This is a genomic window from Serratia sp. JSRIV002 (assembly GCF_019968725.1).
Classification (GTDB): Bacteria; Pseudomonadota; Gammaproteobacteria; order Enterobacterales; family Enterobacteriaceae; genus Chania; species Chania fonticola_B.
This window is the reverse complement of sequence record NZ_CP074143.1, coordinates 5,918,572-5,976,242: the sequence shown is the minus strand read 5'-3', so window position 1 is coordinate 5,976,242 and position 57,671 is coordinate 5,918,572. Positions and strand designations below refer to the sequence as shown.

Genomic DNA, 57,671 nt, shown 5'->3' with positions numbered 1-57,671 from the left:
TCAACCAGGGCGAAATCACTGCGCCGCAAACTACGCCGATCCGCCATTACCTGATGATCAAACCCGTGGCCACGCTGGACGATATTCTGCATCGCCCCGACTGGTGCGGGCAGTTGCAACAAGCCTGGTATGAACATATCCCGCTCAGTGAAAAAATGGGGGTGCGCATCAGCCAATATACCGGCCAGCGTTTTGTTACCACCATGCCGGAAGTGGGTAATCAAAATCCACACCATACGCTGTTTGCCGGTAGCCTGTTCTCCCTGGCAACGCTGACTGCATGGGGGCTGATCTGGCTGCTGCTGCGTGAGCGCCACCTGGGGGGCACGATTATTCTGGCAGACGCCCACATCCGCTACAGCAAACCGATCACCGGCAGGCCGAGAGCCGTTGCCGATCTGAGCTCATTGAGTGGCGATCTGGCCCGTTTGGCGCGTGGCCGCCGGGCGCGCGTGCAGGCAGAGGTACATTTATTCGGTGACGATGACGAAGGTGCAGTATTTGAGGGCACCTATATGGTGCTGCCAGCCGAACCGGAAGAGCCGTTGGACAAGGGCGGTTCAGAGCCGATAGCGAGCTGAGCATCAAGCTCAGAATAGATTCTGTGACCAAACCTATCCTGGTGGGCGCGCATGCGCCCACTTAACGGTAGGGCTTAATTGATAGCTTAATCTGTCGTAGAAAATGGACACTGTTGCCGATTATTTTTTCAACCAGAAAAATCTGTGTTTATTTAGCATAATTGACTGTTTAATTTGCATGCAGCAAATAATGTGAATGGATTAAAACAATTTCAGAACATTTACCCCGCCTCACTCTGAGATTTATGCCAATTCAGATGCCTCGAAGTCCCGTAAAGTCACGATCTCTTGCTTGTCTGATGCCGAATTATGTCGCTAGAATGCCGCAAAATCATTAAGGCGGTTTATCTGAATGGACTCAGTAGCTCAGCGGTTGGCAGTATCCTTATTGTTTCTTTCTCTCAGTTCGGCTGTTGGCGCCAATATGCTCAGCCCGGCGGATCGAGATACTATCCAACAGCAACAACGTGAATTGTTGCAGCAAAACCAACAACAACGTCAGGAATTGCAACGCAGCCTGACGCCGGTGCTGCCACAAACGCCAGCAGCCACAGCCCCCGGCGGGCCGTGCTTCACCATTACGACCATTCGCCTTGAAGGTGCCAGCCATCTGCCCGCCCGTGCGCGGCAAGCCTTGACGCAACCCTATCTGCAACGCTGCCTGAATCTGGCCCAGATCAACACCCTGGTGCAGCAGGTTTCCGATTGGTATATCGAACGGGGCTATATCACCAGCCGCGCTTTTCTGACCGAGCAAGACCTGTCCCATGGGGAGTTGAAGCTGCTGGTGCTGGAAGGGCAGTTGGAAAAGATCTTGCTGGACCAACGGGATGACCGAATGCTGAAGATGGCGTTCCCTGGCCTGGTGGGCAACATCCTGAACCTGCGCGATATCGAACAGGGCATGGAGCAGATCAACCGCCTGCGCCAGCAACCGGTGCAGATTGAAATCCTGCCCGGCAGCCAACCGGGCTATTCGGTGGTCAATTTGACTGCCAAGCCCGAGTTCCCGGTGATGCTGGGGCTGGGTTTTGACAACAGCGGGCAGAAAAGTACCGGCACCGGACAGATCAACGGCTCATTGACCGGCAATAACCTGCTGGGGCTGGCGGATCAGTGGTTTGTGACCGGCGCGCGCAGCAGCGATTTCGCCAACGATCACGACGCCCGCAGCGTCCAGGCTGGTGTCAGCCTGCCTTATGGCTACTGGCTGATGGATTACAACTACTCCTACAGCGACTACCTCTCGACGATCGACAATCAGGGCTTTGACTGGCGATCCACCGGCGACAGCCAGACCCATCGCTTCAACGTTTCGCGCGTATTGTTCCGTAACAGTGACATGAAAACCGGCCTGGCGCTGGGCCTGACCCATCGTATCAACCGCAACTATCTGAATGACACCCGGCTGGACAGCAGCAGCCGTAAACTGACCAGCGTATCTCTGGGCGTGAGCCATAGCCAAAAACTGTGGGGCGGTTTTGCCACGCTCAACCCCTCCTACAGCCGTGGCGTACCTTGGTTAGGCGCGGAAGATGACAGCGGTAAAGCCAGCGAGGCTCCCAAGGCGGAGTTTAATAAATACACACTCTCCGGCAGCTATTACTTGCCGTTGGCGCAGAACTGGAACTACCTCACCAGCCTGTACGGCCAGTGGACGCCCGATCGCCTTTACGGCAGCGAGCGCCTGACCCTCGGCGGTGAAAGTTCGGTGCGTGGCTTCAAGGAACAGTATCTCTCCGGCGACAAAGGTGGCTACTGGCGTAACGAGGTCAACTGGTCGCCGTTCAGCCTGCCGTATCTGGGGGATATTTCCGTATTGGCTGCCGTAGATGGCGGTTATCTGCGCCACGACTCCGTGGACGCCTACGCTTCCGGCACGTTGTGGGGCGGCGCGGTGGGGCTGGGAAGCCGTAACCGCTATTTCAGCAGCCAATTTACCGTGGGCTGGCCGCTGGCGCATCCGAGTTGGTTAGAGCCGGATCGGGTGTCGATTTACTACCGTATTAACATCGTTCTTTAATTTACAGGGAAAGGTTTCAAGGATGACGCAAAAAGACGATCGGCCCATTCATGCCAGCCAACGTTGGTTGAGCTATACCCTGTGCAGCCTGTTGGCCTGGCAGCCGTTGCTGCCCGCCTTGGCGAACGGTGTTAACGTCGCCGAAGGGAATACCCGGCTCGATCAGGCTGGCAATGGCGTGCCGGTGGTCAATATCGCTACGCCTAATCAGGCGGGCATTTCCCATAATAAATACAATGAATTCAACGTGGGCAAAGAGGGGCTGATCCTCAACAACGCCACCGGGCAGCTCAATCAGACCCAGCTTGGCGGCCTGATCCAGAACAACCCCAACCTGAAAGCCGGGCAGGAAGCCCAAGGCATCATTAACGAGGTTGTCGCCCCGAACCGCTCCCAACTGCAAGGTTATCTGGAAGTGGCGGGCAAGCAGGCCAACGTGATGGTTGCCAACCCTTACGGTATCACCTGCGACGGCTGCGGCTTCATCAACACCCCGAATGCGACGCTGACGACCGGTAAACCGGTGTTAGGGCCAGACGGCAAACTGCAAGCGCTGGAAGTGACGCAAGGGGCCATCAGCATTCAGGGCAAAGGGCTAGATGCCAGCCAGAGCGGGAAATTTGCCCTGATTGCCCGTGCCACTGAGATCAACGCACAGCTGTATGCCCAGGATGCCACCATTACGTTGGGTGCCAACCGTGTGGATGCGCAGGGTAATGCGACCCCGATCGCGGGCCAAGGCGAAACGCCAAAAGTGGCGGTCGATACCGGTGCGCTGGGGGGCATGTATGCCAACCGTATCCATCTGGTTTCCAGCGACAAAGGCGTCGGCGTCAACCTCGGTAACCTCAATGCCCGTGCCGGGGATATCACCCTGGATGCCAACGGTAAATTGACGCTCAATAATTCGCTGGCGCAAGGCGGTGCATTAACGGCGACAGGGCAAAGTATCAGCATGTCGGGCGACCACAAGGCCAGCCAGTCCATCACGTTAAACAGCCAGGGGGACCTCACTCAACAGGGAGGAACACTGGTTAGCGACCAGAATATCGCTCTCACCAGCGGCGGTACGTTGCAGATGAGCAGCGGCAAGCTGACCGCTGGCAACGATGTCACCCTGCGGGCTCGTGACGCGCGGGTGGACAGTTCCAGCCAGATTGATGCAGCCCGCCATGTCGACATGACATTGTTCAATAGCGGCATGACGCAGGGGCAAGTGACTGCCGGGCAAAACCTGACCCTCAGCGGTGCCAGCTTGGTCAACAGCGGCACGCTGGCGGCCAATGGGGCGATACAAAGCACCCTTTCCAACTTGGCGAATAGTGGAACAGTTCAGAGCCAGGGCAACCTGTCGTTGAGCGGTCAGTCTCTCACCAACAGTGGCAAGATACTGGGTGGAGGGGCGCTGGTCCTTACCAGCCAGACGTTGGATCAAGACGGCACCTTGAGTGCCAAAGGCAAAGCCGATCTTACCGTCAGCGATACGTTGCGAAATGGCCGCTACGGCGAGTTGCTGAGTGACGACAGCATGACGCTGTGGGCTGGAACGCTGCAGCAGAACGGCCTGCTCTCTGGCGCGACGGGGTTAACCCTCAACAGCGATACGCTGAGCACGGCGGCAGATTCCCTCACCACCAGCCAAGGCAAGATCACGGTTAACGCGGGTAACGCCACGTTAGGCGGGGAATGGAATGCGGGTGGCGATCTGGCCTGGCATGGCACGACGTTGAACACGCAGCCGGGTGCCCAGATACAAAGCGGGGGCAATCTCACCCTCCAGGCCCAACAAGCCACGCTGGCGGGAACCCAAACGGCGAAAGGGGCATTAACGGTAGAGGCTGGCTCACTGCTGCACAGTGGTAAAAGCCATGCCGCAACCCTGGCCCTGAAGGCGGACACCCTGACCAACCAGGGTACGCTGGTCGCTCCTGTCTTGAAGATCAACAGCCAGACGCTGACCAACAGCGGCTTGCTACAAGGCAGCCAGACCCTGGATCTTATCGCCCGCCTGATGGACAACCAGAAGGGCGGCACCGTGTATACGGCCAATGCCCTGTCACTGGCCATCCCGACGCTGAAAAACGCCGGACTGATCACCACCGATCGGGATTTGGTGCTCAGTGGCGATCAACTGCTCAACAGCGGTGAAATCAATGCCGTGAACCTGACGGCCAAAACCCAGCGGATCGATAACCAGCAGAGCGGTTTACTGCTGGCGAAAGATAAGCTGTCACTGAACGGTATGGCGTTGTCCAATGCCGGGCAACTGGCTGCCGATCAACTGACCCTGAACACCAACAGCATCGCCAATAGCGGCACGTTGCAGGGCGACAGCGCCCTGGCTATCAAGGCTACGGAAGTCACCAACCGTGGGCGTGTACTCACCGGCGGTTCGCTAAACCTGATTGCAGACACCTTGACCAACGCCGGGACGATGCAGGCGGCTATGATGGTCTTGTCACTGGCCAAAGAGTTCAGCAACCAGCAAAACGGCTCCGTCAACGTGACTGGTTCGCTGGCGCTGGCCACCCCTCAGTTCAGTAATGACGGCCTGCTGGCCGCGACGACGCTGACCTTGGATACCACGGCCCTGTTCAATACGGGGACTCTGCAAGGCAGCCGTCAGCTGAATATCGGCACCTCCACGTTAGATAACCAGCTCGGTGGTGTTTTACTTAGTGGCGGAGCACTGACAATACGGGCAGATTCGCTGACCAATAGCGGATTGCTTCAGGGCCAGACACTGGATCTGTCCACCCAAGAGTGGCTTAACAACGGCAATGCGCTGAGTGAACAAACGGCGAGCCTGACAGTCGCCAATACGTTGACCAACCAAGGGAAGATCCTCGGCCAGCAAGGGATGACTGTCTCTGCGGGCTCAGTGGACAACGCGGGATGGCTGGCGGCCACCGTGCTCTCCGTCGTGGGCGACGTTATCAACAAGGGGCTGGTGCAGGGTAGCCAGTCCCTGCAACTTTCCGGCACTCATCTCAATAACACAGCCACCGGCCAGATGTTATCTAGCGGGGCGTTACGCCTTGAAGGCCAGCAGTTGCTCAATCAGGGCGCTCTGCAGGGGCAACAACTGGCGGTGAAAGCCCAGACCTGGCAGAACAGTGGCAGTGCCCAGGCGCAAGATCGCCTGACGGCAGACCTGACCGGTGACATGCTCAACAGTGGCCTGTTACTGAGCCAGGATCGGTTTGACCTCACGGCGGCCCATATTCTGAACCAGGGCACCCTGGCGGCAGATAAGGTGGTATTGACCGCACCGCTGCTGACCAACAGCGGCCTGCTACAGGGCAACAGCCATCTGCAACTGGCTATCCCCACTATCAGTAACCTTGCCAGCGGGAAGCTGGTCAGCGGCGGTGCGCTGGAGCTGGCGCTCGATCAACTGGACAACGCTGGCCTATTGCAGGTGAACGATGATTTGTCTCTCATCGGCCAGCAGTTCACCAACCAGGGCAGCATCCTGGCGAACAACCTGAACCTGAATGTGCAGGGTGCCTTGGTAAACCAACAAGGCGGCCAACTGGTGGCCCGTGAAAATGCCACCTTCCGCAGCCAATCGGTGAACAATGCCGGGGTGTTGGCGGGTAATACGCTGGCGGTAGACAGTGGCACCGTGACTCACAGCGGGATCATGCAGGGCAATGCCGGGCTGACTCTGAACAGTACCGAGCTGAACGTGCTGGCCGGTGCACAACTGCTGAGCGGGGGGGAGCTGGCAATCAAAGGTGGCGCAGTCACCAACGCCGGATCCTGGCAGGGGAATAGCCTGACCTTTGGCGTCGATAGCCTGGATAACAGCGGATCGATAAACGCGGTTGCGGGCCTGACTGGCACCGTGGCTAACACGCTGCAAAACAGCGGGCAGATGGGCAGCCTGGGGACGCTGAACCTGAGCGGCGACTATCTGACCAACAGCGGCAAGCTGGTGGCCAACCGGTTGACGCTGGATGCCGCCACGCTGAATAACACGGGATTATGGCAAGGTAGCGAGTGGTTGAATGCCCACGGTGATGTGCTGACGCTGGGTACGTCAAGCCGTACGTTGGCTGGGGGCGCGTTGTCGCTGAATGCCGGGCAACTGACCTCAGATGGGCTGGTTCAGGGTGGACAAACCCACGTCACGGCCACTAGCTGGATGAACAGTGGCAGCCTGCTGGGGAGCGATTCTCTGGCCGTCAACGTCACCGATGAACTGGTGAATGAAGGGTCACTGCTTAGCAAAGGTAACAGCGAAATACAGGCGCAGACGCTGACCAATGACGGTGCCGTCCTGAGCGACGGAAGTCTGTCTTTGGCGGGCGCTACGTTGAACAACCAAGGTGCCGTACAGGGTAACATCCTCAACCTGACGCAGAACTTGGTGAATAACGCCGGTACGCTGATCGGCCTGCAGTCGCTGACGTTAGGCATTCAGGCATTCTCCGTCCCGTTGTTGACGCTGGTGAACCGCAGCCAGGGCTCACTTCTGACGCAGGGAACGCTTTCTGTGAATGGCAGTACGGTGACCAATGACGGCCGCTGGCAGGGACAACAGATCCTGCTGAATGCTCAGACGTTGAATAACAGTGGCGCAATCCAGAGTGCGGATGCGCTGCAAATGGCTCTGTCTGGGGCACTGAATTCGACGGCTGGCAGCAAAATTACCGCCAATGGTGCAACTGTATTACAGGCACAGTCGTTGACCAACGCCGGGCAGTGGCTGGCAAAACATCTCACCCTACGCGCTGACACCCTGAATAATCAGGGCGAAATCAGCGGCGTTGACGGCCTGACGGTCGCGCTGACCGGAGATTTCACCCAGCAGCAAGATAAAACCCTGCTGACGGCGGGGGACTTGAAACTGGATGCGGCCTCGGTCACCAACCTTGGGCGTATCCAGGGGAACGGCGTGTGGGTTAACAGCGGTACGCTAACCAACAGCGGTCGTGTGCAAGGTGAAACAGGTCTAACGCTGAACCTTACCGGTGGATTGACCAATAACGCTACGGGTACCCTTCTCAGCCAGAACGCACTCACCATTACCTCGCCGTACTGGGTCAACAGCGGCCTGATGCAAAGCGGTGCTGACACCCGGTTTGAGGGGACGATATCAGGGCGTAATGACGGTAGCCTGCTTGCTGGCTCCGATCTGTCACTCTATGGCTCGCAATTTACCAACACCGGTTGGTTGCAGGCAGGCTCCCTGTTACTGAATGCGGATGCGTTGGACAACAGCGGTACCTTGCTGGCAGAACGGCAGGGAACGTTGACCGCAGGTAGCCTGAACAATCAGGGCACGATCCAGGGAAGCAACCTGGCGTTGAATACCCAGCAACTGACTAACGGTGGCACGCTGCTTGGCACCTCCGGGCTTGGCATCAATGCCAGTCAGGTGGCGCTTCAAGAGACAGGGAAAATGTTCAGCGGGGGCGATTTACTGCTGAGCAGTGGCGATTTTGACCAACGTGGCCAGGTCGTGGCGTTGGGCAACCTGACGCTGCAACTGGTGAACGCCTTTACCAACCAGAACGTGATTGCCGCAGGCCAGAGCCTGAACCTTAACAGCCAAGGGGCGTTGACCAACCAGGGCACTCTGCAGGGGCAGAGCGTCAACCTCACGGCGTACGGCATCTTGACCAACAACGGGCAAATCACCGGCGGAAGTGGGGCCAGTACTCTCAGTGGCAGCTCCATTGCCATGAACGCGGCCGGAACCCTGCAATCAGGGGGCGACGTAACCCTGAACAGCCAGAGCGATATCACCGTTGACGGGTTTACCGGCACGTTGGGCTCGATGACGCTGAATGCGGCTGGCAGCCTGATTAACACTGCCTTGCTGTATGCCGGTAACAACCTGTACTTGCTGGCCAACAGCATCAAAAACCTGCGCGGTGACATCCTGGCGGGCAACAGCCTGTGGATGCAGCGTGATATGGCGGGCAATGCTAACGCTGAGGTGGTGAACAGCTCTGGCACCATTGAGACACAAAATGGTGATCTCACCATTAACACCGCCCATTTGCTGAATCAGCGTGATGGGCTGAGTGTGGTTAGCTCTGAAAGTAGCGCACCGCAGTATTCCTGGGTGACAGATTTTGAGGCCAAAATCCCGTTAACCTTCTTCAACAAAGGCGACTACGGCTATGTCATCAAGTCTTGGGAATCCGGCGGCGGCAGCCCTGGCCACGGAGCGTCTCCGACAAGGTATTACAGTTCAACGCCAACGCCTTATCTTAATCAACGGATTAAGGAGTTTGCCTCTGGCGTTTCGATGGTCACCGTCACGGCAAACGGTGGCGCAGCCCGTATCGCGGCCGGGCGCGATCTCAGCCTTTATGCCGGCCAACTGGACAATCAGGCCAGCAATATTTTGGCCAACAACAATGCCTATCTTTCAGGGAGTAACCTGAATAACCAATCCTGGTTCTCGGGCAGTGAAACCCGCTATCAAACGTATCAGTATGGTTATGGCCTGAGCACAGTTCCGGTACCAGAAACCAGCGTTTCTAAAGGGGAGATTACATCCAACTACATCGTCTACACGGCGACGGGCGAGGTACGCTATGAACGTGGAGAAGGTGAAATCTACCGCGCCGTTATTCAGGCTGGCGGTAACGTCTCGGCAAACTTTGCTAATGACATCAGTAATACCAACACCTTGGCTAACGCGGGTGGAGTAAGCAACACCCTTGCTACGCCTACTCTCAGTACCCTGAGCCAACAGACTATCGGCGGTGCCGTAGAGAAACAGGCGTTGTCAGCCGGTGATAAGGCGGCGGTCAATTCGCCTGAATGGCAAGACAGCCTGCAAAATGCCCTGCAACAGATTAACGGGGGCAGCGGCCTGGATAACGTTACGCCTGAGCTCACCGGGTTAGGAAAATACAGCGAAGGTGACCAGGGTAACGCCAATCTGGGTGATGGAGCCAAGTTACAAAACACCACCACCGATGGGAAGGACCTGATCGGCACGGATGGTAAGGCCTTAAACCAGTATCAAGGTAAAACGGTCGATACCAGTGCGTATCCTCTGCCTACGGGCGAGAATGGCTATTTTGTAGCGTCTACCGATCCGGACAGCCCGTATCTGATCACCACCAACCCGAAACTTAACGGGCTGGGGCAACTCGATCCGAGCCTGTTTGGCGAACTCTATGCATTGCTGGGGATCAAACCAGGCCAGAGCCCGCGTGAAACCAACGAACAGTTCACGGTGGAAGACAAATTTATTGGCTCTTCCTATTTCCTTGACCGCCTGAACCTCCACCCGGATTACGACTACCGTTTCCTGGGGGATGCGGCCTTTGATACCCGTTACGTCAGCAATGCCATGCTGAATCAGACGGGCAGCCGTTATCTGAACGGGATAGGTTCAGACCTGGAGCAGATGCAAACCCTGATGGACAACGCCGCCAGGGCACAACAGTCTCTGGGGCTGAAGTTTGGGGTTTCGTTGACGGCGCAGCAGATCGCCTCTTTGGATCACAGCATCTTGTGGTGGGAAGCGACCAGCATCAATGGCCAGACGGTGATGGTGCCGAAGCTCTACCTGTCACCAAAAGATGTGACTATCAATAACGGCAGCGTGATTGCCGGGAAAAACGTCTCGCTCACCGCCGGTAATATCACCAACAGCGGCAGCACGCTGACCGCACAGAACGCGCTGACGCTCGATAGCCAGAACAGCATCAGCAATCTCAATGCTGGCCTGCTCAATGCGGGTGGCAACCTGCAACTGAGCGCGATTGGCGATATCAACAATATCGGCTCAATCATCAGCGGCAAAACGGTACAGTTGGAAAGCCTTGATGGCAGCATCATCAACCAGACGCTGACGAATCAGTGGAATACCCAGGGTTCTCTGGGGGGCTGGATGCCACAAAGCCTGTCGCTGTCACGCACGGAAATCGGCGATATCGGCACCATCCAGGCCTTGGACAGCTTGAGCCTGAGCGCTGGCAACAACATCGATATCCTGGGAGCCAAATTGACTTCCGGTGGTGCGATGGACTTGCTGGCGGGAGGCGATATCAACGTCCTGGCCAACACCACCTACAGCGCCGATAAATATCAGAGCTGGCGGAACGTAAGAGAGAGCGAAACTCACAGCAGCCAGGGCAGCGAAATTAGCGCTGGTGGGCCGCTGACGGTCGATGCAGGCCGTGATGTCAACGTGAAGGCCAGCCAGGTTGGCAGCCAGACTGATACCACCGTGATGGCTGGGCGCGATATCAACCTGCAAACGCAGGAAGCGAGCACCCGGCAGAAAGATAACGGCACCGAACAGCGCAGTAACGATGCCACGCGCACCACCCTCACCAGCGGCGGCGATTTAACGCTGGATGCAGGCCGGGATGTGAACTCGCAGGCCGCAGCGATGGTGGCAGACAACAACGTCAACCTGAACGCCGGGCGTGACGTGAACCTCAACACCCAGCAAACCAGCGAATACCGCGAGAGCAAGGAAGGTAAACGCCAGCAGGTAGATGAGTCCATCCGCCAGCAAGGAACGGAGATCGCCAGCGGGGGCAACACCACCATTCGCGCCGATCGAGATGCCACCTTGAATGCGGCACAGGTGCAGGCTAGTGGTGATGTGGAGGTAAGTGCTGGACGCGATCTGACGCTTAACAGCGCCACCGAAAGCGACTACTCCTTCTTCGAAGAAACCAAGACCAAGAAAGGGTTCCTGTCGAAGACCACCACCCATACGGTGCGGGAAGATTACGCCACGCAGGAAAAAGGCACGCTGCTGAGCGGCGATAACGTGTCGCTGTCTGCGGGTAACGATCTGACGGTGAAGGGGTCTTCGGTTGTCGGTGACGGCAAAGTAAACCTGCAAGCAGGTAACAACGTCGAGATCGTGGCAGCGACGGAAGAGCAGTCCAGCTATCGGTTGGATGAGAAGAAAAAGAGCGGACTGATGGGCACCGGCGGTATCGGGGTGACGATTGGTAGCTCAAGCTCTCGCCATCAGGTGAACGAAGACGGTACCACGCAGAGCCAGAGTGTCAGCACTATCGGCTCGACCGGTGGCGATGTGAATATCGTTGCGGGCGGCAAGGCACACATTGGCGGTGCGGATCTGATTGCGAACAAGAACCTGTCGGTGACGGGGGACAGTGTGCAGATCGATCCGGGGCAGGATATTTACCGCCGGGATGAAACCTTCGAGCAGAAGCAAAGTGGTCTTACTGTGGCGTTGTCCGGCCCGGTCGGCAGTGCGGTCAACACTGCCGTCACCACGGCGCAGCAGGCACAAAAAGAGACCGATGGTCGCCTGGCCGCCTTGCAGGGGACTAAAGCGGCCTTGTCGGGTGCTCAGGCCGTGCAAGCGGGGCAGTTGGTGCAGGCACAAGGGGGCGATGCGAAGAGCATGGTGGGCATCAGCGCATCACTAGGCTCACAAAAATCGTCCTCACAGCAGCATCAGGAACAGAAAACCGTCAGCGGTTCGACGCTGAATGCGGGCAACAACCTGACGGTCAGTGCGACCGGCAAGGGGCATTCCGCCGACAGCGGCGATATCCTGATCGCAGGCAGCCAGTTAAAAGCGGGTGGCGATACCACGCTAGATGCGGCCCGTGATTTACAATTGCTTGGTGCGGCCAACACGCAAAAAACCGACGGCACTAACAGCAGCAGCGGTGGCAGTATTGGCGTCAGCCTGGGTGTGAGTGGGCCGAGCAGTGGCTTGAGCGTGTTTGCCAATGGTAACAAGAGCCAGGGCAACGAGCACGGCGACGGCACGTTCTGGAGCGAAACCACCGTCGACAGTGGCGGTACACTCTCGATGCACAGTGGCCGGGATACCACATTGGCCGGTGCGCAGGCGAGCGGCGAAACGGTAAAAGTGGATGCAGGGCGTAACCTGACGCTGCAAAGCCAGCAGGACAGCGATAACTACGACGCGAAGCAGACCAGTATCAGCGGTGGCGTCAGTGTTGCAGTTATCGGCAGTGGTGGGTCTGCTAATCTGAGCATGAGCCGTGACAAACTGCACAGTAATTACGACAGCGTGCAGGAGCAGACGGGCCTGTTTGCAGGCAAGGGCGGTTTCGATGTTAAGGTGGGTGAGCATACCCAGCTTGATGGCGCGGTGATTGCCAGTACGGCAGATGCTGATAAAAATCGACTGGATACCGGCACGCTGGGCTTTAGCGATATCCACAATCAGGCAGACTTCAAGGCCGAGCATCAAGGCGGGAGCCTGAGCAGCGGTGGCCCGGTAGGTTCAGACCTGTTGGCCAATTTGGGCGGTATCGCGCTGTCTGGTCTGGGTAATAAAGGGCATGCAGAAGGCACCACCCAGGCGGCGGTGTCGGGCGGTAGCGTGGTGATTCGTGACCAGGCCAACCAGCAGCAGGATATCGCCGACCTGAGCCGGGATACGGACAATGCCAACGGCAGCATCGGGCCGATCTTCGATAAGGAGAAGGAGCAGAACCGACTTAAAGAAGCGCAGCTGATTGGTGAGATTGGTGGGCAGGCAGCGGATATTGCGCGTACGCAGGGGCAGATTGCTGCGACCAAGGCGGCGAACGAGAAGATGAAGGATGTTAAGCCTGAAGAGCTCGCCGCCGCAGAAGCCCAATGGAAGAAAGCCAACCCTGGCAAGGAACCGACTTCTGAAGATATCAGCAAGCAGGTTTACCAGACTGCTTATGATAAAGCGTTCAATGAATCGGGATTTGGTACGGGCGGTCAGGTACAACGTGCGATACAGGCGGCCACGGCAGCGGTTCAAGGTTTAGCTGGCGGAGATATGGCGGCCGCACTGGCTAACGGTGCCGCACCGTATATCACTAAACTGATCGCAGATTCGTTGCCGAATGATCCAACAGCCCGCACTCTGGCTCATGCCGCAGTTAATGCGGCTCTAGCGGCAGCACAGGAGAACAACGCGTTGGTTGGCGCGGGTGGTGCTGTGACCGGGGAACTGCTCGGCATGATCGCGGTGAATGCCTATGGCAAGCCAGTTAGTGAACTGAGTGAGTCGGAAAAACAGACCGTCTCAGCGTTGGCTACGTTGGCAGCAGGGCTGGCTGGTGGTCTGATAGGTGACAGCACGGCTGATGTTGTAGCTGGGGCTCAGACCGGTAAGACAGTAGTGGAGAATAATGCGCTGAGTACAGGCTCAGATCTTGGGTTCTGGCTGGGCAACACCCCAGGTTGTGATACGGCCTGTAAGACCGGCATTGCGAAAGGCGTTGCTGAAGGAAATCTGGTGGTGTCAGCAGGTGTTGCTGGAGTGGCTGGCGGTGCACTGATAATAGGAGCAACACCGGAAATAGTGGCGGCAGCCAAAGCAGCGCTGGAAGGTTGTAAAGCGGCACCGGCAATCTGTCTGAATAACGCGGGGTTGCAAGTAGCAGAAGGAATTACACCTGGTGGTGTAGGTGCAGCGGGAGCTATTGGGGTTGGTAAAACGGCCGCAGAGGCGGCGGCGGCGAAAGCTGAAGCTGTTGTGGCGAATGCCGCTAAGAATGCAGGAAAAGGTACAACAGGTTCTTTAAGCGGCCAACCAACTAAACTGCCACCAAATGCTTCAGCAGAAAATATACGTTCATTGCAACGAGAAAATGAGGGGGCAGCGATCCTGTCTCAAAATGGCTATCATGTTGAGCAGAACCCTGTAACACCAGGAGTTAAAAATCCAGACTATAAAATCAATGGTGAGGTGTTCGATAATATTGCCCCTAGCACAAACTCAGTTCGTAATATTTATGACCGAGCTTTAGAAAAAGTGAATAGTGGCCAAACGAATAATGTTGTTATCAACTTGGCAGATACAAAAGCAAGCGTTAGTGATTTGCAAAAACAATTTAGTGATTGGCCAATCAAAGGATTAGATAAGGTTATCGTTATCGACCAGTCAGGAAAGCCAATTCGAATTAAGTAAGGTGAAAAAATGTCAATTGATATAGCGTGTTACACATCAATAAGTATTGATGATCTGAGGGAAAGGTTAAGTGTGGTGAGAGCAAAGTACGACCATCTCTTTGATGGTCCGTATCTTATGTTTGATCCACATACAATTTTAAGTCGCCAACAGCTTGCGCTGATTGATGATCGTGTTGAAAAATACAATCAAGAGACTAAGCTATTAATTGCTGAAGAGTTCGGCCTAAAAGAACCAATGTCTTATTTTTTGATTGCAGTCAATGATAAATCCTTCCCTGCGTTGAACACTTCTGAAGTAGCAGACATGCTCAGGAAAGAGTTAGGGGAGGAAAATATTATTGTGCTTTTAAATGGCGAAGATCTAATCTAGACCTTGTGGTGAATCCCGGCCAACTGGCCGGGGTCTTTGCTTCTACGCCTGAAATCCCTCAACTTCCCACCGCTGCAACCGGATCACCCCGGGTGCGGCGGTGATCTCCAGTTGTGCCACATCGGTGATCCCGGACTCAATGATCCAGCCTCCGGCGATGATCAGCTCACCGTTCTGCCGTACCCAGTCCGCCCCCAAATCTTGCCGCTGCTGGCTGGCTTCACACAATGTGTTCCAGGTGGCTTCATCGGTGACGGGGGTGATCCACAGGCCATCGGGCCGGAGTGTGAGCTGTAACGGTGTGCCGGGGATAAAACCCAGCCCGGCCAGTGTGTTGCCACTGATCGTCAACTCTGGGATCGGTTGGGGTGTGAAGGTGATGTTCATGCTACCCCCCTATCGACGTAGCGCCGAAAATCGTCGCCCTCGAGCGCTCTGCACAGAGCCTCATCGGGTTCGATGAGCAGCCGTTCCAGCATCTGACGCTGGGTCAGGCCGTGATAGCGAGCCAGCCGTTCGAGCGCAATATGGGCGATAAGGCTCACTTCCGTGTTCAGGCGTGCAGTATCGCCCTGCTGGCGACGGCGTGCGCGGTACTCGGCCTGACGTTGTGCGTTGGTCTTGGCCATGATGAACCTCCCTGTTACTGCGTAACGACACGAATGATTAACTGTCCCGGCTCAATGGCCACCCTGACCAGGGTATCGGTCCCAAACCCGGCCGCCTCCAGCCAATCCCCCTTGAGATGCAGACTGGGCGTTCGGGAGTAATAGGTGGTCATGCGTGTGGGGCGGCTCTCGTGGCGGCGGCTGACATAGCCAACCTTGAAGTGCCGCAGTGCTTGGGGTGTGGCGGGTTCTGACTTATGATGTTGCTTAGCCATGGTAACTACTCCTGTTAGTTGCTGTGGTTAGCGGTTAGGGCAGGTTGCCGCCTGTCTTAGCCGCGCTCAGTTATCTGTTTAGCCTGGTACTTCAAAATCATCCCATCCAGTAGCGCCTTGATAATCCGGCGTTCTTCTTCGGGCATCCCGCTAACGGCCTCAAACTGCAAGGCCAAATCATCAGACGGGCCACGTTCATGTTCATCAAATACCAAGCCATCCAGCGAGACGTGCAACACCTTGGCCAGCCTGATCAGGGCGTCTAAGGTAGGTTGTGCAGACCCCGCCTCATAGCGGCGTATCTGGTTCACATGAATCGATGCGCTGTCAGCTAATGCCTGTTGAGTCAGGTCGGCAGCCTTGCGCAGTTGTATCAAACGAGCAGGAAAGTTCATTGGTAAGAACCACAAAGTTAACGTAGCCATACTGTAACTTGCCCTCCTAATACTGTTTGACACATACACAGTATAAGGTATTTAATAAAAACAGCAAAGGGGTGTTGACAGGTTTTTACAGGAGTTACGTTATGGCCCGTATCCCGCAACAAGAAATCAATGAACTGAAACGGTCAGTGTCGCTAGTGACGTTGGTACGGTCGCAGGGGCACAAGCTGCGCAAGCAGGGCCGGGACTATGTGCTGTTGTGCCCGTTCCATCAGGAAAAGACGCCCTCGCTGGTCATCTCCCCGGACAAGAATCTGTATCACTGCTTCGGCTGTGGGGCGGCGGGGTCGGTGGTTGACTGGGTGATGAAAACCCACTCGGTCTCACTGCCCAAGGCCGTCGCGTTACTGCGTAACGAGTCGGGTGTTGAAGGTGGGGTAACGTCTTCTCTAGCCGCGTCAGTGATGGCCCCCCCGCGTGCCAAACTCGCCGATCTGGACGATGACGGGCAGGCGTTGCTCAACCAGGTGATCGACTTCTACCATCAGCAGGTGCTGGCCTCCCCAGAGGCGCTGGCGTGGCTGGTCAATCGTGGCCTCAATCATCCTGAACTGGTGAGCCACTTCCGGCTGGGCTATGCCGGGACACACGGTATCGGCGGTGAGGCCGGAGTGTTGCCGTCGACTCAATCAAAGGAGGGGAAGCGCCTGCGGGAACGCCTGGTTGAGGCGGGGGTGTTGCGTTCACAGACCCGTCAGGATCACTTCCGGGGCTGTGTGGTGATGCCGGTGATCGGCTGGTCTGAGTCGGCCAATGTGGCGCAGCGTGGCCGGGTGTTGCAGCTCTACGGGCGTAGGACGTTGGCAGACCACCAGATCAAGAAGGGATCGTCCCGGCACCTGTATCTGCCCTCGCCGCTGGTTGGGGTGTGGAACGAAGCCGCGCTGAAAGCCTCCTCAGAGGTGATCCTGTGTGAGGCGCTGATCGACGCCATGACCTTCTGGTGCGCCGGGTTCCGCAACGTGATCGCCGCCTACGGTTGCAACGGCTTCACGGCGGATCATCTGGCGGCGTTGCAGTACCACGGCGTGAAGCGGGTGTTGATCGCCTTCGATCGGGACGAGGCGGGGGATCGCGGGGCGGATGCGATCGCCGGTGATCTGCTGGAGCTGGGGATCGACGCGTGGCGGGTGCGGTTCCCGCAAGGGCTGGATGCGAACGCGTTCGCGCTGAAAAGCGGTAACCCGGAGGCGGCGTTGGGGCTGGCGTTGCAACAGGCGCAATGGATGGGGCACGGCACCGGGCCGGGTGCGGTGTTCTCCCATGAGACGCCGTTACGCAGTAACGATGACGACGCGGAGGGCCAGGGAGGTGCATCCGTCTCTTCGTTAGTCGCCCCTGCGCCGGGCGTTGACGTCGTGCCGTGCGAGCAGACCGCCACGGGTGAGCTGTTGTTACGCTGTGGTCCGCGTGTCTGGCGGGTACGGGGCTGGCAGAAGAACACGTTGCCAGAGGTGATGAAGGTCAATGTGCAGGTGCGGGACGAGGCCAGCGGGGCGTTCCATGTTGACCAGCTCGACATGTACCACGCCAAACAGCGGCAGAGCTATATCAGTACGGCGGTGGTCGAGCTGGGCTGTGAGCTGAGCGTGATCAAGCGTGAATGTGGCCGGGTGTTGCTGATGCTGGAGCAAAAGCAGGATGAAGCCCGCCAGGCTGTGGAGCAGGCCGCGCCTGCTGCCGTGGCGTTGAGTACCGAGGACGAAACCGCTGCGCTGGCGCTACTGAAATCCCCGGATCTGGCCGGGCAGATCGTGAGTGATCTGGCGGCCTGCGGGGTGGTGGGAGAGTCCACCAATCTGTTGACCGGCTATCTGGCGGCTACATCGCGCAAACTGGACAAGCCGCTGGCGGTGCTGATCCAGAGTAGCTCGGCGGCGGGCAAGTCGTCGCTGATGGACGCGGTGCTGGGGATGATGCCGGAAGAAGAACGCATCCAGTACAGCGCCATGACCGGGCAGAGCCTCTACTATCTGGGCGAAACCAGCCTGCAACACAAGATCCTGGCGATAGCGGAAGAGGAAGGGGTACGGCAAGCCGCGTATGCGCTGAAGCTGTTGCAGTCGGACGGGGAACTGAAGATCGCCTCGACCGGCAAGGACGAGCAGAGCGGCGAACTGATGACGCGGGAGTACAAGGTGCAGGGGCCGGTGATGCTGATGCTGACCACCACGGCCATCGACGTGGACGAGGAGCTGTTGAACCGCTGTCTGGTGCTGACGGTGAACGAGAGCCGGGAACAGACGCAGGCGATACACGCGATGCAGCGCCACGGCCAGACGTTGGAAGGGCTGTTGGCGGTGAGTGAAAAGGGCTATCTGACGGCGTTGCACCAGAATGCACAACGGCTGCTCCGACCGCTGAAGGTGGTGAACCCGTTCGCGCATCGGCTCACGTTCCTGTCGGACAAGACCCGCACCCGGCGCGACCACATGAAATACCTCACCCTGATACAGTCGATAGCGCTGCTGCACCAGTACCAGCGTGACGTGAAACGGGCCGAGCACCGGGGCAGCGTTATCGAGTATATCGAGGTGACGCGGGAGGATATCGCGTTGGCGAACCGGCTGGCGCATGAGGTGCTGGGGCGGACACTGGACGAGATGCCGCCGCAGACGCGCAAGCTGTTGTTGCTGGTACAGGAGATGGTCAAGGGGATGGCGGCGCGACAGCACTGCCAGCCGGGCGAGGTACGCTTTACCCGACGGGATATCCGAGGCTACACCAACTGGAGCGATAACCAGCTCAAGGTGCATTGCCTGCGCCTGACGGAAATGGAATACCTGCTGTTGCACGGCGGGAGCCGTGGGCATCTGTTGCAGTATGAGCTGCTGTGGGATGGTGGCGGCGCTGATGAAAACCATCTGTGCGGCCTGCTTGACGTGGAGGAATGTGAGGGCGGTGAGTGCAAGTTGGACTCGAATGAGAGCAAGTTGGTGCCAAGTTGCCCCCAGGTTGGGGTCAAGTTGGAGGGCAAAAAAAAGTCCCCTGCCCAGGCAGGACAAGGCGTGGTGGCGGAAGCGGTTGGGGTTGACGAAAATGCAGTAATCAGGGGAAAAAAGAAAGTGACCTCACTGCCTTCGCCCTCGTTGCCGGAGGTGAACAATGGCTAACCGCAAACCCCGCGCGGATGCGCTGCTGACCGTTGATGAGGTGTATCGCCAGCCGGTTGGCCCGGCGCACGATCCGAGAAGCCTGTATGCCTTGCTGTTGCGGTTCGTGGTGTGGCGGCGAGAGCGCAACTGGTCGGAAACCACCCTCAAGACCCAGACCCATCATCAATACCGCTTTATCGTGTGGGCCAGTGAGCACGGCTTGAACTACGCCAGTGACATCACCCGGCCTACCCTGGAACGCTACCAGCGCCATCTGTACCAGTACCGCAAGAAGAACGGTGAGCCGCTGAGTCCCCGGACTCAACGCACGGCGCTTCAACCGGTGCAGGTGTGGTTCAAATGGCTGACGCAGCGGAACCTTATCCTGGCAAACCCGGCGGCAGACCTCGAGCTGCCGAGACTGGAGAAACGCCTGCCGCGCACCCTCCTGAGCGTAGAGCAGGTGGAGGACGTGCTGAACCACTGCGATCTGACGACGGCGCAGGGGATCCGTGACCGGACGTTGATGGAACTGCTGTGGTCAACAGGGATCCGGCGGGGTGAGGTATCAGCGCTGGATCTCTACAGCGTGGACGGCTCGCGGCACATCCTCACCATCGTGCAGGGCAAGGGGAAGCAGGATCGGGTGATCCCGATCGGAGAACGTGCGCTGTGGTGGGTGCAGCACTATATGCAGCATACCCGCCCGGAGATGTTGAGTAACCCCGGGTGCAGAGCGTTGTTCCTGGCGATGGATGGCGTGGCCGGGCTGACGGCCAGCGGTGTGACTATGGCTGTTGTGCCCTACCTGAGAGCGGCGGGGATCATGAAGGGCAGTTGCCACCTGTTCCGGCATGCGATGGCGACGCAGATGCTGGAGAACGGCGCGGACCTGCGCTGGATCCAGGCGATGTTGGGCCACCGTAGCGTAGAGAGTACGCAGATCTACACGCAGGTATCGATCCGGGCGTTGCAGGCGGTACATGCCTCGACTCACCCAGCGGAGCAGTCGGACAGCCGGGAGCCGGGCGACAATATGGAGTCGCCGGACAGTCTGCCAAGCTAGCTCACTCCCTGCGAGTGCGGGGTGTTCGGTGGACGGCAGAGCGCGGCGTCCTTGCCGCGATCTGCCTTCATCAGGTGCGGAGTGCGCGGGGTAAATGGTCGCCCGTCCAGCGCTGGGCATCGGCGTTCTCTGGAGGTCAGTTGCTGGCCGAACGTCCATTAAACATAATGCGGGAGATTATCCGCACCCGCCCCGGCGAGCCACCAAGGCAACCTGACCCTCGATAAGCGGTCCGTATGCGGATAATCTGCATTATGTCGTGCGCCACCGCGTCGGGCTGTGGGGTGGGGCCGCCATCCCTGGCGGCACTGGCACGGTGCAAACGCTCGGCCAACCCCACAGCGGAGGTCGGCCCAAAGGGCCTCCGCCAAAAGCGTTAATGCCCGCCCAGGCGCTGTCTGTCTGCGCCGGGTCGTGCCACGCGGTGAAGCAGCGTGTCACTCCTTACCGTCTCGCCAGCCAACGCCTCCCACCCCGGTTCGGTGTTGGCATGCACACCCTGCGTTCCCTCCACCGTCAGCGTTCCAGAGTGCCGTTCCGTCACTAGTGGGCCTCGCCAGCCCACACCCGGCAGGCGTCCAGGCAGTGGGCAGCCAAAAGACGCTGCCCACTGCCCGGCCACCGTCACAAAACCCCGACAGCGGTAATGGCAGAGACGAAAAGCGCTGTTATGATGGTGCGTTGGTTGCTCTTTAACAGCGTTGGGGAAAATGGCGTAACGGGCTGAAAAAGCGCGTCTGGGCAAAAAGTTGCCTGGGCCAGAATGCACAGGGAAAAAGTGGTTGTAATCTGCTGAGTGTACTAGGAAAAATGCTGTTCGCTGGCTGACTCCGCACTGGATGAAGTTGTTGTGGAGAATAATGCGCTGAGTACAGGCTCAGATCTTGGGTTCTGGCTGGGCAACACCCCAGGTTGTGATACGGCCTGTAAGACCGGCATTGCGAAAGGCGTTGCTGAAGGAAATCTGGTGGTGTCAGCAGGTGTTGCTGGAGTGGCTGGCGGTGCACTGATAATAGGAGCAACACCGGAAATAGTGGCGGCAGCCAAAGCAGCGCTGGAAGGTTGTAAAGCGGCACCGGCAATCTGTCTGAATAACGCGGGGTTGCAAGTAGCAGAAGGAATTACACCTGGTGGTGTAGGTGCAGCGGGAGCTATTGGGGTTGGTAAAACGGCCGCAGAGGCGGCGGCGGCGAAAGCTGAAGCTGTTGTGGCGAATGCCGCTAAGAATGCAGGAAAAGGTACAACAGGTTCTTTAAGCGGCCAACCAACTAAACTGCCACCAAATGCTTCAGCAGAAAATATACGTTCATTGCAACGAGAAAATGAGGGGGCAGCGATCCTGTCTCAAAATGGCTATCATGTTGAGCAGAACCCTGTAACACCAGGAGTTAAAAATCCAGACTATAAAATCAATGGTGAGGTGTTCGATAATATTGCCCCTAGCACAAACTCAGTTCGTAATATTTATGACCGAGCTTTAGAAAAAGTGAATAGTGGCCAAACGAATAATGTTGTTATCAACTTGGCAGATACAAAAGCAAGCGTTAGTGATTTGCAAAAACAATTTAGTGATTGGCCAATCAAAGGATTAGATAAGGTTATCGTTATCGACCAGTCAGGAAAGCCAATTCGAATTAAGTAAGGTGAAAAAATGTCAATTGATATAGCGTGTTACACATCAATAAGTATTGATGATCTGAGGGAAAGGTTAAGTGTGGTGAGAGCAAAGTACGACCATCTCTTTGATGGTCCGTATCTTATGTTTGATCCACATACAATTTTAAGTCGCCAACAGCTTGCGCTGATTGATGATCGTGTTGAAAAATACAATCAAGAGACTAAGCTATTAATTGCTGAAGAGTTCGGCCTAAAAGAACCAATGTCTTATTTTTTGATTGCAGTCAATGATAAATCCTTCCCTGCGTTGAACACTTCTGAAGTAGCAGACATGCTCAGGAAAGAGTTAGGGGAGGAAAATATTATTGTGCTTTTAAATGGCGAAGATCTAATCTAGACCTTGTGGTGAATCCCGGCCAACTGGCCGGGGTCTTTGCTTCTACGCCTGAAATCCCTCAACTTCCCACCGCTGCAACCGGATCACCCCGGGTGCGGCGGTGATCTCCAGTTGTGCCACATCGGTGATCCCGGACTCAATGATCCAGCCTCCGGCGATGATCAGCTCACCGTTCTGCCGTACCCAGTCCGCCCCCAAATCTTGCCGCTGCTGGCTGGCTTCACACAATGTGTTCCAGGTGGCTTCATCGGTGACGGGGGTGATCCACAGGCCATCGGGCCGGAGTGTGAGCTGTAACGGTGTGCCGGGGATAAAACCCAGCCCGGCCAGTGTGTTGCCACTGATCGTCAACTCTGGGATCGGTTGGGGTGTGAAGGTGATGTTCATGCTACCCCCCTATCGACGTAGCGCCGAAAATCGTCGCCCTCGAGCGCTCTGCACAGAGCCTCATCGGGTTCGATGAGCAGCCGTTCCAGCATCTGACGCTGGGTCAGGCCGTGATAGCGAGCCAGCCGTTCGAGCGCAATATGGGCGATAAGGCTCACTTCCGTGTTCAGGCGTGCAGTATCGCCCTGCTGGCGACGGCGTGCGCGGTACTCGGCCTGACGTTGTGCGTTGGTCTTGGCCATGATGAACCTCCCTGTTACTGCGTAACGACACGAATGATTAACTGTCCCGGCTCAATGGCCACCCTGACCAGGGTATCGGTCCCAAACCCGGCCGCCTCCAGCCAATCCCCCTTGAGATGCAGACTGGGCGTTCGGGAGTAATAGGTGGTCATGCGTGTGGGGCGGCTCTCGTGGCGGCGGCTGACATAGCCAACCTTGAAGTGCCGCAGTGCTTGGGGTGTGGCGGGTTCTGACTTATGATGTTGCTTAGCCATGGTAACTACTCCTGTTAGTTGCTGTGGTTAGCGGTTAGGGCAGGTTGCCGCCTGTCTTAGCCGCGCTCAGTTATCTGTTTAGCCTGGTACTTCAAAATCATCCCATCCAGTAGCGCCTTGATAATCCGGCGTTCTTCTTCGGGCATCCCGCTAACGGCCTCAAACTGCAAGGCCAAATCATCAGACGGGCCACGTTCATGTTCATCAAATACCAAGCCATCCAGCGAGACGTGCAACACCTTGGCCAGCCTGATCAGGGCGTCTAAGGTAGGTTGTGCAGACCCCGCCTCATAGCGGCGTATCTGGTTCACATGAATCGATGCGCTGTCAGCTAATGCCTGTTGAGTCAGGTCGGCAGCCTTGCGCAGTTGTATCAAACGAGCAGGAAAGTTCATTGGTAAGAACCACAAAGTTAACGTAGCCATACTGTAACTTGCCCTCCTAATACTGTTTGACACATACACAGTATAAGGTATTTAATAAAAACAGCAAAGGGGTGTTGACAGGTTTTTACAGGAGTTACGTTATGGCCCGTATCCCGCAACAAGAAATCAATGAACTGAAACGGTCAGTGTCGCTAGTGACGTTGGTACGGTCGCAGGGGCACAAGCTGCGCAAGCAGGGCCGGGACTATGTGCTGTTGTGCCCGTTCCATCAGGAAAAGACGCCCTCGCTGGTCATCTCCCCGGACAAGAATCTGTATCACTGCTTCGGCTGTGGGGCGGCGGGGTCGGTGGTTGACTGGGTGATGAAAACCCACTCGGTCTCACTGCCCAAGGCCGTCGCGTTACTGCGTAACGAGTCGGGTGTTGAAGGTGGGGTAACGTCTTCTCTAGCCGCGTCAGTGATGGCCCCCCCGCGTGCCAAACTCGCCGATCTGGACGATGACGGGCAGGCGTTGCTCAACCAGGTGATCGACTTCTACCATCAGCAGGTGCTGGCCTCCCCAGAGGCGCTGGCGTGGCTGGTCAATCGTGGCCTCAATCATCCTGAACTGGTGAGCCACTTCCGGCTGGGCTATGCCGGGACACACGGTATCGGCGGTGAGGCCGGAGTGTTGCCGTCGACTCAATCAAAGGAGGGGAAGCGCCTGCGGGAACGCCTGGTTGAGGCGGGGGTGTTGCGTTCACAGACCCGTCAGGATCACTTCCGGGGCTGTGTGGTGATGCCGGTGATCGGCTGGTCTGAGTCGGCCAATGTGGCGCAGCGTGGCCGGGTGTTGCAGCTCTACGGGCGTAGGACGTTGGCAGACCACCAGATCAAGAAGGGATCGTCCCGGCACCTGTATCTGCCCTCGCCGCTGGTTGGGGTGTGGAACGAAGCCGCGCTGAAAGCCTCCTCAGAGGTGATCCTGTGTGAGGCGCTGATCGACGCCATGACCTTCTGGTGCGCCGGGTTCCGCAACGTGATCGCCGCCTACGGTTGCAACGGCTTCACGGCGGATCATCTGGCGGCGTTGCAGTACCACGGCGTGAAGCGGGTGTTGATCGCCTTCGATCGGGACGAGGCGGGGGATCGCGGGGCGGATGCGATCGCCGGTGATCTGCTGGAGCTGGGGATCGACGCGTGGCGGGTGCGGTTCCCGCAAGGGCTGGATGCGAACGCGTTCGCGCTGAAAAGCGGTAACCCGGAGGCGGCGTTGGGGCTGGCGTTGCAACAGGCGCAATGGATGGGGCACGGCACCGGGCCGGGTGCGGTGTTCTCCCATGAGACGCCGTTACGCAGTAACGATGACGACGCGGAGGGCCAGGGAGGTGCATCCGTCTCTTCGTTAGTCGCCCCTGCGCCGGGCGTTGACGTCGTGCCGTGCGAGCAGACCGCCACGGGTGAGCTGTTGTTACGCTGTGGTCCGCGTGTCTGGCGGGTACGGGGCTGGCAGAAGAACACGTTGCCAGAGGTGATGAAGGTCAATGTGCAGGTGCGGGACGAGGCCAGCGGGGCGTTCCATGTTGACCAGCTCGACATGTACCACGCCAAACAGCGGCAGAGCTATATCAGTACGGCGGTGGTCGAGCTGGGCTGTGAGCTGAGCGTGATCAAGCGTGAATGTGGCCGGGTGTTGCTGATGCTGGAGCAAAAGCAGGATGAAGCCCGCCAGGCTGTGGAGCAGGCCGCGCCTGCTGCCGTGGCGTTGAGTACCGAGGACGAAACCGCTGCGCTGGCGCTACTGAAATCCCCGGATCTGGCCGGGCAGATCGTGAGTGATCTGGCGGCCTGCGGGGTGGTGGGAGAGTCCACCAATCTGTTGACCGGCTATCTGGCGGCTACATCGCGCAAACTGGACAAGCCGCTGGCGGTGCTGATCCAGAGTAGCTCGGCGGCGGGCAAGTCGTCGCTGATGGACGCGGTGCTGGGGATGATGCCGGAAGAAGAACGCATCCAGTACAGCGCCATGACCGGGCAGAGCCTCTACTATCTGGGCGAAACCAGCCTGCAACACAAGATCCTGGCGATAGCGGAAGAGGAAGGGGTACGGCAAGCCGCGTATGCGCTGAAGCTGTTGCAGTCGGACGGGGAACTGAAGATCGCCTCGACCGGCAAGGACGAGCAGAGCGGCGAACTGATGACGCGGGAGTACAAGGTGCAGGGGCCGGTGATGCTGATGCTGACCACCACGGCCATCGACGTGGACGAGGAGCTGTTGAACCGCTGTCTGGTGCTGACGGTGAACGAGAGCCGGGAACAGACGCAGGCGATACACGCGATGCAGCGCCACGGCCAGACGTTGGAAGGGCTGTTGGCGGTGAGTGAAAAGGGCTATCTGACGGCGTTGCACCAGAATGCACAACGGCTGCTCCGACCGCTGAAGGTGGTGAACCCGTTCGCGCATCGGCTCACGTTCCTGTCGGACAAGACCCGCACCCGGCGCGACCACATGAAATACCTCACCCTGATACAGTCGATAGCGCTGCTGCACCAGTACCAGCGTGACGTGAAACGGGCCGAGCACCGGGGCAGCGTTATCGAGTATATCGAGGTGACGCGGGAGGATATCGCGTTGGCGAACCGGCTGGCGCATGAGGTGCTGGGGCGGACACTGGACGAGATGCCGCCGCAGACGCGCAAGCTGTTGTTGCTGGTACAGGAGATGGTCAAGGGGATGGCGGCGCGACAGCACTGCCAGCCGGGCGAGGTACGCTTTACCCGACGGGATATCCGAGGCTACACCAACTGGAGCGATAACCAGCTCAAGGTGCATTGCCTGCGCCTGACGGAAATGGAATACCTGCTGTTGCACGGCGGGAGCCGTGGGCATCTGTTGCAGTATGAGCTGCTGTGGGATGGTGGCGGCGCTGATGAAAACCATCTGTGCGGCCTGCTTGACGTGGAGGAATGTGAGGGCGGTGAGTGCAAGTTGGACTCGAATGAGAGCAAGTTGGTGCCAAGTTGCCCCCAGGTTGGGGTCAAGTTGGAGGGCAAAAAAAAGTCCCCTGCCCAGGCAGGACAAGGCGTGGTGGCGGAAGCGGTTGGGGTTGACGAAAATGCAGTAATCAGGGGAAAAAAGAAAGTGACCTCACTGCCTTCGCCCTCGTTGCCGGAGGTGAACAATGGCTAACCGCAAACCCCGCGCGGATGCGCTGCTGACCGTTGATGAGGTGTATCGCCAGCCGGTTGGCCCGGCGCACGATCCGAGAAGCCTGTATGCCTTGCTGTTGCGGTTCGTGGTGTGGCGGCGAGAGCGCAACTGGTCGGAAACCACCCTCAAGACCCAGACCCATCATCAATACCGCTTTATCGTGTGGGCCAGTGAGCACGGCTTGAACTACGCCAGTGACATCACCCGGCCTACCCTGGAACGCTACCAGCGCCATCTGTACCAGTACCGCAAGAAGAACGGTGAGCCGCTGAGTCCCCGGACTCAACGCACGGCGCTTCAACCGGTGCAGGTGTGGTTCAAATGGCTGACGCAGCGGAACCTTATCCTGGCAAACCCGGCGGCAGACCTCGAGCTGCCGAGACTGGAGAAACGCCTGCCGCGCACCCTCCTGAGCGTAGAGCAGGTGGAGGACGTGCTGAACCACTGCGATCTGACGACGGCGCAGGGGATCCGTGACCGGACGTTGATGGAACTGCTGTGGTCAACAGGGATCCGGCGGGGTGAGGTATCAGCGCTGGATCTCTACAGCGTGGACGGCTCGCGGCACATCCTCACCATCGTGCAGGGCAAGGGGAAGCAGGATCGGGTGATCCCGATCGGAGAACGTGCGCTGTGGTGGGTGCAGCACTATATGCAGCATACCCGCCCGGAGATGTTGAGTAACCCCGGGTGCAGAGCGTTGTTCCTGGCGATGGATGGCGTGGCCGGGCTGACGGCCAGCGGTGTGACTATGGCTGTTGTGCCCTACCTGAGAGCGGCGGGGATCATGAAGGGCAGTTGCCACCTGTTCCGGCATGCGATGGCGACGCAGATGCTGGAGAACGGCGCGGACCTGCGCTGGATCCAGGCGATGTTGGGCCACCGTAGCGTAGAGAGTACGCAGATCTACACGCAGGTATCGATCCGGGCGTTGCAGGCGGTACATGCCTCGACTCACCCAGCGGAGCAGTCGGACAGCCGGGAGCCGGGCGACAATATGGAGTCGCCGGACAGTCTGCCAAGCTAGCTCACTCCCTGCGAGTGCGGGGTGTTCGGTGGACGGCAGAGCGCGGCGTCCTTGCCGCGATCTGCCTTCATCAGGTGCGGAGTGCGCGGGGTAAATGGTCGCCCGTCCAGCGCTGGGCATCGGCGTTCTCTGGAGGTCAGTTGCTGGCCGAACGTCCATTAAACATAATGCGGGAGATTATCCGCACCCGCCCCGGCGAGCCACCAAGGCAACCTGACCCTCGATAAGCGGTCCGTATGCGGATAATCTGCATTATGTCGTGCGCCACCGCGTCGGGCTGTGGGGTGGGGCCGCCATCCCTGGCGGCACTGGCACGGTGCAAACGCTCGGCCAACCCCACAGCGGAGGTCGGCCCAAAGGGCCTCCGCCAAAAGCGTTAATGCCCGCCCAGGCGCTGTCTGTCTGCGCCGGGTCGTGCCACGCGGTGAAGCAGCGTGTCACTCCTTACCGTCTCGCCAGCCAACGCCTCCCACCCCGGTTCGGTGTTGGCATGCACACCCTGCGTTCCCTCCACCGTCAGCGTTCCAGAGTGCCGTTCCGTCACTAGTGGGCCTCGCCAGCCCACACCCGGCAGGCGTCCAGGCAGTGGGCAGCCAAAAGACGCTGCCCACTGCCCGGCCACCGTCACAAAACCCCGACAGCGGTAATGGCAGAGACGAAAAGCGCTGTTATGATGGTGCGTTGGTTGCTCTTTAACAGCGTTGGGGAAAATGGCGTAACGGGCTGAAAAAGCGCGTCTGGGCAAAAAGTTGCCTGGGCCAGAATGCACAGGGAAAAAGTGGTTGTAATCTGCTGAGTGTACTAGGAAAAATGCTGTTCGCTGGCTGACTCCGCACTGGATGAAGTTGTTGTGGAGAATAACTATCTGAGCAATCAACAGCGCTCAGATCGAGACAAAGAGTTTGATGCCTGTAAAGGTAGTTTGTCCTGTCAATTGCAAGTAGGGGCTAAATGGGATGCCATTAGTCTGGGGCAAGATACTGCCTACAGTGCAGGCATGTTGGTGGGGGTTCCTCAAGGGCTTTACGACTCAGTCGAGAGTTTATCAAAATCCATCAGTGATCCTGCTGCGACCTATGATGCAATTAAGCAACTGATAGCGAGCGATGACATTTTTAGCACGATGTCGGATGCAGTTAAGCAAAGCTACATTGATCGCATCAACCTAATGGAGTCTGAGTATCAGAAAGCTGGCGCAAGTGGTGCGTATAACTCAGGTGTTGAAGCCGGTAAACTAGTGTCTGATCTGATTGGTGCTGTTGCGGGTGGAGTCGGTGTTGCGAAAGTGGGTACTGCGCTGACTGAGAAGATAGTGGCTAAGGCTGCGAGCCAAAGCTTAAAGGATGCGGCGCTTATTAGGAATGCAGATGGAATCCATGAAGTAAAAATTAGTTCGACCCCTCTGGAAGGTCACGATCGCTTAAATACACCTGACCTTGGTGGAAATGGTAAATTAAAACCGGCCGAAGCTGCTGCGGCTGCACAACTAGAGTCAGCAATTGGCACAATGGAACGTTATGCACCACCGCCTGGAGCAAAATCGGGAACATCGCCTGACTTTGTGATTACATCAGGGCCAAATAAAGGTAAAACTGTCGATGCGATGTACACGACTGATAAATTATCGCAAAAAGAAATCGATGGGTTAAATAAGTTTTATGAGAAGAATATGAACTCTGGTAGCGGTAAGGATGTTATTCAGGATCATTTAAAAAAGGCTGACTTTGTCCCTGTTGATTTTAGGGTTTTAACCCCTGTCAACCAAAAAATATTTATGAATTACATAAAGACATTACCAAAATCACAGCAAGAAAAAATTATTATTGTGAGGCAATGATATGGGTGCAAGTTTATTTATTGGTTGGAATGATAAAGGGCAAAGAGAAGCTGATTTTCAACGGACGGGTGGATTTGTTAATGGCAGCTATTGGGATGCATTTGGTGATCTGTTGGATGCTGTCTTTTTGCCAGAACACTCTAAATTGCATAAAGTGATCAAGTCTGAAGAAGGTGAATACCTAAAGTTTTATTCATTTGTAGAGTTAGATAATGAGGATTTTAACAAAGCAGTGAAGTTAATCAGGGATTATCTTGTGAAGCAACAAAACCCAACAGAATGGCAAAAGATGGCAGAAGTGGTGTGGGAAGAAATTGCAGAACCTTATATTATCCAGGATGAACGTTATCAGCCTGATTAATGAGTTAATAAAACCCCAGCCCTCAAAATCTGGGATTCTAGCCCTGTCACTCAACCGCAAGTACGGTAGTGTGGAGAGCACGCAGCTGTCGAGTCGGGTGTTGCAGGCGGTACATGCCTCAACCCATCCGGCGGACTCGTCGGGAGCCGAGCAAGTGCGGTACTCCCGCCGCCGCAACTGGATCACAATAGATGCAGTGGTGATTACCCGTCCTTCGCTGGATTCGGGTATAAATTCTATCAGAGGTAAGTGAGGGTGGTATGTCTATAGGATTAACATGTTTTACTAAGCTTACTTTTGCTGAGTTACAGCATAAGTTGAACGAATTTGCAAAGCGATATCCGGATGTGTTTCCCGCTCACTATTATTTATCTACTGCGGCTATACCACATCCAATCCAAAAAGAGGTATCTAATGAGTTCGGATTAGATCCGGTATCTTACTGTTATATATCAGTAAATAACAAGTCCCTTGAGATATCAACAGATGAAATGGCTGATATGGTTAGGGAAGCTCTAGGGGCGGACAATGTCATCGTGCTTTTAAATGGTGAAGATCTAATCTAAATCTCGTGATAAATCCCGGGCAGTTGGCCGGGATCTTTATTGTGTACGGGACACGACCGGTAAATTGAGGGAATATGTCAATAAATATAATATGTTACACCAAATTTTTAGTTTCTGAGCTACATCTTCAGTTGGATCGCTTCCTGTGATGGATCTCTGCTAACTGATCGGGACTCTTACTACTAAGGCCTAAATAGTTGTAATTCCCACCGTTGCAACCGGAGCAGGGGCTCCCACTTCGGTCGGGGTAGTGTATTAATTATATATTATCAAGGAGTTGATATGCTTTATAAGAAAACCAGAGTAAGTGTTATATTTTTTTCATTGATGGCTACCATGTCATTAGCCAGTTGTAGTCTGTTTCCTGACCCGCCTATGTACGTTCCACCGCCAAATGATGGTTCGGTTGCAAAAGTTCGACTTCTAGGAAACCCGCTGACCTATTCGATTAGTCAGAAAAAATCAAATGGTGAGTCTAGTGGTGGATATGTACAAAAGCATAGGCGTTTCCTAAATATTATTCCTGATAGTACGAAGTCAATAGGTATGCCTAAGTTACCACAAGGTGATTACAGTGACACTTATACTGAGGTTACGGTAACTCCAGGAATCAAAACAACAATTTCTCATAGAATTAGTAATCCAGATGGAGGGGGATGTAGTGTAAGTTTGGATTTTACTCCTAATGAAAAAGGGTTGTATGAGTTTAAATATAACTACTCAGACAAATCTGGATATTGTGTTTTATATGGGAATGAAATCAAGTACGACAGCATCAATGAAACTTATATTGAAGAGAAAATAAAATGAAAATGAGTAAGTGTCCAGTTGTTTTTATGTTTTTTTTATTAGTGGGTTGTGCTTCTAATGTTGATAGAACAAAGGTTACAGCGCTTGACCAATATACAGAAAAAACAATCAAAGAATCTTTGATTGTTGGCTCAACAACAAAAAAAGATGTCATTAAACTCCTTGGTAGACCAAATTCTCCAGAAGATTATAACGGGCGTAATGTATGGTTGTATAATTCTAAAAAGACTGATAGGAGAGTAATTTTTTTAATTCCTGTTATCAATGATAAAAACCAAGTTTTGGAACTAACATTTAATGATGCAAAGATCCTCAAGGATATGAAATATCAGGAACTAAAACAGTAAATAGCGTCTCACTGCATTATTCAGAGAAGAAAACAGGGTTCGGCACTGCCGAACCCTGTTTAGGTCACGGCACCTGCTGCTCCAGAGTCTGCCCATCCTTACTGGTAGCCTGCAACTGGCCCTTCAAAGACGCTTTAAACGGCCCATCGCTGTTGAGTAATCCCTTCAGCTGCAACTGCAGATTACCATCACCCTCCAGCGGCACATGCTGCCAACCCCATTGCTGCAAGGTATTCACTGGCACCGAACGCCCGTTAAGGGACAGCGTAAACGGCTTACCAGGCAGTTGGCTGACGTTGGCCTTGGCATCCAACAGGCCATCGGGCATAAAGGCGCTCAGCTCGGTAACGTTGATCTGCTGTGCATCCGCATCCAACGCCAGCGATGGGCGGCGTACGTCGATCTTGTTAAAGGTGGCACCACCGGCGTTGAGTTTCAGCGAGCCGGACCAAATCCCCCACTGATGGTCACTGGCCAACAGCAGATTGCTGCCGTTACCATCCAGCGAGGTGAGCTGGAAGGGGAAATCCGGGTTGATATCGATGATCAGGTTACGGTTGGTGCTCATCTTGGCGACGTACACCTCCGCCAGCCAGCTTGGTAGCGGCTGTAACCAGAGTTCACGCCAGTTGCTGGGCAAGGTGTACTCCAACGCAGAGACGGCCACCTCGTCGAGTTGCAGGCGCTTGTTGGCGCGCAGCCAGTTGCCGGTGGTACGCAGCAATCCACCTTCCCAGCGGGTGCTGAACTGGCCAATGGCAATACCGGCTGGCGAGAGCTGCATATCCATAATCGGATCGATGAGATGGAAGTTGCCATTGATCAGGTCGTCGGCGGTGAAGTTGATCGCGCCATCCTGACTGCTCCAATCCCCTTGTTGGAAGGTGATATTTTGCATCGACAAATCGAGGTCGTTCGCCGCCCAGGCGTTACCTTCCAGGCGGGCGTTAATCAGATCAAAGCGTTTCAACGTAATGGGTGGCAATGCCGTGAAGCGGCTCCAGAACTGTTCTAGCGTCATGGGTACTTGTAGGCGGACGTTGCTTAGCCGCAACCGTTCAACCAACCAACTGCCATCGGCAGCTCGGCTGGCTACCCCGGTGAGATCGCCCTGTGCCAGATCGGCACCAAAGTCGCTCAATATCAGCTGGTTTTGTTTGATTTCGCCCTGGATCAACACCTGTGAGGCCGGAATACCGTTGACCACCATCGAACCGGCGCTGAACTGGAACTGATTGTTATCCCCGAGCAAATGACCTGCCGTTGGCTGCCACGGGTTTATCCCGGCATTGACCTTCTGCGCGTTAAGCTGCCAGCTCTCATCGTTAGATTGCAGTGCCATATTGCTCAGTTGCAGCACATCGGCCTGTATTGGCAGCGGTGCGCCCTGCAAAGGCTGAACGTTTAGGGTGCCGTCGCGCAGCGTGATGCTATCGAAATAGCGTGGCTCGGTAATTTGCCGCAGGCTGAAAGCCATATCCACCTGCTTGGCCGCCAAGAGTTGCGGTTGGTTGGCACGGGCGAGGGTTACGCCCTCCAGGCTTAGCTGTCCTGGCTTGCTCCACGAATGCGTTATTTTTTCTACCGACAGCTGGTAATCACCACGATCGCTGATCCAGTGACTCAACCAGCCTGCGGCCCAGCGGGTTTGCCCCACGACGTAGAGCAGCACAATGGCCAGCACTATCAGCAGCAGCAACGTGATCAATAGTTTTCCGATAAATTTCATCGTGTGGATCCGTAGCGGACAGAAAAGATACCCTGTTTATGCCGCAAATAGCCTTCCAGCTCAAGGGCAATGGCCTGAAAGACAATAAAAAAACGGCCAGTAGCGGTTTGCCAATGGCCGTTGGTTTGCTGCGGGGAGCGCTTATTTTTCTTCTGGTGGGAACAGCAGGTTCAGCACAATGGCGGTGATCCCACCGGCAGCGATACCGGAAGAAAGCAGGGTTTTCAGCCAGTCCGGTGCAAACTGCAAGATCAGCGGCTGTTGGGAAACCCCCATACCGACGGCCAGCGACAGCGCCATAATCATGATGGCGCGGCGGTTTAGCTTCTCGCGGGAAACGATACGCACGCCGGAGGCTGCAATAGTACCGAACATCACGATGGTCGCGCCGCCCAGCACCGGTTCAGGAATATGCTGCACAAAACCGGCAACGGCCGGGAACAGCCCCAGCAGGATCAGCATCAGTGCTACCACAAAACCGACGTAGCGGCTGGCAACGCCGGTCAGCTGGATCACTCCGTTGTTCTGGCCAAAGCAGGAGTTCGGGAAGGTGTTGAATACCGCAGACAGCATTGAGTTCAGGCCGTTGGCCAGCACCCCGCCTTTCAGGCGCTTCATATATAGCGGGCCACTGACCGGCTGTTCAGAAACGTCGGAGGTGGCGGTGATATCGCCGATGGTTTCTAGCGAAGTGACCATAAAGATCAGCATCAGCGGCAATAACAGGTTCCAGTCAAAACCCAGGCCGTAATACAGCGGGGTAGGAACGGTGATCAAGGTCGTTTGGGTAGCCGGTTCGGTTTCCGGCAGCATACCCATCGCCCAAGCCAGCAGATAACCTATGGCCATGGCGATCACCAGCGAAGCGACGCGCAGGTAAGGGTTACGTTGGCGGTTAAGCAGAATAATCACTACCAGCACTGCGCCTGCCAACAGTAGATTCTTGGGCGCGCCGAAGGTGTGATCGCTCATCGCCGCATAGCCACCACCGATAGAGGTCAGCCCGACCTGGATCAGCGACAGGCCGATAATCATCACCACAATGCCGGAGACCAGCGGGGTAATGATGCGGCGCGCCAGGTGCAGCACGCGTGACAGTAGGATTTCGGTACAAGAAGCCACCATCAATGTGCCGAACAGTGCGGCCATCATGGTGGGCACGTCTGCGCCGCCGTTTTTCAGCGCCAGCCCGCCCATAATCAGCGGTGAGACAAAGTTGAAGCTGGTGCCCTGAATGGACAGCAGGCCAGACCCCACCGGGCCCCAGGTTTTGATTTGCAGTATCGAGGCCAAACCGGAAGCGAACAGCGACATGCTGATGATGTGTTGCGTATCCTGCGCTGGCAGGCCAAGCGCCTGGCAGATCAACAGGGCCGGGGTGATCACGGCAACAAACATCGCCAGCAAGTGCTGACTGGCGGCAAACAGCGTTTGCGGCAGTGGAGGGCGGTCTTCCAGGCGGTAAATCAGTTCACTATTGTGTGAAACGGGGGCTGATGCTTTTTGCGCGGCATCAAGCTCGGCGGTTTGGCTGGACATGGTGTGGCTTTCCCAAAGGCGGCAAAGAAGGCATTTTAATGATCTGTCTCACAAAAGCAAACGGTTGCGCATTAATATTTTTTACGATGCTGAACCCATTAATGTCGCATTTTCGTTCATTTTTTCTTGTGTTATTAGCCGTTTTTACTTTTAATCCCCCCTTCATCAAGTTAAAAAACTGAGTAAATTTTATAACTTATTAATTTATTGGATTTAATCACTACACGGAGTAGCTAGATGTTTCATCTCGATACTTACGGCACGTTAGTTGCCGCTACGCTGGTCCTGCTGCTTGGGGGCAAATGCGTACGCTCCATTCCTCTGCTGAGAAAATATACTATTCCTGCTCCTGTTGCCGGTGGTTTACTGGTGGCGCTCCTGCTCTTGGTTTTGAAGAAAACGGTGAACTGGGAAGTCGGCTTTGATATGTCGCTGAAAGACCCATTAATGCTGGCCTTCTTTGCCACTATCGGCCTGAATGCCAACCTGGCGCGCCTGCGGGCGGGGGGCAAGGCACTGGTCGTGTTCCTGTTCGTGGTGCTGGGTCTGCTGTTGGTACAGAATGCCATCGGTATCGGCATGGCGAAAATGCTGGGCCTGGATCCATTAATGGGGTTGATTGCGGGCTCGATTACGCTTTCTGGTGGGCATGGCACCGGGGCGGCCTGGAGCAAGGTGTTCATCGAGCGCTATGGGTTTGAAAATGCCACCGAAGTGGCCATGGCCTGCGCCACCTTTGGTCTGGTGCTGGGTGGCCTGATTGGTGGCCCGGTAGCCCGCTATCTGGTGAAACACTCCTCAACGCCGGAAGGCACACCGGATGACAGCGTGCAGCCGAGCGGCTTTGAGAAGCCGGAAAGTGGCCGCCTGATCACCTCGCTGGTGATGATCGAAACCATCGCCATGATCGCCATCTGCCTGAGCCTCGGTAACTTTATTGCCGGGTTATTGAATGGCACGGCCTTCGAACTGCCGACTTTTGTCTGCGTGCTGTTTGTTGGCGTGATCCTCAGCAACACCCTGTCGGCAACGGGCTTCTACCAGGTGTTTGAGCGTGCGGTCTCCGTACTGGGTAACGTGAGCCTGTCGCTGTTCCTGGCGATGGCGTTGATGAGCCTGCGCCTGTGGGAGCTGGCTTCGCTGGCCTTGCCAATGCTGGCTATCCTGGCGGTGCAGACGCTGGTTATGGCGTTGTATGCCATCTTCGTGACCTATCGCGTGATGGGGAAAAACTACGATGCTGCCGTGCTGGCTGCGGGGCACTGCGGTTTTGGCATGGGGGCGACGCCAACGGCCATTGCCAACATGCAGGCGATCACCGATCGTTTCGGCCCTTCGCATCTGGCATTTTTGGTGGTGCCGATGGTGGGCGCGTTCTTTATCGATATCGCTAACGCCATCGTGATCAAGCTGTACCTGATGCTGCCTGTATTCCCGGCGATCGGCTGAATCATCAAGTAGTGGCAGCCCCTCTTCAGGGGCTGTCTTTTATGCGTGCCTCGAACAGCTTTAGAAATTGAGCCTGTGTTCTGCCTACGATGTATACCTTCAATAGCGTTAACCCCATTGCTTATTTAGCCATTTCTCCGTTTGAATATCCCTTCATTATTTTTGAATGACTCAAGCAAATTTACTTGGTAATTTTTTTGTATCGTCTGCGCTACTATATAAATTCAAAAGGAAGTTATCGTATATATAGAGTTAAATAATAAGGAAGATGGAAGGTACCTTTATGAAAAATGAACATCATGTATTAAAAGCAAGCATTGCCTCTCTGTTTATATTAAGCCTTGCCGTGAGTGCAGCAGCAAATAAACCTGATGATTTCTCTTCAATGTCCGATTCCCATGCTGAACAACGCATCAATAAGAGTTTGGAGGAGTTTAAAGCAGAAAGGAAAACTGTCGAAAAAAATCTGCAAAACTTTGATGATCTGGACTTTAATGTCTACAGCCATCAAAAGTGGGATGAAATGCACAGAAGTCATGCAGAGGATATCATTGTTCATTATCCAGATGGCTCGGTGACCCACAATCTAAAAGAACACTTAGAGAAATCCAAGAAGATTTTCGCTTTTGCCCCTGACACCGAGAACCCTATACACCATATACGTATCGGCCAGGATAAGTACACGGCGGTCACCGGCGTATGGCGAGGAACGTTCACCAAACCAATGATACTGTCAGACGGTACGGTTATCCAACCCACAGGTAAACGTTTTGAGATAGAGATGGCAACCATAGGCCGTTGGAATGACAAAGGCACCATGGATGAAGAGTGGCTGTTCTATGACGATTACACCTTTATGAAGCAATTAGGGTTGTTGAAATAATATGTAGAGTCACCTTTAATTATTAATATTACAAAAGCTGGTGCTCCTGATGGGGCACTCTTTTGTATGTTAGTTAAGATTACAAGGGGTACAATTTCTGTATTGATCCAATAATAATATTATTGTTCGTTTTTTGAATATAATGGCTAGACATAACAATAAAGACAAGTTTGGCGTAGGGTAATTCTCCATTTTTCCAAGCGGGCTCCGGTATAGGCCCCCTCTTTCATTAGGGGGAAGATGCTTAAGCGTTTGAGTAGCGAGCCGTTTCTGGTAACCAGCGCTCAATTAAGGCATGTGCATGCTGCGGATACTGCTGGTGAATATGGCGTGCTACGCGCTGGACTTCGGGGATCATGGCCTGATCGCGTAACAAATCGGCCACTTTAAACTCTGCACTGCCGGTTTGGCGCGTTCCCAATAGCTCACCCGGCCCACGGATCTCCAAATCTTGCTGGGCAATAACAAAGCCGTCGTTACTGTCGCGCAGCACCTGCAGGCGTTTTTGGGCGGTTTTGCTGAGCGGGGTTTTATACAGCAGCACGCAGTGAGAGGCTACCGCACCACGGCCAACCCGGCCACGCAGCTGATGCAACTGGGCCAAACCAAGCCGCTCTGGGTTTTCAATGATCATCAGGCTGGCGTTTGGTACATCAACGCCCACTTCAATCACCGTGGTGGCTACCAGCAATTGCAGTTCACCCTGTTTGAAGGCCTGCATTACCGCCTGTTTCTCCGCTGACTTCATGCGGCCATGCACCAGCGCCACCTTCAGTTCCGGCAGTGCAATCTTCAATTCTTCCCAGGTTGCCTCTGCGGCCTGGGCTTCCAGTAAATCAGACTCTTCGATCAGCGTGCAGACCCAATAGGCCTGGCGACCTTCTTCGATACAGGCGCTTTTTACCCGCTGGATGATATCGGCCCGGCGCGTATCGGGGATCGCCACCGTTGTCACCGGCGTACGGCCCGGCGGCAATTCATCGATCACCGAGGTGTCCAGATCGGCGTAGGCGGTCATCGCCAGCGTGCGCGGGATTGGCGTGGCGGTCATGATCAACTGATGAGCATGGAATCCTTGTTCTTCGCCTTTCTCCCACAGCGCCAGCCGCTGATGCACACCAAAGCGGTGTTGTTCATCGATAATCACCAGGGCCAGGCCATTAAACTGCACCTGCTCCTGGAAAATGGCGTGCGTCCCGACCACCATCGACACCTGACCGCTGGCAATGGCTTCCTGTTGGGCGAGGCGTGCTTTGCCCTTTTGCTTGCCAGCCAACCAACCCACCTCAATCCCCAAGGGTTCAAACCACTGGCGGAAGTTATTGGCGTGTTGTTCGGCGAGTAATTCGGTGGGGGCCATCAGCGCCACCTGTTTGCCGTGAGCAATGACGCGTAGTGCGGCCAGGGCAGCAACCAGAGTTTTACCTGAGCCGACGTCGCCCTGTACCAGGCGCATCATCGGGAAACCTTTTTGCAAGTCCGCTTCAATATCTGCCACAACCCGAGTCTGAGCACCGGTAGGAGAGAAGGGGAGCTGGTCCAGGAAGCGGTTTTTCAGCCGATCGTCAGGCGTTAGCGATAATGCCCGGTAGCTTTGCGCACCGGCACGGACGGCCAACATGCTGAGGTTATGCGCCAGCAGCTCTTCAAGGATTAGGCGTTTCTGTGCCGGGTGCTTGCCCTGTTCCAAATTAGCCAGTTGGATATCCGGCGGTGGACGGTGCAGCATATGCAGCGCCTGTGGCAGGCTCATCAAACCGCCGCTTAATTCTGGTGGCAGCAGCTCGGCAATCGCACAGGTATCCAGCAATTCCAGCGCCTGATCGGTCAACTTGCGCAGCGTGGCTTGGCGGATCCCTTCGGTGGTGGGATACACCGGCGTCAGGGCTTCTTGTAGCTCGACCTCGCTGTTTTCCCCCTGGACACGGTATTCCGGGTGGATAATTTCTGCGCCGTGGGTGCCGCGTTTGACTTCGCCATAGGCCGTTACGTGGCGGCCAGTAGCCAGGCTGTTCTTCATCGCCGCGTTGAAGTTGAAGAAGCGCATAGTCAGGATGCCGGTGCCGTCGCTGATCTGGCAGGTGAGCATGCGGCGGCGGCCAAAACTGATATCGCTGCGCAGCACTTCCCCTTCCACCGTGGCAAAAATGCCCGGCAGCAGATCGTTGATTGGGTAGAGGCGGGTGCGGTCTTCGTAACGTAACGGGAGGTGCAGCAGCAGATCCTGGATGGTATTCAGGCCAATTTTGGCCAGTTTCCCCGCTTGGCTGGCTCCAACCCCGGAAAGAGTAGTGAGTGGGACGGCATCCAGCAGGCGGCCTTTCATCGGCGTACCGTCGTTGCCTGCATGGCTGCCCACCATTCGGCGTCGGCAACCACTTGGCCTTGATCGTCAATCTGCGGGCGCGGCAGCTTTTTGCGCTTGGCCACGTTGGCTAACACCGGATAGCCGCCTTCAAACAGCAGGCGTTGCTGTTCCTGCTCATCTAACGCGCTGAGATCGCGGCGATACATACCTGCGTTTTGCCGCTGGCGTTGGGCCTCATACAGGATCAGAGCCGCAGCGACAGAGACGTTCAGCGACTGCACCATACCGATCATCGGAATGATAATGTCCTGATCGGCCAGGGCTAGTGCCTCTTCGGTGATGCCGGTTTTTTCCTGCCCCAGCAGTATGCAGGTGGGGCGGGTATAGTCTATTTCGCGAAAATCGACGGCGCGGGCAGAAAGGTGAGTTGCCAGGATCTGCATCCCTTGGCCTTTTAGATGCGTGACTGCATCGGCGATGGTGGGATGGGTTTTTACGCTCACCCAGCTATTGCTGCCCGCAGCGGAGGAGACCAGGGTACGCATCCGCGGGGTAGGCCACACGGCATGCACCTGATGTACGCCGACGGCATCGGCGGTACGGATAATCGCGGAGACGTTATGCGGTTTGTGAACCTGTTCCAGGCAGACCGTCAGATCGGGCTGCCGGGTGGCCAGCATTTCACAAATCCGCGCATAGCGTTCGGGGCTCATAGGCGCTAGTTTCGGTTACGGTTAACTTTAATCACATCCGGCATGATACGGATCTTACGCATAATATTTGCCAGGTGGATGCGATCGCGGGTGGTCAGGCGGATAAAGGCGCTGTAGACCCGGCCATCTTTCTCTTCGGTATTCAGGCTTTGAATATTCGATTCGGCCGCGTTAATCGCCGCCGTGAGGTTGGCCAACGCACCTTGATGGTTGAACATGTCCACTTTGATTTCCGCAATGAACTCCTGCTCGGTTTCCATATCCCACTCGACCGCCATGAATTTCTCTGGCTCTTTCTGGTAGCCGCGGATATTACGACAGGATTCATGGTGAACCACCAGGCCCTTGCCCGGGCTGACATGGGCAATAATCGGATCGCCTGGAATTGGGCGGCAGCACTTGGCAAAGGTGATCAGGACGCCATCGGCGCCTTTGATGGCCAGGTTGCGCACGCCGTTCGAGGAGCCCAGGCTGGACTGATCGCCCTGCAGGTTCTTCGCGACTACCACGCTCATGGCATTACCGAGGCCGATTTCTGCCAGCAGATCGTCCAGCGTGGCCAGCTTCATGCGATCCAGCTCATGCTGGATATTCTCTGGCGGCACTTCCGAAAGTTTGCGGCTGCCCCCGAGCGCATGGTTGAGCAAACGGCGGCCCAGGCTGACGGAATCATCGCGCTTGAGGTTTTTCAACATCTGGCGGATCTTGGCGCGGGCTTTGGAGCTCACCACAAAGTTCAGCCAGGCGGCATTTGGCCGGGCACCCGGAGCGGTGATGATCTCTACCGTCTGGCCACTGGCTAAAGCTTGTGACAACGGATGCGGCTGGCGATCGACACGTGCGCCAACGCAGGCGTGGCCGATATCGGTATGCACGGCGTAGGCAAAGTCGACCGGTGTGGCACCGGCAGGCAGCTCGACAATGCGCCCTTCCGGGGTGAAAACGTAAATCTCATCGGGGAACAGATCGGATTTTACGCTTTCAATAAATTCAAACGAGCTACCGGCGCTTTGTTGCAGCTCCAGCAGGCTCTGCATCCAGCGCTGGGCGCGGATCTGTGCGGTAGTGCCGCCAGTTTCGCCCTGTTCCTTTTCTTTATAGGCCCAGTGCGCGGCGACCCCCATTTCGGCCATCTGATCCATATCTTCGGTACGGATCTGTACCTCAACCGGCACGCCGTGCGGGCCGATCAGTGAGGTATGCAGTGATTGATAGCCGTTAGCCTTGGGAATGGCGATATAGTCTTTTACCCGGCCCGGGCGCGGCTTATACAGGCTGTGTGCCTGGCCCAGCACCCGATAGCAGGTATCCACTTCTTTGACGATCACCCGGAACGCGTAAATATCCATGATGGAATGGAAGCGCTGTTCTTTCAGATGCATCTTGCAGTAGATGGAGTAGAGGTGCTTTTCCCGCCCGCTGACGCGGCAGGGGATACCCGCTTCGGTCAAACGACCTTCGATCTCGGAGAGGATTTTCTGGATCATCTCCTTACGGTTACCGCGCGCGGCTTTCACCACTTCTTTGATGACGCGGTAGCGGTTCGGGTAAAGCGCTTCAAAACCCAGCTCTTCCAGCTCGGTTTTCAGATGATGAATACCCAGGCGGTGGGCCAATGGGCTATAGATTTCCAGGGTTTCACGGGCGATACGCCGCCGTTTGTCCGGGCGCAGCGAGCCAAGCGTTCGCATATTGTGGGTGCGGTCCGCCAGCTTGATCAGCACGACGCGGATATCCTGCACCATCGCCATGATCATCTTGCGGAAGTTCTCCGCCTGCGCTTCTTTCTTATCCTGGAATTTTAATTTGTCTAGCTTGGATACGCCCTCAACCAGTTCGGCAACGCTTTTGCCAAACAGCTGTTCCATATCCTGATAGGTGGCCGGGGTGTCTTCGATGACGTCGTGCAGCAGGGCTGCCATCAGCGTCTCATGATCGAGACGCATTTCCGCCAGAATACAGGCCACGGCGACCGGGTGAGTAATGTAGGGCTCACCACTGGAGCGTGTCTGTCCCTCGTGAGCATCACGTGCGACGAGGTATGCCTGTTTGAGGCGCTTAATCTGCTCCTCAGGCAAGTAACGTTGAATCAGCAGATTCAGGCTTTCAAACAGGTACAAGGCAGACTCACAGTCTAATTAACGACGACCTTCAGCAATCGCGGTAACCGCCTGGATCTCTGCGGCTTCCTGCTCTTGCTGCTCCTGGCGCTCACGAACATCGAGGATCTGGCTGTTGATCAGGCCTTCTTCGATTTCGCGCAGAGCGATAACGGTGTACTTATCATTCTCTTCAGGTACCAGTGCATCCTTACCACCGGTCTGGATTTGACGTGCCCGACGAGCAGCGACCAACACCAGGTCAAAACGGTTACCAATTTTCTCTACAGCGTCTTGAACAGTTACGCGTGCCATATTTGTGCTACTCCACAGGTGACGAAAAGACTGGGCATAATACTGAAACTGTCTTCAGTCTGCCAATAGTTTGCTGATTAAAGCATCATGCCGCAGCATTTGACGGCCCAAACGCAAGCGTTCGGCGCGAATAATGGTCTTCAGATCGGACAGGGCCAGATCGAAATCGTCATTCACGATTAAATAATCATACTCCGCGAAATGCGTCATCTCCGCGACGGCCTGCGCCATGCGCTTGGCGATCACGTCATCCGCATCTTGCCCACGGCCACGCAGGCGGCGGCCAAGCTCTTCCTTCGACGGCGGCAGAATAAAGATGCTGCGCGCCTGGGGCATTTTGGCACGGATCTGCTGTGCGCCCTGCCAGTCGATATCCAGGAAGACGTCAACGCCGGTCGACAGTACCTGCTCGATGGCCGCGCGGGACGTGCCGTAATAGTTGCCGAACACTTCTGCGTGCTCAAGAAACGCATCCTGCTCAATCATCCGGCGGAATTCGTCTTTGGAGACGAAAAAGTAGTGCTCGCCGTGATTTTCACCCGGGCGGCTATCGCGCGTGGTGTGTGAAACCGAAACCTGCGTATCGTACAGCGGTTGCGTCTTTAACAAAGCCTGAATCAGACTTGATTTCCCTGCGCCACTTGGGGCAGAGACAATATAAAGCGTGCCTTGAGCCATGATGATGTTCGTTGCTAGCGGTTGATGAGTCAGTGACAGCGGATGTGTAAATTCTCCGCACAGTATACACGGCTAACGGGCGGTATGCAGCGTTAGCTCGCATTTTGGCCGTCGCTTTCTGCTAAAAACAGCGTGAAAAAGTCAATTTGCACGGCGGATCTGGAAATTTTTGCCGTTTTCAGCAAATACGCATTCCTTTTGGGAAGCGTTTCGCACCTCCGGTTTTTGACGTTAGCCAGCAAAGGCGATTGAGTATTTACTGCCGGGAAGCAAGGAGGTACTCAATGTGGAGAGGTATTTATCGGGCGCTGGTGTTGGTTGGAATGCTGTGTAGCTCGGCATGGGCTGGAGATTGTCCAGTGTGGTCGCCAGAGCGCTTACAGGTGGAAATTTCTGCGCTGGATGATCAGCTCGGGCGCTGGGATGAGGCTTATTATCGCCTGGGTAACAGCCCGATCGACGATGAGCTCTACGACAGCCTGCTGCAGCAACTGCAAGATTGGCGGCGTTGTGTCGGTGTAGCAGAAGACTGTACGCGGCCATTGCCAGCGGGCAAAGTACCGCATCCGGTGGCGCACACCGGATTGCGTAAACTGCGCAACTCGCGTGCCATAGAACAATGGATGCAGGGCCGCCACGATCTGTGGGTGCAACCCAAGGTTGATGGTGTGGCGGTCACTTTGGTCTACCGGCAAGGCGTATTGGTGAACGCCATTAGCCGGGGAGATGGGCAGAAGGGTGAAAACTGGCTGGAAAAGGTCAAGGCGATCCCCGCTATCCCCAACGTTTTACCGGAGGTTACGGCCAATTTGGTACTGCAAGGGGAGCTGTTCCTGATGGTGAACGATCATCACCAGCAAACCCAAGGGGGCATCAACGCCCGCTCCAAGGTTGCCGGGATGCTGATGCGTAATCCGCGCACTGCGCAACTTGAGCAGCTTGGCCTGTTCGTCTGGGCGTGGCCCGATGGCCCGCCAACCATGGCCGAACGCTTGCAACAGCTTGCCGCCATGGGTTTTACGCTGCCGCAGCAATATTCACAACCGGTCACCACGTTGGCGGAGGTGGAGCAGTGGCGGGCAGCTTGGTACAGCGACCCTTTGCCGTTTGTCACCGATGGCGTGGTGATCCACCAAGGGCAAGAACCTCGGGGGCGCTACTGGCAGGCCAAACCCAATGACTGTGCGGTTGCCTGGAAATATACCCCGGTCCAGCAAGTGGCCAGAGTCACGGATGTTGAGTTTGCCATTGGCCGCACCGGAAAAATTGCCGTGATGCTACGCCTGGATCCGGTGCGTATGGACGATAAATGGATCCGGCGGGTTAACGTGGGCTCGCTGGCCCTGTGGCAAAAATGGGACATCGTGCCAGGCGATCATATTGCGATTAGCCTGATGGGGCATGGCATCCCGCATTTGAAACAGGTGGTCTGGCGTGAGGTTGCCAGGGCAACACCCATTGCGCCAAAACCGGAGAATTATCATGCGCTGAGCTGCTTTACCTTGCAGCCCGGATGCCGCCAGCAGTTTCTGGCGCGGCTGGTTTGGTTGAGCAGTGCCAATGGGCTGAACATCATCGGGTTGAATAAAGCTGGCTGGCAGGTGCTGGTCGATCAGGGATTGGTGAATAACCTGCTGGATTGGATGGAATTAACCCCGGAACAGCTCAGCGCGGTGCCCAGCTTGGGGGCAAAGCGTGCACAGGCCCTTTATCGCCAATTTCGTCTGGCGCAGCGGCAACCTTTCGAGCGTTGGCCGATCGCCCTCGGCGTGCCAATTTCGTCATCACAGCTGGCAACGCTACAAAATTGGCCGCAGGTACAACAGATGACGTTGGCACAGTGGCAGGAACTTGCTGGCTTGGGTGCGCAAAAAGCCAGAAAAGTGCAGGAATTTGTGCAACACCCTGCCTTTCTGGCACTGGTTCAAATCTTGCAGCAGCACCATATCAGCGGCTTCGATGCGGTTCCCAATCGTGCCGAACCGCTTGGCGATGCGTTAGTGAATTAATGATCGGGATGCTGATAGTTAAACACCGGCAAGCCAAGGCGAAAGCGCAGTGCGATCAGACGAGCGCTGAGGCCAGCAACCAGGGTAATAATTATCACCATGTTATGCGGCAAGTTAAGGTATTGCAGGCCGATATACAGCCAGGCAGCGGCAAAAGCGATGCCTGCATAGATTTCCTTCTGGAAAACCAGCGGGATACGGTTGCAGAACATATCGCGCAGCACCCCGCCGAAAACGCCGGTGATCACGGCGGCAATGGCTGCGATCAGTGGGGCATGGCCCATATCCAAAGCCACCTGCGCGCCGATGATCGAAAATACGATCAGCCCAATGGCGTCCAACACCAGGAACAGATGGCGCAGGTGGCGCATCAGCGGAGCCATCCAGGTGGTGATAATTGCCGCTATGGCTATGATAACAATATACTCAGGGTGTTTAACCCAGCTCAGCGGGAAGTGCCCAAGCAGCATATCACGCACCGAGCCCCCGCCAATGGCGGTAGCGGAGGCGATAAAAATCACGCCAAACAAATCCATTTGGCGGCGGCCTGCGGCTAACGCGCCGGTCATGGCTTCTGCGGTGATGCCGATGATATAAAGAATGCTCAGTAACATAGGGAATTCACAGGGTCGGAGGGCTAGAGTGTCAACGCCGGAGGGTAACGAGCCTGGTGGCAACGCACCACTGAGTTTTTTTGTTGGTGTCGCTTTCGAATTACTTTACCTAATGCTAAATAGGTGATTTTTGCTTACTACTAGTCTCTAGTGCTACTTGTGATTTTTACAGCACATTAGAAATTTATCGTTAGTGTCTGTTGATGATTATTTAAGGAATATGAAAGCGAGATGAAAAACACCCCGATATTGGCAGTCGCCGTCGCCATAACCTTGCTGTTGAGCGGCTGCGTAGCGCCAGTGCAACAGGCATCACCGTTAAAACCGGCAGCAACGTGCAGCATCGGCGAGCCGATGACCCAAACCACGCTCTATTTTGGCTTGAATCGCCCGGCAGGGCCGGTAATTACGGCGGCGGAATGGCAGACCTTTGTCGATCAACAGGTAACCCCGCGTTTTAAAGATGGGCTATCGGTCTTTGATGCCAAAGGGCAATGGCTGGGGAACGATGGCAAGCTGGCACGGGAAAACAGCAAGGCGTTGATGTTGATCCATAGCCCTGATGCGGGCAGTGAGCAAAACATTGAGGCGCTGCGCACTCACTATAAACAACAGTTTGCCCAAGACTCGGTGATGCGTGTCGATGCGCCGGTGTGCGTCGCGTTTTAATGAATACCCGGCTTGCCGCAAAAGCTTCAAGCCGGGTAGCGATTTTACAGCACCAGCCCGGCAACCGCTGCCGAAAGCAGGCTGACCAGCGTGGAGCCGTAAACCAGCTTCAGGCCGAATCGGGACCACGTTGCCCTGGCGTTCGTTTAACCCCTTGATGGCCCCGGCAACAATGCCGATGGAAGCAAAGTTGGCAAAGGACACCAGGAACACCGAGAGGATCCCCAAACCACGTGGGGACAGCTCTGCCGCGATTTTTTTCAGTTCAATCATCGCCACAAACTCATTGGCGACCAGCTTGGTGGCCATGATGCTGCCAGCCCGCAGCGCATCAGGTGTTGGAATGCCGATTAGCCAGGCCAGCGGGTAGAACACGTAGCCCAGGATCTGCTGGAAACTGATGCCAAAAATGGCGGCGAAAATGGCGTTCACGGCGGCGATCAGGGCGATAAAGCCGATCAGCATGGCGGCAATGATCATCGCAATTTTGAAACCCGCGAGAATATATTCCCCCAACATTTCAAAGAAGCTCTGCTCTTCATGCAGTTTATTCAGCTTGAGTTCCGGCTCGTCGTCCACCTGATAAGGGTTGATGATCGAGAGAATGACAAAGGTGCTGAACATATTGAGGATTAACGCGGCTACTACGTATTGTGCGTCGATCATCGCCATATAGGCACCCACGATCGACATCGAAACCGTCGACATCGCGGTGGCTGCCATGGTGTACATCCGGCGTGGGGAGATATCCGCAATGATGCCCTTATAGGCAATAAAGTTTTCCGACTGGCCTAGCACCAGCGTGCTGACGGCGTTGAAGGACTCCAGCTTTCCCATGCCGTTCACTTTTGAAAGCAAAGTGCCCACGACGCGGATCACCAACGGCAAGATGCGGAAATGCTGCAAAATACCGATCAACGCAGAGATAAAGATAATCGGGCACAACACGCCGAGGAAGATAAAGGCCAGCCCCTGGTTGCTCATACCGCCGAAAACAAAGTCGGAGCCTTGTGCTGCAAAGGCCAGCAGGATGCCAAAGAAATCGGCTACGTGCTTGATAACGCCCAGTCCGCTGGCTGAATGCAGGAAGAAATAGGCCAGTGCGGCTTCAATCACCAGCAACTGAATAATATAACGTGGGCGGATTTTCCTGCGGTCATTACTGACCAATAACGCGAGAACGACAATCACCACCAAGGCTAAAATAAATTGCAAAATTTGCGACATAAACAATCCGAACGGCATACAGGCTAGGAAAGCGCTATTTAGCCACAGCCCGTGGTGCCTTTCATTACCCCGCATGACGATTAGAACAAAATACTTTGGTCGAGAGTTATGCGTTCAGATTATTGCTGGCCATCGGCGGCCAGCAGCGTTTCATCGTGAAATTGCCCCTATAACAATAGTGGGTTAAGCGTTATTTCGCCTGGCCCAGCACGTTACCCTCCCAGCCCTGTTGGGCATAGTCGTTAAGATGGGCGATCTTACGCACCGGCTGCCCTTGGCTGAAGTTGATGTCATTCAGCGGAACCCAAACCTGCGAGGCCGCAAAGGCGGACTTGAAGTGATACTCCGCATGGCTCAGATCCGAAATTGCCGTCCAGTAAGTCCCGATGCCTTTGTTCTGGTCCGGGCGCTTGCTGTATTTGGCATACATGTCGGTGACCTTTTGTTCGCTTGGCTCTGCCGGTGAGCCGATCGGATAAGCCACGTTATTAAGCACCGATAAGATGAAGCCCTGTGCCTGGTTTTTATTGTCCGGCTGCGGCAGGTTTTTCAAATCATAGCTGGCGCGCACCAAGCGCTCATCCGCTTCCAAGCCACCAGGGATCTCGCTGCGCGTGGCATTCTGATACTTGGCCAGATTCTGGAGTTGTTTATCGTAAGAGGGGGGATTGGTCATCACCCGATAATTTTTGTCGTGATAGATATTCACTTTGCCATTATCGATCTCAATGATGGCAGAATCACCGCTAACGTCCTCGATCGCGATGTGTTTGGTATCCGAGGCGTAATCGATAGGCATATGGGCGGCGGCCAGGCGTACGTCGCTACGGATGGCTTTAACCGCTTCATCAACGGTGGCGTAGTTATCCAGGATGTAGCTCAACCAGGCGCGGCTTTCGATCACCGGCTTGTCCTGATTGTCCTGCTGCACCTGGCTGCCGTTCATATAAAACAGCGTATGGCCCGCTAGCCCCTTTTCATTCATACCGTCCATTGGGAATACGCCATCGGCATATACCACGACGCTGCCGTAGTGGGTTTGCCACTGGGCGGCGTTCTTCGCATCCCCGCCGTTATGCGCAATACCGCGTGGTGTGATCACCAGTGAGGGATCTACCGGCCCGAAGAAATCCAGATTGCGTGCGCTGACCATATAGCCTGGGTACATATTCATAAAGGCGCGGGTGCAGGCTTGCGCCCCGGTTGCCAGGCTGGCGCTGAGTGCGGCACCTACCAGTAGGGCTGATACGCTGTGTGTGAACTTTTTCATGGTTATTTTCCTTAGCTGAATGGGGTGAACGAAATAATGGTAAGCCCGCGAACTCATATCGTAGAGTGGATGAACGGGGGAAATCCCCCGCAATTTTGTGGAGGAGAGATGGGGAAGATAGGTTTTTCTTTGGCGCAGATTGAAGCTTTCGCCAGCGTTTGTGAGACCGGCAATCTCACCCAGGCCGCTAAGCGGCTGGGGAAGGATCGCACCACCGTCAGTGAACTGATCGAAAATCTGGAATTGGATCTAGGCTATTCCCTGTGCGATCGTCGTACCCGCCCATTGCAATTGACCGAGGCGGGCCAGCGCCTTTACCGGCAAGCTCGGCTGTTTTTGCAGGAGGCAGAGGCTCTTAGCCTGCTGGCTCAGCATATTCCGCAGCAGGTGCGGCAGAAACTGACGCTGTGCTATGACCCGTTTACTCCGCGCACTTTTTTAGCGGAACTGGCGATGTTTCTGGGCCAGCGCGGCATTCAGCTTGATTTGCTGATGATGGAGCGTGGCGAGGGTGAGCAAGCGTTGGCAGACGATGTGGCGGATATTGGCGTTTATCAGGCGATCAACCGTTCGATTGGCGAAAAATTTAAGTGGCGAGCCTTAGGGGCCATTGAGTTGGCCGTCTATGCTCGCGAGGGTTTTTTCCCCGCTGGTAGCCCGGTCACCTTGCTGTCGCTGGCATCCAGCACCCAACTTATTCCCTTTTATGATCTGCCCGAGCCGATGGCGAAGCGCCTGCAAATCGCCGATCGCATCCAGGTCGTCAATGAACCGGCTTTGCTGCAAACGTTGTTAACCGCCGGGCTGGGATGGGCATTCCTGCCAACGCATCTGAACATGCAGCACTTGCAGCAGGTTGAGCGGCTCGATACGGAATTGGGGAAACAAGGGTTGATGCACCCGATGGTGGCACTGTGGAAGCCTGGGGCCAATAGCGAGTTGCTGAGCCTGATCGAAAGCATGCAGCAGATCTTTGATGGTTCAGTAGTCGCTTGAGGAGATTGTCGCCCCCTCATGCGAAGGGGCGAATTTCAACGGTTTACTGCTCGTCTTTCTGCTCTTCAGCCTCGACCTTACGGTACCAGCGTGGGTGATGCTTCTTCGCCCAGCGGCGGCTGACCTTGCCTTCAATCATGCCTTTGATCGAGCCTTTCACCCAGAATGCCATATACATATGGATCAAAATGGCGTGGATCAGCACGATCGCCGATGCAGCGTGGATCAACAGCGCATAGCGGATCACCGGGATCGGGAAGTTGTGGGCGAAATAAGGGCGCCAAATGATAATGCCGGTGATCAACAGCACGAAAATCATGCTCATGATGCTCCAGAACATCATCTTCTGGCCGGCATTATATTTGCCGACGTCAGCGACCTTATGCTCATTGCCCTTCAGCACTTCCACGATGCCCTTGACCCACGGCAAGTCCTCTTTCTCGGGAATGTTATGCTTCACAAAACGGAAGAACATAAACATCAGCGCGATAAAGATCAGTACACCAAAGAAAGGATGCAGGATGCGACCCATCTGCGGCGTACCAAAGGTCTCGGTCAGCCATTGCAGCGTGGGGAAGAACAGCGCAATGCCGGACAGCGACACCAGGAAGAAGCAGATGACCACCGTCCAGTGACAGGCCCGGTCGATAAACTTGGTGCGAACGATCATTTTACTTTTGCTCATGATGGTCCTCCTCGTCTTCATCATCCACTTCCTTGTTCGGGCCAATGCCGATGTAGTGGTAAATCAAACCGGCAAAGGTGGCGATGAAGCCCGCCACGGATAAGGGTTTGAGTACGCTTTTCCACAACCCGATCGACAGATCGATATGCGGGTCTTTTGGCAGATTGTGGTACAGCTCGGGGTTATCGGCATGGTGCAGTACGTACATCACGTGGGTGCCGCCAACGCCTTGCGGGTTATACACGCCCGCATGTTCAAAGCCGCGTTTCTTCAGCTTTTCGACCCTCTCCTGTGCCACGTCCAGCATTTCTGCCTTGGTGCCAAAGTGTATTGCGCCCGTTGGGCAAGTCTTCACACAGGCCGGTTCCTGGCCCACGCTGACGCGGTCAACGCACAGGGTACATTTGTACGCCCGGTTGTCTTGCGGGTTCAGCCGTGGAATGTTGAACGGGCAGCCGCTGATGCAGTAACCACAGCCGATGCAGTGCTCGGACTGAAAATCCACGATGCCGTTGGCATATTGGATAATCGCCCCGGCAGACGGGCAGGCCTTCAGGCAACCCGGATCTGCGCAGTGCATGCAGCCATCCTTGCGGATCAGCCATTCCAGCTTGCCGTTCTGCTCCACTTCCGAGAAACGCATCAGCGTCCAGGATTTGGCACTCAGATCGGCGGGGTTGTCATAAACCCCGACGCAGTGGCCCACTTCATCGCGAATGTCGTTCCATTCGGAACAGGCCACCTGACAGGCCTTGCAACCGATGCAGGTGGAAACGTCAATCAGCTTGGCGACCTCGACCTTGTAATCACGCGCTTGCGGAGGCGGCGTCAGGGTGTTGGTGGCCGAACGTTTGATAATGTCTTGGGATTGCATGGACATAAATTCGGCTCCTTACACCTTTTCCACGTTAACCAGAAACGCCTTGTATTCCGGCGTTTGCGAGTTGGCATCGCCGACAAACGGCGTCAGGGTGTTGGCCAAGTAGCCTTTGCGGGCTGCCCCTTCAAAGCCCCAATGCAGTGGAATACCGATGGTGTCGACATCCTGCCCGTTAACCTTCAGGGTTTGCAGACGGCGGGTCACCACGGCTTTCGCCTTGATAAAGCCGCGTTTGCTACTGACCTTGACGGTATCGCCTTGCTCAATCCCTTTCTCCTTCGCCAGCCGTTCACTGATTTCCACGAACTGCTCTGGCTGCATGATCGCGTTAAGGCGCGCGTGCTTGGTCCAGGTGTGGAAATGCTCGGTCAGACGATAGGTGGTACCGACATAAGGGAACTCGGATTTATCACCCATGCGCTTGGCGTCGGACGGATAGAGACGGGCCGCCGGGTTAGAGATCACGTTTGGATGCAGTGGGTTGGTGCCCAACGGCGTTTCAAACGGCTCGTAGTGTTCCGGGAACGGACCTTCGGCCATTTTGTCGAGGGCAAACAGCCTGCCAAGCCCTTCCGGTTGCATGATGAACGGCCCAACACCGCTGCCCGGTGCGGCGGTGTTGTAGTCTGGAATATCATTCCCGACCCACTTGCTGCCGTTCCATTCAATCAGCATGCGTTGCGGATCCCAAGGTTTACCCATTGGGTCGGCGGAGGCGCGGTTGTAGATAATGCGGCGGTTCAGCGGCCATGCCCAGGCCCAGCCCAGCGTGTTGCCCAACCCGGACGGATCGCTGTTATCACGGTTGGCCATCTGGTTGCCCTTGCTGGTCCAACTGCCGGTATAGATCCAACAGGCTGAAGCCGTGCTGCCGTCATCGCGCAGCATCGCGAAGGAATCCAGCAACTGGCCTTTTTTCGCCAGCAGATTGCCGTTGGCGTCATACAGATCTTCCAGCGCGTAGCCGTTACTGTCTTTGGCCACTTCCTCGGATTCTGGGTGGTCTGGCCGTTCATAGTGCCAGCCCATCTTCAGTAGTGGCTCGACACCTTTACCGCCCTCGCTGCCGTACATCTGGCGCAGGCGATGATACAGGCCGGCCAGGATCTCGCCGTCGGTAATCGCTTCACCTGGGGCATCGCCGCCTTTCCAGTGCCATTGTAGCCAGCGGCCGGAGTTGGCGATCGAGCCGTCTTCCTCGGCAAAGCAGGTAGATGGCAGCCGGAACACTTCGGTTTGGATCGACGCGGTATCGACATCGTTCATCTCGCCGTGGTTTTGCCAGAAATTGGAAGTTTCCGTAACCAACGGGTCGATGATCACCAGATACTTCAGCTTGGCCAGTGAGGCGACCACCTGATTCTTGTCCGGGAAGGAGGCGACCGGGTTAAAGCCCTGGCAGATATAGCCGTTGACCTTATTCTGATCCATCATCTGGAAGTACTTCATGACGTCGTAGGACTGATCCCACTTCGGCAACCAATCAAAGCCCCAGTTATTCTCTTTCTGGGCAGCGTCGCCGTAGAAGCTCTTCATCAGGCTGACGAAGAATTTCGGGTAATTGCTCCAGTAGTTAACCTGGCCAGGCAAGGTGGCCTTTGGCGTATTGGCGGCCAGATAGGTAGTCAGATCGGTCTGTTTATCCGAAGGCAGCGTCAGGTACCCCGGCAGGCTGGTGGACAGCAGGCCAATATCGGTCAACCCCTGAATGTTGGAGTGACCGCGCAGGGCGTTGATGCCGCCGCCAGCCATGCCCATGTTGCCGAGCAGCAACTGGATCATCGCCATGGTACGGATGTTCTGCGCGCCGACCGTGTGCTGGGTCCAGCCCAAGGCGTACAGGAAGGTGGTGGTACGGTCTGCTGCGCTGGTGGAAGCCAGGACTTCACACACCTTCAGGAAATCTTCCTTTGGGGTGCCGCAGATGTTTTCCACCACTTCAGGCGTGTAGCGGCTGACGTGTGCTTTCAGCAGGTTCCAGACGCAACGCGGATGCTGGAGCGTATCATCACGCAAGGCATAACCATCTTCACCGAACTGGTAGTTCCAGGTGGTTTTGTCGTACTGACGTTTGTTGTCGTCATAACCGCTGAACAAGCCATCTTCAAACGTAAAGTCATCCCGGACCAACAGGTTGGCGTTGGTGTAATGCTTCACGTATTCAGCGTTGATCTTGTTGTTGGAAATCAGGTACAGCAACACGCCCGACAGGAAGGTAATGTCGGTGCCGGAGCGTATCGGCGCGTAGATATCGGCGACCGATGCGGTACGGGTAAAGCGGGGATCGACGACGATTAACGTGGCGTCGTTGTTGTTTTTGGCTTCCATCGCCCAGCGGAATCCCACCGGATGCGCTTCAGCGGCGTTGCCGCCCATCACCATCACAACGTTGGCGTTTTTGATATCAACCCAGTGGTTGGTCATCGCACCGCGACCAAATGTTGGAGCAAGACTTGCTACCGTTGGTCCGTGTCAGACACGCGCTTGGTTATCAACTGCCAGCATGCCCAGCGATCGGACAAACTTTTGTGTCAGCATGCCGGTTTCGTTACTGGCCGCAGAGGCGCATAACATCCCGGTGGAGAGCCAACGGTTTACCGTCACGCCAGCGGCGTTGGTGGCTTCGAAGTTGGCATCCCGGTCATTTTTCATCAGCCTGGCAATGCGGTCAAAGGCATCATTCCAGCTGATGCGCTGCCATTTATCTGAGCCAGGCGCGCGATACTCAGGATAACGCAGGCGGCTATCACTGTGGATATAGTCCAACAGGCCCGCACCTTTCGGGCACAGCGCCCCGCGGTTTACCGGGTGATCCGCGTCGCCTTCGATATGGAAAATCGTCGATTTGGCGTTTTTTGCCCCATCGCCCAGGCTATACATCAATAAACCGCAGCCTACGGAACAGTAGGTACAGGTGTTGCGGGTTTCTTTGGCGCGCAATAATTTGTAGTTGCGCGTTTCCGCTAACGCAGCCTTGGGCGCGAAGCCTAATGCTGCCACCGTGGTCCCAGCCATCCCGCCAGCGCAGATTTTAAAAAACTGTCTGCGATTGACGTCCATTGCTTTCCCTAATGCTTATCAGTGGTTTTTTAGTCATGGCAAACTAACAGCAATAACCCAAGCGTTATTGAGGGAAATCAACATAAGGGAGAGTTAGCGGGAAAATACTCCTTAATAAGTAGCCAGCGGTGCGGTGAGTAATCCTTAATTTATCGCGTTCGGTATAAATTGGGTAAGTGGTTAATTTACCTTATTAATTTCAAGTGAAAACTATCTGTAAATATTGAAGATAAACCTGTTTCACCGATTGCCGGGAGAATTATCGACGGCATTGAGTTTCCCATTTCCGAATGGGTATTTTTTTAAGTGGTTATTTTCTTGCAAGAAATAGAGTTAATTTGGAATTTGCTTCGCAAAGTTAATACGCATTCCGATCGAATCGTTGAATAGTTCGTTTTATGAGCAACAATAGGCAGGGAACTAGCCGCGAGAATGACGGTTAGATTTTTAAGGACGGAAACCATGATGCAGACCTACCTGACGTTGCGTGCGTTGGCGAGGGGGATTAACCCAGAAACGGGGGAGTTTTTGAATCATACCTCGCTGGTTCATTCCCCAGAGACGATCCGGATGCTGTTTGCCCTGGCGGATGAGTTTTACGCCGAGCGAGAACGGGTGAAAAAGGCAAAGTTATCACCCGAGGAGCGGCGGCAGAAAAATATTGCCGAGGGTCGGCCTGCCAACTTCAATTTCCCCTGGTCGGAAGAAGACAGGAAGCTATTGGAGGAAGGCTACAGCGCTGGTAAAACGATAGAGGCGTTAAGCGTGGAGTTTGGGCGCTCACTGCGCGGCATTGCGGTTCAGCTTGAAAAAATGGAGCTGATCACCGAAGAGCAGGCCGCCGCTTATAACTGATCGGGTTAAGCCTCCCTTCAGGAGGCCACTTGTCAGCAAGCTTCAATCCACAGGCGAGGTGGGTAGGCGAACGATGTCCTGATTGTCGTTCCCCATCCAATAAACGCCTTCTTTTGCCCAGAATGGGCCTTCGACAAAGTCGAGCAGGTCGGAATACTCTTCGTAGAGCAGCTTGCCGTTGCGGTCATAAACCCGCATGTAGCCGGAGTAATGCCCGCCATCGCCAGGCATGGTGAAACGCGGAATAAACTCGAAGGTTTTATAATTGCGCACCACATACTGTTTGTTGGGGCTCCACTCTTCGTATCGCAGTGTCCCTTGTTTCCACCACAGGAAGCTGCCAACAATGGCCGCCACCAGGATCGCTAGCGCTACCCAGCGCTTACGCTCGCGTACCAGAGTTTCTTGGCTTTTTATTTTTGGCATCAGTGTTCTTTCAGACCCATTCCAATTTCGCTTTTGGCCAGCATACCAGTACCGCCGCTTTTACTGACCTATGTCACATACATAGGCCGTATCAATCTCTATCATGCTGCATAACGTCCGAGGTTCGGAGTTATTTGGAGTCACATCCCTCATGCAGCATCCTACCTTCCCGACGCCATTTCCCTCTTTTCCGTATCACCCAACCCACTGGGGTAAAGGATCTTATCGTGGAGACATCAACGCCGTCTACGGCACGGTTTTATGCCTTGCGTCTGTTACCGCAACAAGACCTGCTGGCTGCACTTCGTGATTTTATCCGGCAGCAGGGTTTGCGTGCCGCCTGGATCAGCGGTTGCGTCGGCAGCTTGAGCGACGTGGCGTTGCGTTTTGCCGGTTGCGAAGGCACCACGTTGTTGAGCGGAAAATTTGAAGTGGTCTCACTGATTGGCACGTTGGAGGCCGGAGGCGAACATCTGCATCTGGCCGTGGCCGATGAGCATGGTTATATGACCGGCGGCCATGTGATGGCAGGCTGCACAGTGCGCACCACGCTCGAATTGGTGATTGGGGAATTGAACGATGTCGTATTTAACCGACAACCTTGCGCGCTTTCAGGCTATGACGAATTAAACGTCGAGCAACGCTAATTTTCCTACTTTTTGAGTGAGGTTGTTATGGCACGTAATGGGTTATCGAGTCAGACGTTGGTGTTGATGGTGATTTCAATTGCTATCAACATGATTGGCGGGCAGTTGGTATCGATGCTGAAGCTGCCTATTTTCCTCGATTCTATCGGTACCTTGCTGAGTGCAATTCTCGCCGGGCCGATCATCGGCATGTTGACCGGTTTATTGACCAACCTGATCTGGAGCCTGCTCACCGGCCCGATTGCGGCCGCATTCGCGCCGGTGGCAATGGTGATTGGTTTGGTGGCTGGCTTATTGGCGAGCATCGGTTGGTTCCGGACGTTACCAAAAGTGATCTTAAGCGGTGTGGTGATCACCTTGGCTGTGACGATTGTTGCCGTACCGATCCGTACCTATCTGTTCGCCGGGGTCACTGGCAGTGGCGCAGACTTCTTTGTCGCCTATGTGCATTCAATGGGTAGCAATCTGATCGAATCCGTCGCAATGACCGTTCTGGGGATCAACCTGATAGATAAAGTGCTGGTTGCCATCATCGTCTGGCTATTGGTACGTAATATGTCGCAGCGCACCTTGCGTAATTTCCCCGCAATGGCTGCCGTGCGTTAATGCACCCGTTTACCTCGCTGGCTCTTTGGCTGGTACTGGGTACCAGCAGCTTGCTGATGCCGTTTGGTTATCCGTTGCTAGCCTATAGCCTGGCGAGCTTTCTATTGCTGATCCTGATGAAAAGCACCCGACATCGTTGGCGCTATGTGGCGTGGATCATGTTACCCATGGCGGGTGGCTTATGGCTGGTGCATAGCGGTTGGCTGGCATGGTGGCTACGGGGGGAGGCGCGT

General features: G+C 55.5%; 47 protein-coding genes and 1 pseudogene (2 of these 48 only partly in view). 24 read left to right on the top strand and 24 right to left on the bottom strand.

Annotated features, from left to right (window positions below; all coding sequences use genetic code 11):
* The 4 genes from fabY to KGP26_RS28040 form a co-directional block, all read left to right on the top strand.
* On the top strand, window positions 1–581 hold the 3' portion of the coding sequence (fabY, locus tag KGP26_RS28055) for a fatty acid biosynthesis protein FabY (RefSeq protein WP_059199305.1). It extends 367 nt beyond the left edge of the window; 581 of the gene's 948 nt are visible here — the last part of the coding sequence; its start codon lies off the left edge, out of view; it ends in the stop codon at window positions 579–581.
* A gap of 352 nt (window positions 582–933) precedes the next feature.
* Complete coding sequence (locus tag KGP26_RS28050) at window positions 934–2,604, top strand: ShlB/FhaC/HecB family hemolysin secretion/activation protein (RefSeq protein WP_059199306.1); 1,671 nt, start codon at window positions 934–936, stop codon at window positions 2,602–2,604.
* A 22-nt stretch (window positions 2,605–2,626) separates the two neighbouring features.
* A complete protein-coding gene (locus KGP26_RS28045; protein ID WP_223664849.1) occupies window positions 2,627–14,500 on the top strand; it encodes a hemagglutinin repeat-containing protein in 11,874 nt (3,957 codons plus the stop codon).
* Between the two features lie 9 nt (window positions 14,501–14,509).
* Window positions 14,510–14,872 carry a hypothetical protein gene (locus tag KGP26_RS28040; RefSeq protein WP_223664847.1) on the top strand — a complete coding sequence of 121 codons (363 nt, stop codon included), beginning with the start codon at window positions 14,510–14,512 and terminating at the stop codon, window positions 14,870–14,872.
* Between the two features lie 42 nt (window positions 14,873–14,914).
* On the opposite strand, the gene KGP26_RS28035 is transcribed toward KGP26_RS28040, so the two are convergent.
* From KGP26_RS28035 to KGP26_RS28020, 4 genes are read right to left on the bottom strand one after another with little or no spacing between them, the layout of a single operon-like run.
* Window positions 14,915–15,259: a type I toxin-antitoxin system SymE family toxin gene (locus KGP26_RS28035; protein WP_223664846.1), complete on the bottom strand. Its 345-nt coding sequence runs from the start codon at window positions 15,257–15,259 to the stop codon at window positions 14,915–14,917.
* Window positions 15,256–15,501 carry a hypothetical protein gene (locus tag KGP26_RS28030; protein ID WP_223664845.1) on the bottom strand — a complete coding sequence of 82 codons (246 nt, stop codon included), beginning with the start codon at window positions 15,499–15,501 and terminating at the stop codon, window positions 15,256–15,258. Before KGP26_RS28030 ends, KGP26_RS28035 begins: the two co-directional genes overlap by 4 nt.
* Window positions 15,502–15,515: 14 nt before the next feature.
* Window positions 15,516–15,755: a SymE family type I addiction module toxin gene (locus KGP26_RS28025; protein WP_223664844.1), complete on the bottom strand. Its 240-nt coding sequence runs from the start codon at window positions 15,753–15,755 to the stop codon at window positions 15,516–15,518.
* 56 nt (window positions 15,756–15,811) lie between these two features.
* On the bottom strand, window positions 15,812–16,150 hold the full coding sequence (locus tag KGP26_RS28020; protein ID WP_305802001.1) for a helix-turn-helix domain-containing protein: 339 nt from the start codon (window positions 16,148–16,150) through the stop codon (window positions 15,812–15,814).
* A 131-nt stretch (window positions 16,151–16,281) separates the two neighbouring features.
* Here KGP26_RS28020 and KGP26_RS28015 point away from each other — a divergent pair, with 131 nt between their 5' ends.
* Window positions 16,282–19,311: a CHC2 zinc finger domain-containing protein gene (locus KGP26_RS28015; RefSeq protein WP_223664842.1), complete on the top strand. Its 3,030-nt coding sequence runs from the start codon at window positions 16,282–16,284 to the stop codon at window positions 19,309–19,311.
* On the top strand, window positions 19,304–20,359 hold the full coding sequence (gene xerC / locus KGP26_RS28010) for a site-specific tyrosine recombinase XerC (protein ID WP_223664841.1): 1,056 nt from the start codon (window positions 19,304–19,306) through the stop codon (window positions 20,357–20,359). The genes KGP26_RS28015 and xerC (KGP26_RS28010) overlap by 8 nt, the downstream gene beginning before the upstream one ends.
* Before the next feature lie 376 nt (window positions 20,360–20,735).
* On the opposite strand, the gene KGP26_RS28005 is transcribed toward xerC (KGP26_RS28010), so the two are convergent.
* Complete coding sequence (locus tag KGP26_RS28005; protein ID WP_223664840.1) at window positions 20,736–21,104, bottom strand: hypothetical protein; 369 nt, start codon at window positions 21,102–21,104, stop codon at window positions 20,736–20,738.
* A gap of 105 nt (window positions 21,105–21,209) precedes the next feature.
* Here KGP26_RS28005 and KGP26_RS28000 point away from each other — a divergent pair, with 105 nt between their 5' ends.
* Together KGP26_RS28000 and KGP26_RS27995 are read left to right on the top strand one after the other, a co-directional pair.
* Window positions 21,210–22,001 carry a hypothetical protein gene (locus tag KGP26_RS28000; protein WP_223664848.1) on the top strand — a complete coding sequence of 264 codons (792 nt, stop codon included), beginning with the start codon at window positions 21,210–21,212 and terminating at the stop codon, window positions 21,999–22,001.
* Between the two features lie 9 nt (window positions 22,002–22,010).
* Window positions 22,011–22,373 (top strand): hypothetical protein, encoded by a 363-nt coding sequence (locus KGP26_RS27995; RefSeq protein WP_223664847.1) that lies wholly within the window; start codon window positions 22,011–22,013, stop codon window positions 22,371–22,373.
* A gap of 42 nt (window positions 22,374–22,415) precedes the next feature.
* Here the strand turns inward: KGP26_RS27995 and KGP26_RS27990 are convergent, their stop codons facing one another.
* From KGP26_RS27990 to KGP26_RS27975, 4 genes are read right to left on the bottom strand one after another with little or no spacing between them, the layout of a single operon-like run.
* Window positions 22,416–22,760: a type I toxin-antitoxin system SymE family toxin gene (locus tag KGP26_RS27990; protein WP_223664846.1), complete on the bottom strand. Its 345-nt coding sequence runs from the start codon at window positions 22,758–22,760 to the stop codon at window positions 22,416–22,418.
* On the bottom strand, window positions 22,757–23,002 hold the full coding sequence (locus tag KGP26_RS27985) for a hypothetical protein (protein WP_223664845.1): 246 nt from the start codon (window positions 23,000–23,002) through the stop codon (window positions 22,757–22,759). Before KGP26_RS27985 ends, KGP26_RS27990 begins: the two co-directional genes overlap by 4 nt.
* A gap of 14 nt (window positions 23,003–23,016) precedes the next feature.
* Window positions 23,017–23,256 (bottom strand): SymE family type I addiction module toxin, encoded by a 240-nt coding sequence (locus tag KGP26_RS27980; RefSeq protein ID WP_223664844.1) that lies wholly within the window; start codon window positions 23,254–23,256, stop codon window positions 23,017–23,019.
* Window positions 23,257–23,312: 56 nt separating this feature from the next.
* Complete coding sequence (locus tag KGP26_RS27975) at window positions 23,313–23,651, bottom strand: helix-turn-helix domain-containing protein (RefSeq protein ID WP_305802001.1); 339 nt, start codon at window positions 23,649–23,651, stop codon at window positions 23,313–23,315.
* A 131-nt stretch (window positions 23,652–23,782) separates the two neighbouring features.
* On the opposite strand from KGP26_RS27975, the gene KGP26_RS27970 reads away from it, so the two are divergent.
* Both KGP26_RS27970 and xerC (KGP26_RS27965) read left to right on the top strand, forming a co-directional pair.
* Window positions 23,783–26,812, top strand: coding sequence for a CHC2 zinc finger domain-containing protein (locus KGP26_RS27970; RefSeq protein WP_223664842.1), 3,030 nt, complete (start codon window positions 23,783–23,785; stop codon window positions 26,810–26,812).
* Window positions 26,805–27,860 carry a site-specific tyrosine recombinase XerC gene (gene xerC / locus KGP26_RS27965; protein ID WP_223664841.1) on the top strand — a complete coding sequence of 352 codons (1,056 nt, stop codon included), beginning with the start codon at window positions 26,805–26,807 and terminating at the stop codon, window positions 27,858–27,860. The genes KGP26_RS27970 and xerC (KGP26_RS27965) overlap by 8 nt, the downstream gene beginning before the upstream one ends.
* A gap of 376 nt (window positions 27,861–28,236) precedes the next feature.
* Here the strand turns inward: xerC (KGP26_RS27965) and KGP26_RS27960 are convergent, their stop codons facing one another.
* Window positions 28,237–28,605: a hypothetical protein gene (locus KGP26_RS27960; protein ID WP_223664840.1), complete on the bottom strand. Its 369-nt coding sequence runs from the start codon at window positions 28,603–28,605 to the stop codon at window positions 28,237–28,239.
* A gap of 105 nt (window positions 28,606–28,710) precedes the next feature.
* Here KGP26_RS27960 and KGP26_RS27955 point away from each other — a divergent pair, with 105 nt between their 5' ends.
* The 5 genes from KGP26_RS27955 (at window position 28,711) to bamE (ending at window position 31,781) form a co-directional block, all read left to right on the top strand.
* A complete protein-coding gene (locus tag KGP26_RS27955; RefSeq protein WP_223664839.1) occupies window positions 28,711–29,697 on the top strand; it encodes a hypothetical protein in 987 nt (328 codons plus the stop codon).
* 1 nt (window position 29,698) lies between these two features.
* On the top strand, window positions 29,699–30,058 hold the full coding sequence (locus tag KGP26_RS27950) for a hypothetical protein (protein WP_223498633.1): 360 nt from the start codon (window positions 29,699–29,701) through the stop codon (window positions 30,056–30,058).
* A 260-nt stretch (window positions 30,059–30,318) separates the two neighbouring features.
* Window positions 30,319–30,624, top strand: a complete 306-nt coding sequence (locus KGP26_RS27945) for a hypothetical protein (RefSeq protein ID WP_223498632.1) — start codon at window positions 30,319–30,321, stop codon at window positions 30,622–30,624.
* Between the two features lie 282 nt (window positions 30,625–30,906).
* A complete protein-coding gene (locus tag KGP26_RS27940; protein ID WP_223498631.1) occupies window positions 30,907–31,434 on the top strand; it encodes a hypothetical protein in 528 nt (175 codons plus the stop codon).
* A complete protein-coding gene (gene bamE / locus KGP26_RS27935) occupies window positions 31,431–31,781 on the top strand; it encodes an outer membrane protein assembly factor BamE (protein ID WP_094981547.1) in 351 nt (116 codons plus the stop codon). The genes KGP26_RS27940 and bamE overlap by 4 nt, the downstream gene beginning before the upstream one ends.
* A gap of 64 nt (window positions 31,782–31,845) precedes the next feature.
* Here the strand turns inward: bamE and KGP26_RS27930 are convergent, their stop codons facing one another.
* Together KGP26_RS27930 and KGP26_RS27925 are read right to left on the bottom strand one after the other, a co-directional pair.
* Window positions 31,846–33,510, bottom strand: coding sequence for an AsmA family protein (locus KGP26_RS27930; protein ID WP_094981548.1), 1,665 nt, complete (start codon window positions 33,508–33,510; stop codon window positions 31,846–31,848).
* 141 nt (window positions 33,511–33,651) lie between these two features.
* Window positions 33,652–35,049: an NCS2 family protein gene (locus KGP26_RS27925; protein ID WP_179253141.1), complete on the bottom strand. Its 1,398-nt coding sequence runs from the start codon at window positions 35,047–35,049 to the stop codon at window positions 33,652–33,654.
* Window positions 35,050–35,286: 237 nt separating this feature from the next.
* On the opposite strand from KGP26_RS27925, the gene gltS reads away from it, so the two are divergent.
* Together gltS and KGP26_RS27915 are read left to right on the top strand one after the other, a co-directional pair.
* Window positions 35,287–36,498, top strand: coding sequence for a sodium/glutamate symporter (gene gltS / locus KGP26_RS27920; RefSeq protein WP_094981549.1), 1,212 nt, complete (start codon window positions 35,287–35,289; stop codon window positions 36,496–36,498).
* Window positions 36,499–36,781: 283 nt separating this feature from the next.
* Window positions 36,782–37,381: an ester cyclase gene (locus KGP26_RS27915; RefSeq protein ID WP_059201926.1), complete on the top strand. Its 600-nt coding sequence runs from the start codon at window positions 36,782–36,784 to the stop codon at window positions 37,379–37,381.
* A gap of 244 nt (window positions 37,382–37,625) precedes the next feature.
* On the opposite strand, the gene recG is transcribed toward KGP26_RS27915, so the two are convergent.
* The 5 genes from recG to gmk are packed head-to-tail and all read right to left on the bottom strand — an operon-like array spanning window position 37,626 to window position 43,494.
* Window positions 37,626–39,707: an ATP-dependent DNA helicase RecG gene (gene recG / locus KGP26_RS27910; RefSeq protein WP_218520347.1), complete on the bottom strand. Its 2,082-nt coding sequence runs from the start codon at window positions 39,705–39,707 to the stop codon at window positions 37,626–37,628.
* A complete protein-coding gene (trmH, locus tag KGP26_RS27905) occupies window positions 39,704–40,402 on the bottom strand; it encodes a tRNA (guanosine(18)-2'-O)-methyltransferase TrmH (protein ID WP_024482947.1) in 699 nt (232 codons plus the stop codon). Before trmH ends, recG begins: the two co-directional genes overlap by 4 nt.
* Window positions 40,403–40,407: 5 nt before the next feature.
* Window positions 40,408–42,522 carry a bifunctional GTP diphosphokinase/guanosine-3',5'-bis pyrophosphate 3'-pyrophosphohydrolase gene (gene spoT / locus KGP26_RS27900; RefSeq protein ID WP_024482946.1) on the bottom strand — a complete coding sequence of 705 codons (2,115 nt, stop codon included), beginning with the start codon at window positions 42,520–42,522 and terminating at the stop codon, window positions 40,408–40,410.
* Between the two features lie 18 nt (window positions 42,523–42,540).
* A complete protein-coding gene (gene rpoZ, locus KGP26_RS27895) occupies window positions 42,541–42,816 on the bottom strand; it encodes a DNA-directed RNA polymerase subunit omega (protein WP_024482945.1) in 276 nt (91 codons plus the stop codon).
* 54 nt (window positions 42,817–42,870) lie between these two features.
* Window positions 42,871–43,494 carry a guanylate kinase gene (gmk, locus tag KGP26_RS27890; protein ID WP_024482944.1) on the bottom strand — a complete coding sequence of 208 codons (624 nt, stop codon included), beginning with the start codon at window positions 43,492–43,494 and terminating at the stop codon, window positions 42,871–42,873.
* Between the two features lie 284 nt (window positions 43,495–43,778).
* On the opposite strand from gmk, the gene ligB reads away from it, so the two are divergent.
* Window positions 43,779–45,503: an NAD-dependent DNA ligase LigB gene (ligB, locus tag KGP26_RS27885; RefSeq protein ID WP_223498628.1), complete on the top strand. Its 1,725-nt coding sequence runs from the start codon at window positions 43,779–43,781 to the stop codon at window positions 45,501–45,503.
* Here ligB and KGP26_RS27880 read toward each other — a convergent pair.
* A complete protein-coding gene (locus tag KGP26_RS27880; RefSeq protein WP_024527839.1) occupies window positions 45,500–46,117 on the bottom strand; it encodes a trimeric intracellular cation channel family protein in 618 nt (205 codons plus the stop codon). The genes ligB and KGP26_RS27880 overlap by 4 nt on opposite strands.
* A 231-nt stretch (window positions 46,118–46,348) precedes the next feature.
* Here KGP26_RS27880 and KGP26_RS27875 point away from each other — a divergent pair, with 231 nt between their 5' ends.
* Window positions 46,349–46,786 (top strand): DUF3574 domain-containing protein, encoded by a 438-nt coding sequence (locus KGP26_RS27875; protein ID WP_223664838.1) that lies wholly within the window; start codon window positions 46,349–46,351, stop codon window positions 46,784–46,786.
* Window positions 46,787–46,830: 44 nt separating this feature from the next.
* On the opposite strand, the pseudogene KGP26_RS27870 reads toward KGP26_RS27875, so the two are convergent.
* Both KGP26_RS27870 and KGP26_RS27865 read right to left on the bottom strand, forming a co-directional pair.
* A pseudogene (locus tag KGP26_RS27870) lies at window positions 46,831–48,013 on the bottom strand (NupC/NupG family nucleoside CNT transporter).
* Window positions 48,014–48,203: 190 nt separating this feature from the next.
* Window positions 48,204–49,283, bottom strand: coding sequence for a linear amide C-N hydrolase (locus KGP26_RS27865; RefSeq protein ID WP_223664837.1), 1,080 nt, complete (start codon window positions 49,281–49,283; stop codon window positions 48,204–48,206).
* A 108-nt stretch (window positions 49,284–49,391) separates the two neighbouring features.
* On the opposite strand from KGP26_RS27865, the gene KGP26_RS27860 reads away from it, so the two are divergent.
* Complete coding sequence (locus tag KGP26_RS27860) at window positions 49,392–50,279, top strand: LysR family transcriptional regulator (protein ID WP_223664836.1); 888 nt, start codon at window positions 49,392–49,394, stop codon at window positions 50,277–50,279.
* Between the two features lie 43 nt (window positions 50,280–50,322).
* Here the strand turns inward: KGP26_RS27860 and fdnI are convergent, their stop codons facing one another.
* Genes fdnI through fdnG form a run of 3 tightly spaced genes read right to left on the bottom strand, consistent with a single transcriptional unit; the run spans window position 50,323 to window position 54,904 of the window.
* A complete protein-coding gene (gene fdnI / locus KGP26_RS27855) occupies window positions 50,323–50,964 on the bottom strand; it encodes a formate dehydrogenase-N subunit gamma (RefSeq protein ID WP_024482937.1) in 642 nt (213 codons plus the stop codon).
* The gene (gene fdxH / locus KGP26_RS27850) at window positions 50,951–51,844 is read right to left on the bottom strand and encodes a formate dehydrogenase subunit beta (RefSeq protein WP_024527856.1); all 894 of its coding nucleotides are present in this window, start codon (window positions 51,842–51,844) and stop codon (window positions 50,951–50,953) included. Before fdxH ends, fdnI begins: the two co-directional genes overlap by 14 nt.
* A gap of 12 nt (window positions 51,845–51,856) precedes the next feature.
* Window positions 51,857–54,904, bottom strand: coding sequence for a formate dehydrogenase-N subunit alpha (gene fdnG / locus KGP26_RS27845; protein WP_094981555.1), 3,048 nt, complete (start codon window positions 54,902–54,904; stop codon window positions 51,857–51,859).
* Between the two features lie 465 nt (window positions 54,905–55,369).
* On the opposite strand from fdnG, the gene KGP26_RS27840 reads away from it, so the two are divergent.
* A complete protein-coding gene (locus KGP26_RS27840; protein WP_024482934.1) occupies window positions 55,370–55,759 on the top strand; it encodes a hypothetical protein in 390 nt (129 codons plus the stop codon).
* Between the two features lie 42 nt (window positions 55,760–55,801).
* On the opposite strand, the gene KGP26_RS27835 is transcribed toward KGP26_RS27840, so the two are convergent.
* A complete protein-coding gene (locus KGP26_RS27835) occupies window positions 55,802–56,185 on the bottom strand; it encodes a hypothetical protein (protein WP_094981556.1) in 384 nt (127 codons plus the stop codon).
* A gap of 224 nt (window positions 56,186–56,409) precedes the next feature.
* Here KGP26_RS27835 and KGP26_RS27830 point away from each other — a divergent pair, with 224 nt between their 5' ends.
* The 3 genes in view from KGP26_RS27830 to KGP26_RS27820 are tightly spaced (at most 27 nt apart) and all read left to right on the top strand, a layout consistent with a single transcriptional unit that may run on beyond the window.
* The gene (locus tag KGP26_RS27830) at window positions 56,410–56,832 is read left to right on the top strand and encodes a PPC domain-containing DNA-binding protein (RefSeq protein ID WP_155621791.1); all 423 of its coding nucleotides are present in this window, start codon (window positions 56,410–56,412) and stop codon (window positions 56,830–56,832) included.
* 27 nt (window positions 56,833–56,859) lie between these two features.
* Window positions 56,860–57,438, top strand: coding sequence for an ECF transporter S component (locus KGP26_RS27825; protein ID WP_223664835.1), 579 nt, complete (start codon window positions 56,860–56,862; stop codon window positions 57,436–57,438).
* Window positions 57,438–57,671 carry the 5' end (the start) of an energy-coupling factor transporter transmembrane component T gene (locus KGP26_RS27820; protein ID WP_223664834.1) on the top strand. 477 nt of this gene lie beyond the right edge of the window, so 234 of the gene's 711 nt are visible here — the first part of the coding sequence; it begins with the start codon at window positions 57,438–57,440; its stop codon lies beyond the right edge, outside the window. Before KGP26_RS27825 ends, KGP26_RS27820 begins: the two co-directional genes overlap by 1 nt.

Coding starts and splice junctions, on each gene's coding strand:
- KGP26_RS28050 (WP_059199306.1), top strand. CDS start 934: ATGGACTCAGTAGCTCAGCGGTTGGCAGTATCCTTATTGTTTCTTTCT.
- KGP26_RS28045 (WP_223664849.1), top strand. CDS start 2,627: ATGACGCAAAAAGACGATCGGCCCATTCATGCCAGCCAACGTTGGTTG.
- KGP26_RS28040 (WP_223664847.1), top strand. CDS start 14,510: ATGTCAATTGATATAGCGTGTTACACATCAATAAGTATTGATGATCTG.
- KGP26_RS28035 (WP_223664846.1), bottom strand. CDS start 15,259: ATGAACATCACCTTCACACCCCAACCGATCCCAGAGTTGACGATCAGT.
- KGP26_RS28030 (WP_223664845.1), bottom strand. CDS start 15,501: ATGGCCAAGACCAACGCACAACGTCAGGCCGAGTACCGCGCACGCCGT.
- KGP26_RS28025 (WP_223664844.1), bottom strand. CDS start 15,755: ATGGCTAAGCAACATCATAAGTCAGAACCCGCCACACCCCAAGCACTG.
- KGP26_RS28020 (WP_305802001.1), bottom strand. CDS start 16,150: ATGAACTTTCCTGCTCGTTTGATACAACTGCGCAAGGCTGCCGACCTG.
- KGP26_RS28015 (WP_223664842.1), top strand. CDS start 16,282: ATGGCCCGTATCCCGCAACAAGAAATCAATGAACTGAAACGGTCAGTG.
- xerC (WP_223664841.1), top strand. CDS start 19,304: ATGGCTAACCGCAAACCCCGCGCGGATGCGCTGCTGACCGTTGATGAG.
- KGP26_RS27995 (WP_223664847.1), top strand. CDS start 22,011: ATGTCAATTGATATAGCGTGTTACACATCAATAAGTATTGATGATCTG.
- KGP26_RS27990 (WP_223664846.1), bottom strand. CDS start 22,760: ATGAACATCACCTTCACACCCCAACCGATCCCAGAGTTGACGATCAGT.
- KGP26_RS27985 (WP_223664845.1), bottom strand. CDS start 23,002: ATGGCCAAGACCAACGCACAACGTCAGGCCGAGTACCGCGCACGCCGT.
- KGP26_RS27980 (WP_223664844.1), bottom strand. CDS start 23,256: ATGGCTAAGCAACATCATAAGTCAGAACCCGCCACACCCCAAGCACTG.
- KGP26_RS27975 (WP_305802001.1), bottom strand. CDS start 23,651: ATGAACTTTCCTGCTCGTTTGATACAACTGCGCAAGGCTGCCGACCTG.
- KGP26_RS27970 (WP_223664842.1), top strand. CDS start 23,783: ATGGCCCGTATCCCGCAACAAGAAATCAATGAACTGAAACGGTCAGTG.
- xerC (WP_223664841.1), top strand. CDS start 26,805: ATGGCTAACCGCAAACCCCGCGCGGATGCGCTGCTGACCGTTGATGAG.
- KGP26_RS27950 (WP_223498633.1), top strand. CDS start 29,699: ATGGGTGCAAGTTTATTTATTGGTTGGAATGATAAAGGGCAAAGAGAA.
- KGP26_RS27945 (WP_223498632.1), top strand. CDS start 30,319: ATGTCTATAGGATTAACATGTTTTACTAAGCTTACTTTTGCTGAGTTA.
- KGP26_RS27940 (WP_223498631.1), top strand. CDS start 30,907: ATGCTTTATAAGAAAACCAGAGTAAGTGTTATATTTTTTTCATTGATG.
- bamE (WP_094981547.1), top strand. CDS start 31,431: ATGAAAATGAGTAAGTGTCCAGTTGTTTTTATGTTTTTTTTATTAGTG.
- KGP26_RS27930 (WP_094981548.1), bottom strand. CDS start 33,510: ATGAAATTTATCGGAAAACTATTGATCACGTTGCTGCTGCTGATAGTG.
- KGP26_RS27925 (WP_179253141.1), bottom strand. CDS start 35,049: ATGTCCAGCCAAACCGCCGAGCTTGATGCCGCGCAAAAAGCATCAGCC.
- gltS (WP_094981549.1), top strand. CDS start 35,287: ATGTTTCATCTCGATACTTACGGCACGTTAGTTGCCGCTACGCTGGTC.
- KGP26_RS27915 (WP_059201926.1), top strand. CDS start 36,782: ATGAAAAATGAACATCATGTATTAAAAGCAAGCATTGCCTCTCTGTTT.
- recG (WP_218520347.1), bottom strand. CDS start 39,707: ATGAAAGGCCGCCTGCTGGATGCCGTCCCACTCACTACTCTTTCCGGG.
- trmH (WP_024482947.1), bottom strand. CDS start 40,402: ATGAGCCCCGAACGCTATGCGCGGATTTGTGAAATGCTGGCCACCCGG.
- rpoZ (WP_024482945.1), bottom strand. CDS start 42,816: ATGGCACGCGTAACTGTTCAAGACGCTGTAGAGAAAATTGGTAACCGT.
- gmk (WP_024482944.1), bottom strand. CDS start 43,494: ATGGCTCAAGGCACGCTTTATATTGTCTCTGCCCCAAGTGGCGCAGGG.
- ligB (WP_223498628.1), top strand. CDS start 43,779: ATGTGGAGAGGTATTTATCGGGCGCTGGTGTTGGTTGGAATGCTGTGT.
- KGP26_RS27880 (WP_024527839.1), bottom strand. CDS start 46,117: ATGTTACTGAGCATTCTTTATATCATCGGCATCACCGCAGAAGCCATG.
- KGP26_RS27875 (WP_223664838.1), top strand. CDS start 46,349: ATGAAAAACACCCCGATATTGGCAGTCGCCGTCGCCATAACCTTGCTG.
- KGP26_RS27865 (WP_223664837.1), bottom strand. CDS start 49,283: ATGAAAAAGTTCACACACAGCGTATCAGCCCTACTGGTAGGTGCCGCA.
- KGP26_RS27860 (WP_223664836.1), top strand. CDS start 49,392: ATGGGGAAGATAGGTTTTTCTTTGGCGCAGATTGAAGCTTTCGCCAGC.
- fdnI (WP_024482937.1), bottom strand. CDS start 50,964: ATGAGCAAAAGTAAAATGATCGTTCGCACCAAGTTTATCGACCGGGCC.
- fdxH (WP_024527856.1), bottom strand. CDS start 51,844: ATGTCCATGCAATCCCAAGACATTATCAAACGTTCGGCCACCAACACC.
- KGP26_RS27840 (WP_024482934.1), top strand. CDS start 55,370: ATGCAGACCTACCTGACGTTGCGTGCGTTGGCGAGGGGGATTAACCCA.
- KGP26_RS27835 (WP_094981556.1), bottom strand. CDS start 56,185: ATGCCAAAAATAAAAAGCCAAGAAACTCTGGTACGCGAGCGTAAGCGC.
- KGP26_RS27825 (WP_223664835.1), top strand. CDS start 56,860: ATGGCACGTAATGGGTTATCGAGTCAGACGTTGGTGTTGATGGTGATT.